The 57,671-nt window shown below is 63.6% G+C and carries 49 protein-coding genes and 1 riboswitch (2 of these 50 running past the window's edge); of the genes, 32 read left to right on the top strand and 17 right to left on the bottom strand.

Going from position 1 to position 57,671, the window contains the following annotated elements; translation table 11 throughout:
• Together ruvB and VPH40_RS25960 are read left to right on the top strand one after the other, a co-directional pair.
• Positions 1-41: the final stretch of a Holliday junction branch migration DNA helicase RuvB gene (gene ruvB / locus VPH40_RS25955; protein ID WP_328574883.1), read on the top strand. Its footprint begins 1,015 nt before the window's first position; 41 of the gene's 1,056 nt are visible here — the last part of the coding sequence; its start codon lies off the left edge, out of view; its stop codon occupies positions 39-41.
• A gap of 32 nt (positions 42-73) precedes the next feature.
• Positions 74-532, top strand: coding sequence for a YaiI/YqxD family protein (locus VPH40_RS25960; protein WP_099668247.1), 459 nt, complete (start codon positions 74-76; stop codon positions 530-532).
• A gap of 54 nt (positions 533-586) precedes the next feature.
• Here the strand turns inward: VPH40_RS25960 and VPH40_RS25965 are convergent, their stop codons facing one another.
• The 4 genes from VPH40_RS25965 to VPH40_RS25980 form a co-directional block, all read right to left on the bottom strand.
• The gene (locus VPH40_RS25965) at positions 587-1,726 is read right to left on the bottom strand and encodes an OmpA family protein (protein WP_328574884.1); all 1,140 of its coding nucleotides are present in this window, start codon (positions 1,724-1,726) and stop codon (positions 587-589) included.
• 13 nt (positions 1,727-1,739) lie between these two features.
• Positions 1,740-3,200 carry an ice-binding family protein gene (locus VPH40_RS25970; protein ID WP_328574885.1) on the bottom strand — a complete coding sequence of 487 codons (1,461 nt, stop codon included), beginning with the start codon at positions 3,198-3,200 and terminating at the stop codon, positions 1,740-1,742.
• A 334-nt stretch (positions 3,201-3,534) separates the two neighbouring features.
• On the bottom strand, positions 3,535-4,002 hold the full coding sequence (locus VPH40_RS25975; RefSeq protein ID WP_099665508.1) for a DUF2147 domain-containing protein: 468 nt from the start codon (positions 4,000-4,002) through the stop codon (positions 3,535-3,537).
• Between the two features lie 114 nt (positions 4,003-4,116).
• A complete protein-coding gene (locus tag VPH40_RS25980) occupies positions 4,117-6,924 on the bottom strand; it encodes a valine--tRNA ligase (protein ID WP_305057786.1) in 2,808 nt (935 codons plus the stop codon).
• Between the two features lie 170 nt (positions 6,925-7,094).
• Here VPH40_RS25980 and VPH40_RS25985 point away from each other — a divergent pair, with 170 nt between their 5' ends.
• Entirely contained in the window at positions 7,095-10,910 is a 3,816-nt protein-coding gene (locus VPH40_RS25985; RefSeq protein WP_328574886.1) for an ankyrin repeat domain-containing protein, read from the top strand.
• A gap of 488 nt (positions 10,911-11,398) precedes the next feature.
• On the top strand, positions 11,399-12,478 hold the full coding sequence (locus VPH40_RS25990) for a porin (protein ID WP_328574887.1): 1,080 nt from the start codon (positions 11,399-11,401) through the stop codon (positions 12,476-12,478).
• On the opposite strand, the gene VPH40_RS25995 is transcribed toward VPH40_RS25990, so the two are convergent.
• Positions 12,475-14,559, bottom strand: a complete 2,085-nt coding sequence (locus VPH40_RS25995; RefSeq protein ID WP_305061029.1) for a putative bifunctional diguanylate cyclase/phosphodiesterase — start codon at positions 14,557-14,559, stop codon at positions 12,475-12,477. The genes VPH40_RS25990 and VPH40_RS25995 overlap by 4 nt on opposite strands.
• Positions 14,560-14,796: 237 nt before the next feature.
• Here VPH40_RS25995 and VPH40_RS26000 point away from each other — a divergent pair, with 237 nt between their 5' ends.
• From VPH40_RS26000 to VPH40_RS26055, 12 genes are all read left to right on the top strand, one after another.
• On the top strand, positions 14,797-15,537 hold the full coding sequence (locus VPH40_RS26000) for a Crp/Fnr family transcriptional regulator (RefSeq protein WP_289906795.1): 741 nt from the start codon (positions 14,797-14,799) through the stop codon (positions 15,535-15,537).
• 49 nt (positions 15,538-15,586) lie between these two features.
• A complete protein-coding gene (locus VPH40_RS26005; RefSeq protein ID WP_257218745.1) occupies positions 15,587-17,491 on the top strand; it encodes a hybrid sensor histidine kinase/response regulator in 1,905 nt (634 codons plus the stop codon).
• Positions 17,492-17,519: 28 nt separating this feature from the next.
• The gene (locus VPH40_RS26010) at positions 17,520-18,326 is read left to right on the top strand and encodes a response regulator (RefSeq protein WP_099665502.1); all 807 of its coding nucleotides are present in this window, start codon (positions 17,520-17,522) and stop codon (positions 18,324-18,326) included.
• Positions 18,327-18,364: 38 nt separating this feature from the next.
• Positions 18,365-18,619, top strand: coding sequence for a hypothetical protein (locus tag VPH40_RS26015; RefSeq protein ID WP_077399591.1), 255 nt, complete (start codon positions 18,365-18,367; stop codon positions 18,617-18,619).
• Between the two features lie 108 nt (positions 18,620-18,727).
• A riboswitch (TPP riboswitch) is annotated at positions 18,728-18,843 on the top strand.
• 79 nt (positions 18,844-18,922) lie between these two features.
• Positions 18,923-20,836 (top strand): phosphomethylpyrimidine synthase ThiC, encoded by a 1,914-nt coding sequence (gene thiC, locus VPH40_RS26020; protein ID WP_328574888.1) that lies wholly within the window; start codon positions 18,923-18,925, stop codon positions 20,834-20,836.
• A 20-nt stretch (positions 20,837-20,856) separates the two neighbouring features.
• On the top strand, positions 20,857-21,060 hold the full coding sequence (gene thiS, locus VPH40_RS26025; protein ID WP_328574937.1) for a sulfur carrier protein ThiS: 204 nt from the start codon (positions 20,857-20,859) through the stop codon (positions 21,058-21,060).
• A gap of 25 nt (positions 21,061-21,085) precedes the next feature.
• Complete coding sequence (locus VPH40_RS26030) at positions 21,086-21,880, top strand: thiazole synthase (protein ID WP_099665499.1); 795 nt, start codon at positions 21,086-21,088, stop codon at positions 21,878-21,880.
• Entirely contained in the window at positions 21,880-22,644 is a 765-nt protein-coding gene (gene thiD, locus VPH40_RS26035) for a bifunctional hydroxymethylpyrimidine kinase/phosphomethylpyrimidine kinase (RefSeq protein WP_328574889.1), read from the top strand. Before VPH40_RS26030 ends, thiD begins: the two co-directional genes overlap by 1 nt.
• A gap of 10 nt (positions 22,645-22,654) precedes the next feature.
• Positions 22,655-23,290, top strand: a complete 636-nt coding sequence (gene thiE, locus VPH40_RS26040) for a thiamine phosphate synthase (protein ID WP_328574890.1) — start codon at positions 22,655-22,657, stop codon at positions 23,288-23,290.
• Between the two features lie 67 nt (positions 23,291-23,357).
• Positions 23,358-23,990 (top strand): ANTAR domain-containing response regulator, encoded by a 633-nt coding sequence (locus tag VPH40_RS26045; protein ID WP_034749164.1) that lies wholly within the window; start codon positions 23,358-23,360, stop codon positions 23,988-23,990.
• 126 nt (positions 23,991-24,116) lie between these two features.
• Positions 24,117-25,223, top strand: coding sequence for an S-(hydroxymethyl)glutathione dehydrogenase/class III alcohol dehydrogenase (locus VPH40_RS26050; RefSeq protein WP_034749160.1), 1,107 nt, complete (start codon positions 24,117-24,119; stop codon positions 25,221-25,223).
• A 201-nt stretch (positions 25,224-25,424) separates the two neighbouring features.
• Positions 25,425-26,279, top strand: coding sequence for a hypothetical protein (locus tag VPH40_RS26055; protein WP_328574891.1), 855 nt, complete (start codon positions 25,425-25,427; stop codon positions 26,277-26,279).
• A gap of 13 nt (positions 26,280-26,292) precedes the next feature.
• Here the strand turns inward: VPH40_RS26055 and VPH40_RS26060 are convergent, their stop codons facing one another.
• Positions 26,293-26,829, bottom strand: coding sequence for a GNAT family N-acetyltransferase (locus VPH40_RS26060; protein WP_328574892.1), 537 nt, complete (start codon positions 26,827-26,829; stop codon positions 26,293-26,295).
• Complete coding sequence (locus tag VPH40_RS26065; protein WP_289919661.1) at positions 26,814-27,086, bottom strand: hypothetical protein; 273 nt, start codon at positions 27,084-27,086, stop codon at positions 26,814-26,816. The genes VPH40_RS26060 and VPH40_RS26065 overlap by 16 nt, the downstream gene beginning before the upstream one ends.
• Before the next feature lie 115 nt (positions 27,087-27,201).
• Here VPH40_RS26065 and VPH40_RS26070 point away from each other — a divergent pair, with 115 nt between their 5' ends.
• Positions 27,202-29,511: a UvrD-helicase domain-containing protein gene (locus tag VPH40_RS26070; RefSeq protein WP_099665494.1), complete on the top strand. Its 2,310-nt coding sequence runs from the start codon at positions 27,202-27,204 to the stop codon at positions 29,509-29,511.
• A gap of 64 nt (positions 29,512-29,575) precedes the next feature.
• Here the strand turns inward: VPH40_RS26070 and VPH40_RS26075 are convergent, their stop codons facing one another.
• The 3 genes from VPH40_RS26075 to VPH40_RS26085 form a co-directional block, all read right to left on the bottom strand.
• Positions 29,576-30,367: a BPSS1780 family membrane protein gene (locus VPH40_RS26075; RefSeq protein ID WP_034784808.1), complete on the bottom strand. Its 792-nt coding sequence runs from the start codon at positions 30,365-30,367 to the stop codon at positions 29,576-29,578.
• A 2-nt stretch (positions 30,368-30,369) separates the two neighbouring features.
• The gene (locus tag VPH40_RS26080; protein WP_251351019.1) at positions 30,370-31,326 is read right to left on the bottom strand and encodes a homoserine kinase; all 957 of its coding nucleotides are present in this window, start codon (positions 31,324-31,326) and stop codon (positions 30,370-30,372) included.
• A gap of 83 nt (positions 31,327-31,409) precedes the next feature.
• Entirely contained in the window at positions 31,410-31,805 is a 396-nt protein-coding gene (locus VPH40_RS26085) for a hypothetical protein (RefSeq protein WP_070278239.1), read from the bottom strand.
• Between the two features lie 304 nt (positions 31,806-32,109).
• Here VPH40_RS26085 and polA point away from each other — a divergent pair, with 304 nt between their 5' ends.
• From polA to VPH40_RS26105, 4 genes are all read left to right on the top strand, one after another.
• Complete coding sequence (gene polA / locus VPH40_RS26090) at positions 32,110-34,869, top strand: DNA polymerase I (protein ID WP_328574893.1); 2,760 nt, start codon at positions 32,110-32,112, stop codon at positions 34,867-34,869.
• A gap of 28 nt (positions 34,870-34,897) precedes the next feature.
• On the top strand, positions 34,898-35,782 hold the full coding sequence (locus VPH40_RS26095; RefSeq protein ID WP_328574894.1) for a dienelactone hydrolase family protein: 885 nt from the start codon (positions 34,898-34,900) through the stop codon (positions 35,780-35,782).
• A gap of 246 nt (positions 35,783-36,028) precedes the next feature.
• Positions 36,029-36,787, top strand: a complete 759-nt coding sequence (locus VPH40_RS26100; protein WP_328574895.1) for a ZIP family metal transporter — start codon at positions 36,029-36,031, stop codon at positions 36,785-36,787.
• A 276-nt stretch (positions 36,788-37,063) separates the two neighbouring features.
• Complete coding sequence (locus VPH40_RS26105; protein ID WP_328574896.1) at positions 37,064-38,806, top strand: ABC-F family ATP-binding cassette domain-containing protein; 1,743 nt, start codon at positions 37,064-37,066, stop codon at positions 38,804-38,806.
• Positions 38,807-38,849: 43 nt separating this feature from the next.
• Here VPH40_RS26105 and VPH40_RS26110 read toward each other — a convergent pair whose 3' ends face one another.
• From VPH40_RS26110 to VPH40_RS26120, 3 genes are read right to left on the bottom strand one after another with little or no spacing between them, the layout of a single operon-like run.
• Positions 38,850-39,701, bottom strand: coding sequence for a sulfurtransferase (locus tag VPH40_RS26110; RefSeq protein ID WP_328574938.1), 852 nt, complete (start codon positions 39,699-39,701; stop codon positions 38,850-38,852).
• A gap of 12 nt (positions 39,702-39,713) precedes the next feature.
• Positions 39,714-40,637 (bottom strand): DMT family transporter, encoded by a 924-nt coding sequence (locus VPH40_RS26115; RefSeq protein ID WP_328574897.1) that lies wholly within the window; start codon positions 40,635-40,637, stop codon positions 39,714-39,716.
• A gap of 57 nt (positions 40,638-40,694) precedes the next feature.
• Positions 40,695-41,795 carry an aromatic ring-hydroxylating oxygenase subunit alpha gene (locus VPH40_RS26120; RefSeq protein WP_251351025.1) on the bottom strand — a complete coding sequence of 367 codons (1,101 nt, stop codon included), beginning with the start codon at positions 41,793-41,795 and terminating at the stop codon, positions 40,695-40,697.
• 405 nt (positions 41,796-42,200) lie between these two features.
• Here VPH40_RS26120 and VPH40_RS26125 point away from each other — a divergent pair, with 405 nt between their 5' ends.
• The 8 genes from VPH40_RS26125 to VPH40_RS26160 all read left to right on the top strand — a co-directional run bounded on the left by VPH40_RS26125 (position 42,201) and on the right by VPH40_RS26160 (position 49,906).
• Positions 42,201-42,452 (top strand): exodeoxyribonuclease VII small subunit, encoded by a 252-nt coding sequence (locus tag VPH40_RS26125; RefSeq protein WP_099665488.1) that lies wholly within the window; start codon positions 42,201-42,203, stop codon positions 42,450-42,452.
• Between the two features lie 8 nt (positions 42,453-42,460).
• Entirely contained in the window at positions 42,461-43,360 is a 900-nt protein-coding gene (locus VPH40_RS26130) for a polyprenyl synthetase family protein (protein WP_328574898.1), read from the top strand.
• On the top strand, positions 43,361-45,232 hold the full coding sequence (gene dxs, locus VPH40_RS26135) for a 1-deoxy-D-xylulose-5-phosphate synthase (protein ID WP_289900412.1): 1,872 nt from the start codon (positions 43,361-43,363) through the stop codon (positions 45,230-45,232).
• Between the two features lie 131 nt (positions 45,233-45,363).
• Positions 45,364-47,505 carry an FUSC family protein gene (locus tag VPH40_RS26140; RefSeq protein ID WP_257218743.1) on the top strand — a complete coding sequence of 714 codons (2,142 nt, stop codon included), beginning with the start codon at positions 45,364-45,366 and terminating at the stop codon, positions 47,503-47,505.
• An 86-nt stretch (positions 47,506-47,591) separates the two neighbouring features.
• Entirely contained in the window at positions 47,592-48,731 is a 1,140-nt protein-coding gene (locus VPH40_RS26145; protein WP_328574899.1) for a cytochrome-c peroxidase, read from the top strand.
• Between the two features lie 266 nt (positions 48,732-48,997).
• Positions 48,998-49,195, top strand: coding sequence for a hypothetical protein (locus tag VPH40_RS26150; protein WP_099665485.1), 198 nt, complete (start codon positions 48,998-49,000; stop codon positions 49,193-49,195).
• A 66-nt stretch (positions 49,196-49,261) separates the two neighbouring features.
• Positions 49,262-49,642, top strand: coding sequence for a glutaredoxin family protein (locus tag VPH40_RS26155; protein ID WP_251351030.1), 381 nt, complete (start codon positions 49,262-49,264; stop codon positions 49,640-49,642).
• 72 nt (positions 49,643-49,714) lie between these two features.
• The gene (locus VPH40_RS26160) at positions 49,715-49,906 is read left to right on the top strand and encodes a hypothetical protein (protein ID WP_251351031.1); all 192 of its coding nucleotides are present in this window, start codon (positions 49,715-49,717) and stop codon (positions 49,904-49,906) included.
• 55 nt (positions 49,907-49,961) lie between these two features.
• Here VPH40_RS26160 and VPH40_RS26165 read toward each other — a convergent pair whose 3' ends face one another.
• Positions 49,962-50,516, bottom strand: coding sequence for a cob(I)yrinic acid a,c-diamide adenosyltransferase (locus VPH40_RS26165; RefSeq protein ID WP_099665482.1), 555 nt, complete (start codon positions 50,514-50,516; stop codon positions 49,962-49,964).
• Between the two features lie 150 nt (positions 50,517-50,666).
• On the opposite strand from VPH40_RS26165, the gene VPH40_RS26170 reads away from it, so the two are divergent.
• Genes VPH40_RS26170 through glcF form a run of 3 tightly spaced genes read left to right on the top strand, consistent with a single transcriptional unit; the run spans position 50,667 to position 54,487 of the window.
• Positions 50,667-52,157, top strand: coding sequence for an FAD-linked oxidase C-terminal domain-containing protein (locus VPH40_RS26170; protein WP_251351032.1), 1,491 nt, complete (start codon positions 50,667-50,669; stop codon positions 52,155-52,157).
• A gap of 16 nt (positions 52,158-52,173) precedes the next feature.
• A complete protein-coding gene (gene glcE, locus VPH40_RS26175) occupies positions 52,174-53,244 on the top strand; it encodes a glycolate oxidase subunit GlcE (protein WP_328574900.1) in 1,071 nt (356 codons plus the stop codon).
• 4 nt (positions 53,245-53,248) lie between these two features.
• On the top strand, positions 53,249-54,487 hold the full coding sequence (gene glcF / locus VPH40_RS26180; protein ID WP_328574901.1) for a glycolate oxidase subunit GlcF: 1,239 nt from the start codon (positions 53,249-53,251) through the stop codon (positions 54,485-54,487).
• On the opposite strand, the gene VPH40_RS26185 is transcribed toward glcF, so the two are convergent.
• The 3 genes from VPH40_RS26185 to VPH40_RS26195 all read right to left on the bottom strand — a co-directional run.
• Entirely contained in the window at positions 54,480-56,591 is a 2,112-nt protein-coding gene (locus VPH40_RS26185; RefSeq protein ID WP_289900403.1) for a putative bifunctional diguanylate cyclase/phosphodiesterase, read from the bottom strand. The genes glcF and VPH40_RS26185 overlap by 8 nt on opposite strands.
• 185 nt (positions 56,592-56,776) lie before the next feature.
• Positions 56,777-57,262, bottom strand: coding sequence for a glutathione peroxidase (locus VPH40_RS26190; protein WP_328574902.1), 486 nt, complete (start codon positions 57,260-57,262; stop codon positions 56,777-56,779).
• Position 57,263: 1 nt separating this feature from the next.
• On the bottom strand, positions 57,264-57,671 hold the final stretch of the coding sequence (locus VPH40_RS26195) for a PilT/PilU family type 4a pilus ATPase (protein ID WP_285817188.1). The gene runs 732 nt beyond the window's last position; 408 of the gene's 1,140 nt are visible here — the last part of the coding sequence; the start codon falls outside the window, past its right edge — the gene reads right to left on this strand; its stop codon occupies positions 57,264-57,266.

Raw genomic sequence — 57,671 nt, forward strand, 5'->3', positions numbered from 1 at the left:
CCCCGCGCATGGGGCCCGGCGGCGACGCGTGGGAATTGTGATGGCGGAAGGCAGCCAGCAGACCGCGCCGGGCATGCAGATCTGGATCGACGCCGACGCCTGTCCCGTCGTCATCAAGGAAATCCTGTACCGCGTGGCCGACCGCCTGGAGTTGCCGCTCACCCTGGTGGCCAACCAGGGCTTGCGCGTGCCGCCCTCGCGTTTCATCCGTACCGTGCAAGTGCCGTCCGGCGCCGACGTGGCCGACCAGGAAATCGTGCGGCTGTTGAATCCCGGCGACCTCGTCATCACGGGCGATATCCCGCTGGCCGCCGACGTGCTGACGAAGGGCGGCTTTGCGCTGAACCCCCGTGGCGAGTTTTACACGAAAGACAATATCGCCCAGCAACTGACGATGCGCGCCTTCATGGAAGAATTGCGCAGCGGCGGCGTCGACACGGGCGGCCCGGCCGCCTTCAGCCAGTCGGATCGACAACAGTTCGCCAATAGCCTGGACCGGCATCTGAGCAAGCATCACCGCAAGCCGGCGTAAAGCAGCAGGCGAAAAAAAACCGGCGCAAGCCGGTTTTTTACATGTGCGTGAAACCTAGCGTGAAACTTTTCGCGTGCCCACCACTTCCACCGTCACGCGGCGGTTCTTGGCGCGCCCGGCGGCGCTCGTGTTGTCGGCCACGGGCTGCGTTTCTCCCTTGCCTTCCGTGTAGACGCGGTTCGTTTCCACGCCTTGCGCCACCAGGTAAGCCTTGACGGCTTCGGCGCGGCGTTGCGACAGTTTCTGGTTGTAGGCATCCGGACCGACGGCATCCGTATGGCCCACCGTGACGATGACTTCCAGGTCCATGCCATTCAACTGGCCCAGCAACTGGTCCAGCGCCGCCTTGCCTTGCGGCTTGAGCGTCGATTGATCGAAATCAAACAATGCCTCCGAAGCAAACGACACTTTTTCCGCTACCGGTGTTGGCGCCGGCGCGGCCACGATGACAGGCGCCGGCATGGCGACGACAGGGGCGACGTCGGGCGCCGGCTGGTAGGCGGGCGTGGCGCTGGCCGGGCGGCCCAGTTTATACGCGAGGCTGACGGAATACAGGTCCGCATCGCCGCGGTTGCCGACGGCGTCGTTCAAGCGATAGCGCTCGACTTCGCCGCGCAGGGCCAGCGCTTCGCTGAACTTGTATTCCAGGCCCAGGCCCAGCTTGGCGTTGAGCTTGCGCTCGCTGGCATGCGTGTTGGCCGAACCCAGCAGGCGGTTGCCGCTGAACTCTGTATTCGTCTTGGTGTAGTGCATGCCGACCCGGCCCAGCAGGGACAGGCGCTGCGAAAGCGGCAACTGGCCCAGCAAGTCCAGGTTCACGCCGCGAAAGCCCGCTTGCCCGTTCAGCACGCCGTTGCCGCTGGTGGTCGACTGGAAATCGAACTTGCCCAGGTCAAAGTAGCCCGCTTCCACGGCGACATACTGGTTCAGTTGCCGGCCGACAAACAATTTATAGCCCGTGTCGCGCTGGTCCTTGGCAAAACCGGTGACGGTTTCGCCATTCGCGGCCAGGCTGGCGCGCAGGCGCGGTTCGTCGATGGTGGCGCGCGACTGGCCCACGCCCGCGCCGAGGTACCAGGCGCTGTTGGCCCAGTCCGGGTTGATGAAAGTGTTGTCCTGCGCCTGCGCCGAGTGGGCCGCCAGCAAGGCGCCGGCCATCACGCTCAGGGCGCCCAGTGTGTGTGCGATAGTCATGGTCATGTCCCGGTTATTTGGTGATCTGGTTGTTGCGCAGGGTAACGGCGGCAGCCGTCAGCACGCGGCCGTTGAGCAGGGTCGTGTTGTCGCCCACCGTGATGGCGGCCGACTGGCCCAGGATATTGCCCTTGAAGACGCTGTTCGCGGCCAGGGTGGTGGGGCCGACGGGCAGCCAGCTGACGTTGTCGGCCGTGGCGCCATTGTTCAGGGCAACCACCGAGTTGACGGTCGAATTCAAGGTCAGCGCCGTGCGGAAGATGTACACGCCGGGACCGTTCAGGGTCAAGGTACCCGTGATGCTGATGGCGCCCGCATAGCAATACACGCCGGGGCCGAAGGTCTGGCCGCCGAGGTCGATGCCGCCGGCAAAGCTGACGTCGCAAGTGCGGCTATTGCCGTCCGTGATCGCCGCTTGCAAATCCGTCATGGCGCCGGCCAGGATGGCGCCCGATTTGTAGTTGGTAAAACCGGCCGCCTGGGTCGGGTCGACCGTTTGCGACGGCGCACCGACGTCGCCCGTGATCAGGGTGGTGCCGCCCGAATTGTTCGTGATCGAGGTGCCGGCCAGCACGCCGAATGGCGCCGCGCGACCCAGGATGATCGGGTTCAGGACGGGCGGGATGGCGACGGCGGTGACGGTCAGCAGCGCGCTGCCCGACTGGCCGCCGGCCGTGGCCGTGATATTGCTGGTGCCGGCGGCGATGCCTGTGGCGACGCCCGTGTTCAATACCGTGGCATTGGCGACCGTAGCCGACGTCCAGACGGCGCTATTGGTGATGATGGCGTTCGAGCTGTCCGAATACGTTGCCGTGGCAACGAATTGCTGCGTGGCGCCGACAGCGATGCTGGCGGTGGCCGGCGTGACGGCGATGCTGGCCAGGGTGAGGGCAGGGACGGTGACGGTGGTGCTGGCCGTCTTGCCGTTGAAGCTGGCATTCATGACGCTGCTACCAAAGGCAACGCCAGTGACGAGGCCATTGCTGGCGACGCTGGCGAAAGCGGGCGTGGCGGCAACGAAGCTGCTGCCGGCCGTGACGTCGGCGGTGCTGCCATCCGAATACGTGGCAAGGACGGCCAGCTGGCGCGTCGCGGCGACGGGGATGATGGGGTTTTGCGGCGTGACGGCAATAGCCAGCAAGGTCGCTGGCGTGACGGTCAACATGCTGCTGGCGCTCTTGCCGCCAAATGCGGCAGCGATAGCCGAAGTGCCGGCAGCAATGCCGGTGCTCAAGCCCGTGGCGCCATTGACGGTGGCATTGGCCGGCGTGGCCGACGTCCAGGCCGCCTTGGCGCTGACGTCTTGCGCCGAGCCGTCGCTGTACGTGGCGATGGCCGTGAATTGCTGGCCCGCGCCGATGGCGACGGTGGCCGTGGCGGGCGTGACTGCCAGGCTGGACAGGGTGGCGCCCGGCAAGCCGAGGATGGGATCGCGCCCCTGGTCACCGCCGCCGCAGCCGGCGAGGGCGGTCATGGCCAACAAACCTGCCGAGGCGAGCAGCGGGGTCAGATATCGCTTGAAGAGATTCATATAGTTCCTTTGTGCATGGCAGTCATTGCCGGGCATCCGCGGATGAGGTCATCCGGCAGAGCCATGCCGCCTTTCGCTACAGGGCGATGGCGTCACAGGCATGCACTATTTCATTTAGGAAACTTCAAGTATGTTCGGTGGCGCGCATAGCTTGCCCGCACGTGGAAATACGCGGGAATGCGAGCAATTCGGACTGGAAAACAACAGGTTTGCCGCAGGGGGAGGGCACAAAAAAGCCGGCGCAGGGCCGGCTTCATCAGGGCAGGGCGTGCGTTGATTACTCTTCGCGCACCCACGTTTGCGAGCGGCCAAACATCGGCACGCCGACATAGCCGCGCACTTGCAGCTTGGTGCCGCCTTCGATCAGCTCGGCCTTGCTCTTGTAGACCTTGCCGCTGGCCGGATCCGTGATTTCGCCGCCCGTCCATTCCTTGCCGTCATATTTCAGGCCGGACAGGATCACCAGGCCGATGATGGGCTGGTCCTTGTTGGCGCCCGTGCACTTGTCGCACTTGGGATTTTGCTCTTCATTCGGGCCGCGGAACAGCTTTTCGATCTTGCCTTGCAAGACGCCGTTGCTTTCCGTGATGACGACGAGGGATTTCGGCTTGCCGCTGGCGTCGTCGATGGTTTTCCACGTGCCGACGGGGGTGTAGTTGCCGTCGCGCGCGGCGGCGCTGCCGGCGATGGCCAGGGCGGCCATCATGATGCTTGCTGTGACGCTTGCTTTGAAAATTTTATGCATTGCTAGTCTCCAATGGTTTTTTTGATCGGGTCACGAACAGTGTATATACCAAGGCAAGACCAGCCATCCTGCGCGGCGTCACGGATGACGCCGCGCAATCCTTCCAAACTTGCCTTATGCGCTGGCTAGTTTAGCAAACTGTTCGCGCAGTTTTTCAATTGTCGCCGAAAAACTGAGCAAACGCTCGTTTTCTTGCGCAACGATGGCGGCAGGGGCGCGCGCGACGAAACTTTCATTGCCCAACTTGCTGTTGACCTTGGCAATTTCCGCTTCGATGCGGGCGATTTCCTTGCCCAGGCGCTCGCGTTCGGCGGCCACGTCGATTTCCACTTTCAGCATCAGCTTGGTGGTGCCGACGATGGCGACGGCCGCAGGCGAGTCCGGCAATGCATCGACGATCTGCACTTCGGCCAGCTTGCCCAGCGACTGGATGTACGGTGCGTACGACGCCAGCGCTTCTTTCTCGCTGGCATTGCCTGCCTCGACGATCAGCGGCACGCGCACGGATGGCGAGATCTGCATTTCGCCGCGCAGGTTGCGCGTCGCGTCCGTCAAGGCTTTCAGCTGCTGCATCCACGCTTCGGCCGATTCATCGATCTTGTCGGTGTTGGCGATCGGATACGGCTGCATCATGATCGAATCGCCCTCCGGCTTGAGCGTCTTGCCGGCCAGTGGCGCCACTGTCTGCCACAGGGCTTCCGTGACGAAGGGGATGATCGGATGGGCCAGGCGCAGCACCACTTCCAGCACGCGCAGCAGGGTGTGGCGGGTGGCGCGCTGCTGGCCTTCCGTACCTTGCTGTACTTGCACCTTGGCGACTTCCAGGTACCAGTCACAATACTCGTCCCACACGAATTTGTAGATCGATGCGGCGATATTGTCGAAACGGAAGTCTTCGAAGCCCTTGGCCACGTCCAGTTCCGCTTTTTGCAGCAGGGAAATAATCCACTTGTCCGCTTGCGACAGATCAACATCATTTGCCGTGCAATCCTTGCCTTCCGTGTTCATCATGACGAAACGGGTGGCGTTCCACATCTTGTTGCAGAAGTTGCGGTAGCCTTCGCAGCGGCCCAGGTCGAAATTGATGTTGCGGCCCAGCGATGCATAGCTGGCCATGGTGAAGCGCACGGCGTCCGTGCCGTAGGCCGAAATGCCTTCCGGGAATTCCTTGCGCGTGGCCTTGGTGATCTTTTCCGCGTCGCGCGGGTTCATCAGGCCCGTGGTGCGCTTGACGATCAAGCCTTCCAGGTCGATGCCGTCGATCAAGTCGATCGGGTCCAGCGTGTTGCCCTTCGACTTGGACATCTTTTGCCCCGTCGAATCGCGCACGAGGCCGTGCACGTAGACGGTTTCAAACGGCACCTTGCCCGTGAAGTGCGCCGTCATCATGACCATGCGCGCGACCCAGAAGAAGATGATGTCGAAACCCGTCACCAGCACGGACGACGGCAGGAAGGCCTTCATGTCCGGGGTTTCTTCAGGCCAACCCATGGTCGAGAACGGCACCAGCGCCGACGAGAACCACGTGTCGAGCACGTCGTCGTCGCGCTTCAAGGGGCCCGTGCTGCCGGCGGCCAGCGCCTTGGCTTCCGCTTCGGCTTGCGTTTTCGCAACAAAGATATTGCCGGCGTCGTCGTACCACGCCGGGATTTGATGGCCCCACCACAGCTGGCGCGAGATGCACCAGTCCTGGATGTTGTTGAGCCACTGGTTGTAGGTGGTGCTCCAGTTTTCCGGCACGAACTTGATTTCGCCGTTGGCGACCTTGTCCAGCGCCGTTTCCGCGATCGACTTGCCTGGGAAGAAAGTGCCTTCCGGGGCCGGCTTGCTCATGGCGACAAACCACTGGTCCGTCAGCATCGGCTCGATGACGACGCCCGTGCGGTCGCCGCGCGGCACCATCAGCTTGTGGGGCTTGACCTGTTCCAGCAAGCCTTGCGCGTCCAGGTCGGCGACGATCTGCTTGCGCGCGGCGAAGCGGTCCATGCCGCGGTACGCTGCTGGCGCGTCGTCCGTGATCTTCGCATCCAGGGTCAGGATGACGATTTGCGCCAGCTTGTGGCGTTGGCCCACGGCGTAATCGTTCATGTCGTGCGCAGGCGTAATCTTCACGCAGCCCGTGCCGAATTCCTTGTCGACGTATTCGTCGGCGATGATGGGGATTTCGCGGTCCGTCAGCGGCAGTTTCAGCATCTTGCCCACCAGCGCCGTGTAGCGCTCGTCCGTCGGATCGACGGCCACGGCCACGTCGCCCAGCATGGTTTCAGGACGGGTGGTGGCCACCGTCAGGAAACCGCTGCCGTCGGCCAGCGGGTACTTGATGTACCACATGGAACCGTCTTCTTCCTCGGACACTACTTCCAGGTCGGACACAGCCGTGCCCAGCACGGGGTCCCAGTTGACGAGGCGCTTGCCGCGGTAGATCAAGCCTTGTTCGAACAGGCGCACGAAGACGTCGGTGACGACTTTCGAGCGCGGTTCATCCATCGTGAAGTATTCGCGCTGCCAGTCGGCCGAGGCGCCCAGACGGCGCATCTGTCCGGTGATGATGGAACCGGATTTTTCTTTCCATTCCCACACTTTTTCCACGAATTTCTCGCGGCCCAGGTCATGGCGCGAAATCTTTTGCGCGTCCAGTTGGCGTTGCACGACGATTTGCGTGGCGATGCCCGCGTGGTCGGTGCCGGGAATCCAGGCCGTGTTGTGGCCCAGCATGCGGTGGTAGCGGGTCAGGCCATCCATGATGGTCTGGTTGAACGCATGGCCCATGTGCAGGGTGCCGGTGACGTTCGGCGGCGGCAACTGGATGCTGAAGGAAGGTTTTCCGGCATCGAGGGTGGCGGTGAAGTAACCGCGCTGTTCCCACTCGGTGCGCCAGAATTGTTCAATGTCGGCGGGCTCGAAAGACTTGGCTAATTCCATGATTTGGCGTGTGATTGGCAAAAGGAACCATTATAAGGGGTGCATAAAGCATGCGCAGCAAATAGCGGCCTTGGATGACCCGAAAAGCCGCGCACGATTGAGCAATATTGCTTCATTGTATTTTTTCTAAGCTATCATCTTTGCAACATTATTTGAAAGTCCAGAAGATCATGAAGAAATTGTGGCAATTGGCCGTGCTCGGCGCCGGGTTGGCTGCCGGGGAAGCATGCGCCGGCGTACCTGAGGGAATGGCGGCTTTCCAGCGCGGGCGTTGCATCGATGCCGTGGCGCAATTGCGGGGACCGGCACTGGGCGGCAATATCAAGGCGCAAAAGGTTCTCGGCGATATCTACCTGGGCGAGGAGCGATGTGCGGACGTGGCGCGCAGCGATGCCGAAGCCGGGCGCTGGTATCTGCTGGCGGCCAAGGGCGGCGATCGCGTTGCGCAGGAGGCACTGGTTTCCCTGTATACGAGCTGGTCGGGCAGCCTGCGCAATCCGGCGCGCGCGCTGCCCTGGCTGCGCAGTCTGGCGTCGCAGGGCGCTGGCGAACCGATGGCGCAACTGGCGCAAATGTATGAACGGGGCGAAGGCGTGCCGGCCGACAAGGTGGTGTCGTATGCGCTCAGACTGCTGGCGCTGCAAGACAAGAAATGGAAGGGCGCGGCCGAGCTGGAGACGTATCTGCCGGCGCGCCGCCGCGCGATGTCGCCGGACCAGGTCGACGAGGCCGTGCGCCTGGCCGGCCGCTGGAAGCGCGGCGCGTCCCTGCCGGCGACGTCGCAGACGGGACGGCGCTCGCCGCAGGACTGGTACCGCCGCGCCGCCGAGGGCGGCGACATGGACGCCGCCTACCAGCTGGGTATGCTGTGCTGCAACGGGGCAGACGGCCTGGATGAAAAGGAGGCCGCCCGCTGGCTGCGCAAGGCGGCCGAAAGCGGCAACGCCAAGGCCCAGCTGCAGCTGGCCACGGTGTACGGCCTGGATCGGGGCGTGCCGCAGGACTATGTGCTCGCTTCCATGCTGAGCCAGCTGGCGGCGGCGGGCGGGGAAGCGGGGGCCGCCGCCGCCGTGGCCGGCTGGGCAAAGGCGATGAACGCGGCGCAAAACGCCGAGGCGGACCAGCTGGCGCGGGCGTGGAAGGTGGGCATGCCGCTGCCGCAGCTTACCGTGCACGGCATGGAACGGGTGATCCATTATGTGCGCGAGGCGCGCGACAAGCTGCCGCCGACGCCCGAGGTGCGAGCGCTGTTCGACGCCGCCAGCGAGGGCGATGAAGCCGCTTTCGGCAAGCTGCTGGCCGGCGTCGCCTCGCCGGGTGCCTACCGGAGCGGCGAGAATACCTTGCTGCACGTCTTGATCTTGCCCGCGTACAGCCTGGTCGAAGCGGAACAGGCGTGGCAGAAGGCGCAACCGCGTCTGGACGATGAGTTGCTGCAACAGATGCAGCGGCGGGCGCACCGCGAGGCGCAACGCGAGCGGCACGCCGCGCTGCTGCCGGCCAGGTTGCGCATGATGACGCTGCTGTTGCAGCGCGGCGTGCCGGTCGATGAAGGCACTGGGGGCAGGAGCGTCGCGCCCCTGCATCTGGCGGCCATGTATGGCAATGCCGCGATGGTGCGCCTGTTGCTGGCCCATGGCGCCGACGTCCGGCACTATGGCGCCGGAAACGACACGCTGGCGCCGCTGGAATACGCACTGCAGCAGGAAGCTGCGGACACTCTGCCGGAATTGCTCGACGCGGATGAGCGTACGGCGAACATGATCGCCTTGCTGGACGCGGGTTCCGGCCTGCCGTATCTGGTGGGCGACCAGCGCATGGCAGAGCTGCGCCAGGCACAGAAGACGAAAGACGGCGCGGCGCGGCCTGCCGAACGGCCGCAGGCCGATGACGTGCTATGGAGCCGCTTGCTGGGCCTGACGCGCGGCACCGAAGTGCTCGATAAAATGCTGGCCACCGGCACCACGCCCGAGATCGACGACAAGGGCAAGTCGCTGTACGCCTACGCCGCCGAAGCGGGCAACGCCGGCGCGCTGGACTGGCTCAAGCAGCGCGTGCCCCGGCATGATGCAAAAGGCAATGACCGCTGGCTCGATGCCGCGATGCGCGCCATGTACCAGCACCAACCGGCGTCCGAGGACGTGCTGCGCCAGTTGGTGATGCCCGGCATGCCGTGGGTGCAAGTCGGCCCCGCAGCCGAAGGGTTGCACATGAGAAAACTGACGACGCTCGATACGCTGCACCTGGAAACGGAGACGCTGCTGTGGCATGCCGTGCGTAGCCAGCGGCCCGACTGGGTCGCCCGCCTGGCCGCGATGGGCGCGCCCGTCGTCAGCGACGGCTATCGTCCCCCCTTGCTCGCGGCCGTCGAAAATGGCGATGCGGCAATGGTCAAGCTGCTGCTGGACCTGGGCGCCGATCCGCTGGGCGGGGAATTCCCCGTCTTGAGGACGGCGCTGAAACTGAAGCCGACGCCGGAAAGCAATTCGGTGCTGACCTTGTTGCTGGCCGCTGTCGCGGCGCGCCAGCCGCCAGCAGACCTCAAGTGGTCGCCGCTGGACGAGGCGCTGCGTTCCGTGCGCGATGCGGCCGGCGTCGAACGGGTACGCCTGATGCTGGCGGCAGGCTTGCCGGCCAGCCAGTTGAGCAATAACGCCGCCATGCTCGCCGTGGCCTCGCCGCAGCGCGCACTGGCGCCACTGTTGCTGGAGCACGGCATGTTGCGGCGCGCCGACGGCGTGCGGCGCGCGCCGGGCGATGCGGCGGTGCTGCGCCAGGCGCTGCGGGCGCGGCGCGGCGATCTGCTGCCGCCTCTGCTGGACCTGGGACTGGACCCGAACTGGCGCGGCGCCAATCAGAAGAGTGCGCTGGAGCAAGCCATCGTCAGCGGCGAGACCGAGGCCATGCGCCTGTTCATCGCGCGCGGCGCGCGGATCGATGACAGCACGGGGCACGCATGGGGCGGCGCGCTGGACCTGGCTGCCGCCAGCCTCGACGCCGATATGCTGGCCCTCGTCACGCGCGGCTCGACGCTGCCGCTGGACAAGGTGTGCCTGCCGGACACGTCGAACCTGGTCAACATCGTCATGAACGCATCCGACGCGTACTGGAACTTGCTGCTCCAGCAGGGTTTTGCCACCGCGCCGCAACAGTGCGAGCACGCCATGGCGCCGCGCCTGATCACCGCCTTTGCCGACGAGCCGGGGGGCATACTGGCCGGCTGGCTGGGCCAGCGCTTTGCCGCGCGCCTGCCGCGCCTGGCCGGCGGCCTGCGGCAACTCTCGCCGCAGGACTGGAGCGCGCTGCGCGCCGCAGGGCGCGACGACATGCTGGCCATCCTGGCGGCCGGCGGCTGGCGGGTGCCGCCGGCCGCGGTTGCGGCCGCGCCCGTACACAAGGACAAGGCTGCCGACCTGGCGCTGCAACGGCGTTTGCCGGGGCGCTATGCGCTGGGGCGCAAGACCGAGGTCGCGTCGCAGATCGTCCTGCGCGCCGACGGGCGTTTCAGCTACGGGATGGTGTATGGCGTCGATGAGCAAGCTGCGCAGGGGCGCTGGTCGGTGCTGGACGGCGAGTTGCTGCTGCAGGGCGATGGGGCATCGCCCGATGCGCCATTTGCGTTGTTGCCGCCGCGCCCGGGCGACGCCACCACCGGCCCGGCCCGCATCATCGTCGAGTATCGCGACGAGGCCGTAGCCGATATCGGCCTGGCGGCGCTGGGCGACGCGCCCGCGTTTGCCAAAGGCGTCAGCGGCAAGCAGCCGTGGCAGGTGCCGTTTGGCGGGCCGCTACGGCATCTGGTGCTGTCCCATCCGGAAGCGGGCATCGCCACGGTGGCGCTGCCGGCCCGGCAAGGTCTGTTGCGTTTTGCGCTGTATCCGCCGCGCCCGGGCATGCGCGATTTCCACGCCGTCATCGGCATAGAGGAGGGCCAGCTGGCCTGGAATCGCGACGGGCAAATGCTGTCGTACGACAAGGTGAAGTAAGCGCGGCCGTCGCCTGGGCAGGGCGACCGTCCCGGCATCGGGAGGGGGCCGTAAGCCCGTGTTTTGGCGGCCTGGCGAGTCGTTTTACTGCAACAGAACGGGGATCAAGGCGCTGCCGATGCTATAATGCCGGCCTCGGCGCCTCCTGCCTCATCCTTGCGGACGGCGCCAGCAGACGCGGTTGTATCAACGTTTCATATCCAACACGCGCCCGCGTCTCAAGGCCAGCGCATCCGCGATGCCAGCCACCTTCAGCGCGTCCCCTTCGGGCCGGGCGCCTGAGCCACGCGCACCGCCAGCGGTGCACCATTCACGGCGGAATACCGTGCGCCATCGTCTTTATCGGCCGCGCCGCCACAGCTTAGCCAGGAATGTTGTTATCTGGCCCGTCGTCTTTCGATACGGCATGTAACTACGGCGCGCCTTGACGCCTGTGGCCGCGCCATGGCCGCGCGCTTTCCCGGTTTTGCCTTTACAAGGAAACCAGCATGAAAAAACTCTCGATCAGTGTCGGCCTCGTTTCGACCATCGCCACCCTGGGCGCCTTGCCTGCCGCCCACGCCCAGTCGTCCGCCGGCCCGTCGTCAGTCACCCCGTCGTCAGTCACCATGTATGGCTTGATGGATGCGGGCCTGGTGCAGGAAGGCGGCGTCAGCAAGCTCACCAGCGGCGTATCGGCCGGCTCGCGCCTGGGCGTGCGCGGCACGGAATCCCTGGGCAATGGCTTGCACGCCGTGTTCACCCTGGAAGCGGGCGTCCTGAGCGACTCGGGCCGCTCCGACCAGGCGGGGCAATTGTTCGGCCGCCAGGCGTTTGTCGGCATCGACAGCCCGCTGGGCATGCTGACCGTGGGCCGCCAGTACAACCTGCAAAGCCAGGCGCTGACCGACGTGGCCGATCCGTTCGAGGGCGGCCTGGCCGGCGCGGCGACCAACCTGGCCGGCTATTCGGCCACGCGCATCGACAATACCGTGCGCTACACCTCGCCGGAATGGCGCGGCGTGACGGGCACCGTCATGTATGGTGCCGGCGAGCACACGGGGATTGCGGCAGATCAACGTTCGCTGGGCCTGGCATTGGGTTATGTCAACGGTCCCCTGACCTTGCGCCTGGCGCGCCAGAGCCGTGCCGGCGAGCCGGGCAAGGCCGACGTGAATAACACCATTCTGGCCGGCAATTACAACTTTGGCGTGGCCACGGCGTTTGCCGGCTATGGCCGCAACACGGGCGATGGCAGCAGCATGTTCTTTGCGGAAAATCCGTACGGCGCGGCGCAGGCGCCGGCCCAGTCCACCGACAGCCGCGACGCCATCGTCGGCGTCTCCGTGCCGCTCGGTGCGACGACCCTGCTGGCCTCGTATGTGCGCAAGGATGACCGCGATGCGGCCAACCGCGACGCGCAGCAGCTGGCCATCGGCGCCACGTATGCCTTGTCCAAGCGCAGCAAGGTGTATGTTGCCTACGCGCATATCCGCAACCGCAACGACGCTGCCTACATGGTGGGCAATGCAACGGAAGTGGGCAGCGGCAACCGCGCCTTCAACATCGGCTTGCGCCACGCGTTTTAAGCGGGCAGCATGTTGCCTTCGAGCAGCAATGTCTCGAAAGCGGCGGCGGCCAGGGGGCGGCTGAACAAATAGCCCTGCATCTGGTCGCAGCCGTGCTGGCGCAGGAAGTCCAGCTGCTGCGCCGTTTCCACGCCTTCGGCGATCACTTTCAGGCGCAGGCTGTGCGCCAGCGAAATGATGGCGCGCACGATGGCCGCGTCGTCCATGCTGTGCGTGATGTCGCTGACGAAGGTTTTGTCGATTTTCAATACGTCGATGGGGAAGTGGCGCAGATAGGCCAGGCTGGAATAGCCGGTGCCGAAGTCATCGATAGACAGTTGCACGCCCAGTCCCTTCAGCTTGGCCATGATGACCGTGGCTTGATCCACGTCATGCATGACCATGCTTTCCGTCAATTCCAGTTCCAGATGGGCCGCGGCGAGTCCCGTGTCCGCCAGCGCTTGCGCCACCGCGTGCAGCAGATTCTTTTGCTTGAATTGCCTCGCCGACAGGTTGACGGCCAGGCGCAGCGGGCCATGGCCGGCCAGCTGCCAGGCGCGCGCCTGGGCGCATGCCGTGCGCAGCACCCAGTCGCCGATGGGCGTGATCAAGCCCATTTCCTCGGCCAGGCCGATGAAGCTGGCCGGCGGAATCCGTCCCAGCTGCGGGTGGGTCCAGCGCAGCAGCGCTTCCATGCCCACCACCGTGCCGCTGGCCAGGTCCAGCTGGGGCTGGTATTCGAGGTGGAATTGCCCCCGCTCCAGGGCGTGGCGCAACTCGCTCTCCAGTCCCAGCCGTTCCAGGGTGCCCGTATTCATGCTCGCGGCATAGAATTGCCAGTGGCCCCGTCCCTGTTCCTTCGCGCGGTACATGGCGATGTCGGCGTGCTTGATCAGCGTGTCGGCATCGTCGCCATCGTCGGGATACACGGCCACGCCCATGCAGCAGCTGAGGAAAAATTCATATTCGCCCAGTTGCAGCGGTTGCGTCACGGCGTCCTGGATGCGCTGCAGGATGGCCACGCCCGGTTCGCCATTGCCATGCTGGGGCAACAGCAGCACGAATTCGTCGCCGCCCAGGCGCGCCACGGTGTCGACTTCGCGCGTCGCGTCGCGCAGGCGCTCGGCCACGCTTTTCAGCACCAGGTCGCCCGCATCGTGGCCCAGGGTATCGTTGACGAATTTAAAACGGTCGAGGTCGATGAAAACCACCCACAGGGGCAGGCCGCTGCGCCGCGTCACGGCCATCGCCTGCTCCAGCCTTTCGCGCAGCAGGGCCCGGTTGGCCAGGCCCGTCAGGATATCGTGCCTGGCCTGAAATTCCAGTTCCTGTTCGAAACGCATGACGGTGCTGATGTCGTATTGCGCTACGACAAAGTGGCTGACGGGGCCATCGCCATCGTCGCGCACGGGAGCGACGAACAGCTCGCTCCAGTAGCAGCTGCCATCCTTGCGGAAATTGCGCACGATGGCCTTGCCTTCGCGCTGTTCGCGCAGGGCCGCCGTAATGGCGTGCATGTCTTGCCGCCCTTGCTCGGGACCTTGCAAGTCTTCCAGACGCTGGCCGATGACTTCGCCGGCCGCATAGCCGGTGATGCGTTCGAAGGCGGGGTTGACGTATTCGATCAGGTAGCCGGGCGCGTCGGCGCTGCACAGGATGATGGCATTGGCCGATACTTCGATGATGCGTTCGCGCAGCCGCAGCGACTTTTCATTGTGCATGCGCGCGGCGATGTCTTCGGACAGGCGCAAATTGGCAAACTGCAGCGCCGCCGTGCGTTCGCCCGTGATGCGGGCAATCACGGAATTGCGCGACACCAACTGATACACATACGCGGCCGCCAGCAGGCTCGACAGCAGACCGCCCAGCAGCACATACAGCGAGCCGCGGTGGTTGGCGTCCAGACCCATGCCTTTGGCCGGCAGCAGGGCGGCGCCCAAGGTGTGCGCGCTGGCGTGGTACTGCAGCAGCAGCCGGGTGCTTTCCGACTCGATCTGGCGCGCCGAGGCGTAGCACAGGGCCGTCAGACACAGTCCGAACGCCAGGGTGAGCAGGGCCGAAGTGGAAACGGAAATGGAGATGCGCTTGAAGAATGATTGCATGGTGACGTCCCGTGGCAGCGCCGGTGCCGATCCATGATCAGGCAGGCCGGGCAGTGACTGACTGTAGGGCGGGCGGCGAAATACCGTCCGTTCGCTACCGAACGGACGGCCATGCCGGCAAGAAATATAGTCGGGGCACCGTGCCAGCGCTGTGTTACGCTGCACCACATGGCGGCCCTCGTTCGGACGCCTTTCATCGATCCCCTAGCTGACGACTGGAAACCAGGAAACCTGCCCATGTCGAGTCCGCATGCCCAGCTGCACAACCCGAATCAAAACCATTTGCTCGCCGCCATGCTCGACGCCGATTTCGCGCGCCTGGCCCCGTACCTGGAGCAAGTGTCGATGCTGCTCGGCGACGTGATCTACGATTCGGGCGACAAGCTGCAGCATGTGTATTTTCCCACCACGGCCATCGTTTCCATTCATTACCTGCTGGAAAACGGCGGTTCGTCGGAAATTGCCGGTGTCGGCAATGAAGGCGTCGTGGGCGTGTCGCTGTTTATGGGTGGCAACTCGACACCGAGCCGCGCCGTCGTGCAGACGGGCGGCGTCGGCTACCGGCTGAAGGCGCATTTGCTGATGGAAGAGTTCGACCGCGCGGGGCCCGTCATGCGTTTGCTGCTGCGCTATACGCAGGCGCTGATCACGCAAATGTCGCAGACGGCCGTGTGCAACCGCCACCATACGGTGGAGCAGCAGCTGTGCCGCTGGCTGCTGCTGACCATGGACCGCTTGCCGAACCGCGAGCTGACCATGACGCAGGAGTTGATTGCCAACATGCTGGGCGTGCGCCGCGAAGGCGTGACGGAAGCGGCCGGGCGCCTGCAGCAGCGCGGCTTCATCAGCTACCGGCGCGGCCATATTTCCGTGCTGGACCGCGCCGGCCTCGAAGGCCATGTGTGCGAATGCTATGGCGTGGTCAAAAAGGAATTTGCGCGCCTGCTGTCGGACGTGCGCCAGCGCCAGGCTTCCTGAAGACCGCACTGCCTCGTATTCTTATCGTTGTCATAGCCCGGGCTACCTCATGCAATCTGTCGAAAACATTCCCCCGCGCGCACCGTCGCGCTGGCCCATGGCGCTGGCGTTTTCCTTCAGCGCCGTCGCGCTGCTGGCCGTCGGCGTGCTGGCCTGGCGCGCGCCGTTCGAGACGGCTTGCGTCATCGACGCGTTGGTCTTCTTGCTGCTGATGCTGCTCGTGGCGCTGTACCGGCGCACGGTGGCGGCCAGCCTGCCGCGCCAGCTGCTCAAGGCGGGCGCCTTGCAGGATGCGATCTTCAACAGCGCCAATTTCTCGTGCATCGCCACCGATGCGCAGGGCGTGATCCAGATTTTCAATGTGGGCGCCGAACGCATGCTCGGTTATGCGGCGAGCGACGTGGTCGACAAGCTGACGCCGGCCGGCATTTCCGATGCGCAAGAAATCGTCGCGCGCGCGGCCGCCCTCAGCGCCGAACTCGACACCGTCATCACGCCGGGCGTGGAAGCGCTCGTCTTCAAGGCCACGCGCGGCATCGAAGACATCTATGAACTGACCTACATCCGCAACGATGGCAGCCGCTTCCCCGCCATCGTTTCCGTGACGGCCTTGCGCGATGCGCAGAGCAAGGTCATCGGCTACTTGCTGATCGGCACCGACAATACGGCACGCAAGCAGGTCGAGGCGGAACAGGCGCTGCTGGACCAGCGCCTGCGCGAACAGCAGGCGTACACGCGCTCGCTCGTCGAGACCAATAATGCCGAATTGAAGAAGGCGCGCCTGGTGGCGGAAAAGGCCAACCGCGCCAAGTCCGAATTCTTGTCGAGCATGAGCCACGAATTGCGCACGCCCCTGAATGCCGTGCTGGGCTTTGCGCAGCTGATGGCGTCCGACGTGCCACCGCCCACCGTGCCGCAGCAGCGCTCGATCGAACAGATCCTCAAGGGCGGCTGGTATCTCTTGCGCTTGATCAATGAAATCCTCGACCTGGCCATGATCGAATCGGGCAAGGTGACGTTGTCGCAGGAAGCGATGTCCCTGCTCGACGTGCTGCAGGATTGCCAGGCGATGATCGCGCCGCAGGCGGAAAAACGCGGCATCAGCCTGCATTTCCCCCGCTGCGGCGAAGCCTACTTCGTGCATGCGGACCGCACGCGCGTAAAACAGGTGATGATCAACCTGTTGTCGAACGCCATCAAATACAACCAGGGCGGCGGTTCCGTCACCGTCGACTGCAGCCAGCGCGGCGCCAAGGTGCGCGTCAGCGTGCGCGACAGCGGCGCCGGCCTCGATGCGGGGCAGGTGGCGCAGTTGTTCCAGCCTTTCAACCGCCTGGGACAGGAAAACAGCACGGAAGAGGGCACGGGCATCGGCCTCGTCGTCACCAAGCAGCTGATTGAATTGATGGGCGGCACCATCGGCGTCGACAGCACGGTCGGCGTGGGCACCACCTTCTGGTTCGAGCTGGCCGCCAGCAGCGCGCCGGCACTGATGCTGGGCGACGGCGACGCGCTGCCGCAGGCGCAGGAGGCGCAGGAAAGCCAGCGCACCTTGCTGTACGTGGAAGACAATCCCGCCAACCTGGCGCTGGTCGAGCAATTGATCGCCCGCCGCAGCGACTTGAAGCTGCTGACGGCCATCGATGCGCACCTGGGCATCGACCTGGCGCGCACGTATCAACCGGACGTGATCTTGATGGATATCAACCTGCCCGGCATCAGCGGCTATGGCGCTCTGCATATCCTGCACGACGATCCGCTCACGAAACATATTCCCGTGATGGCCCTGTCGGCCAACGCCGTGCCGCGCGACATCGAAAAAGGCCTGGAAGCGGGCTTCTTCCGTTACCTGACCAAGCCGATCAAGGTCGTCGAATTCATGGATGCGCTCGACGTGGCCCTGCACCACGCGGCCGCGCACGGCCTGGCCGACGACACTCATGCAGTACGCTAATTCAGCATTTATTTTTAGGAATACCGCCATGCTTCAAGCCACCGAGATCCTGAACGCCAGCATCCTCATCGTCGATGACCAGGAGGCCAACGTCATGCTGCTGGAACAGGTGCTGCGCAATGCCGGCTATACGCGCATCACCTCCACCATGGACCCGCAAGCCGTGCGCGCGCTGCACCAGCAGCACCGCTACGACCTGATCCTGCTCGACTTGCAGATGCCGGAAATGGATGGTTTTGAAGTCATGGAAGGCTTGCGCGACCTCGAGGCGGGCAGCTATCTGCCCGTGCTGGTCATCACGGCCCAGCCGGGCCACAAGCTGCGCGCGCTGCAGGCGGGCGCCAAGGATTTCGTCAGCAAGCCCTTCGACCTGGTGGAAGTCAAGACGCGCATCCACAACATGCTGGAAGTGCGATTGCTGTACCAAAAGCTGGCCGAATACAACAAGTCGCTGGAACAGATGGTGGAAGTGCGCACGGCGGAGCTGCGCGAAAGCGAAGCGCGCTTCCAGCGCTTCACGGAACTGTCGTCCGACTGGTACTGGGAGCAGGATGCGCAGGGCAACTTGACGCGCTTTTCCGGTCCCGTGGCTGAAATGCTGGGCATCGGCAGCGAGGAAGAGCCGCAGCGCTGGAACGCGGCCGAACGCGCCTTGCTCGACGCCAAGATTGCCGCAAGGGAACCGTTTCTCGACTTTATCTACAGCCGCGCCAACCTCGACGGCAGCACGCAGTATCTGCAGGTGAGCGGCGAACCGATGTTCGACACGGGCAGCCGCTTCATCGGCTACCGCGGCATCGGCCTCGATGTCACGGAGCGCCATCGCAGTGCCTGATTTATACTGGGCGCCATCGATACAGACGAGGAAAAATCATGACTGACAAATCTCCCTCCTACTGGTTCCCCGCCAAGACCTATGGCTGGGGCTGGGGCTTGCCCATCACCTGGCAGGGCTGGCTGGTGTTCCTGGCCGCGCTGGCACTGTTCGCCTGCGGCGCCTTCCTGTTCCCCCCGCAAACCATGCTGGTCGGCTACATCGTCTATGAAGTGGCCATCGTTGCCGTGCTCATTTTCATCTGCCAGCTGAAGGGCGAACCGACCAGCTGGCGCTGGGGCAAGAAGAAATAAGCGCGCTGCCGTCTGTTGCAATGCAGCAGATGCGCAAAGACGACACCTGCAAGAAATCATCTGGCCACGCGGCGCGAACCGCGTATAATTGGCTCGCTGCCGCAAGGCGGCAAACGCTAGGGGTCCTGCCTTTCGCTGTGGAAACACGGTGCAAGCGCGGGTGAGAAATACCCTCCGAACCTGATCTGGATAATGCCAGCGAAGGGAAGCTTTAGGATGACTGCACCCCGCTTTTCCGCGTGCGCAATTCCGAACCTCCTTAGCTGGCTCCAGGCTTAAAAATAGTCTAGCCAAGGAGCCAAAATGAACGCCAACCCGAAATTCCTCTCCGCCACCGCCACGGTCGACGAAGCCGCCATCGCGCCGCTGCCCAATTCGCGCAAGATTTACGTGCAAGGCAGCCGTCCCGACATCCGCGTGCCTATGCGCGAGATCAGCCAGTCCGACACGGAAGCGTCGTTCGGCGGCGAAAAGAATCCGCCGATCTACGTCTACGACACGTCCGGCCCGTACACGGACCCGGACGTGAACATTGACATCCGCTCCGGCCTCGATACGCCGCGCCTGCCATGGATCGTGGAGCGCGCCGACACGGAAGAATTGCCCGGCCCCACCTCCGACTACGGCATCGCCCGCCTGGCGGACCCGAAACTGGCCGAGCTGCGTTTCAATTTGCACCGCAAGCCGCGCCGCGCCATTGCCGGCAAGAACGTGACGCAGATGCATTACGCGCGCCAGGGCATCATCACGCCGGAAATGGAATTCGTCGCCATCCGCGAAAACATGCGCCGCCAGGAGTATTTGCGCGAGCTCAAGGCTTCCGGCCCCATGGGCGAGCGCCTGGCCGACCTGATGGGCCGCCAGCATCCGGGCCAGTCCTTCGGCGCCAGCATCCCGGCAGAAATCACGCCGGAATTCGTGCGCGAGGAAATCGCCCGCGGCCGCGCCATCATCCCCGCCAACATCAATCACCCGGAAGTGGAACCGATGATTATCGGCCGCAATTTCTTGGTGAAAATCAATGCGAATATCGGCAATTCTGCCGTGACGTCTTCCATCGGCGAGGAAGTGGAAAAGATGACCTGGGCCATCCGCTGGGGCGGCGATAACGTGATGGACTTGTCGACCGGCAAGCACATCCACGAGACGCGCGAATGGATCGTGCGCAACAGCCCCGTGCCCATCGGCACCGTGCCCATCTACCAGGCGCTGGAAAAGGTCAATGGCAAGGCGGAAGATCTGACTTGGGAAATCTTCCGCGACACCCTGATCGAGCAGGCCGAGCAGGGCGTCGATTATTTCACCATCCACGCGGGCGTGCTGCTGCGCTATGTGCCGATGACAGCCAAGCGCCTGACGGGCATCGTTTCGCGCGGCGGCTCCATCATGGCGAAATGGTGTCTGGCGCACCACCAGGAATCGTTCCTCTACACGCATTTCGAAGAAATTTGCGAAATCATGAAGGCGTATGACGTGTCGTTCTCGCTGGGTGACGGCTTGCGCCCCGGCTCCATCTACGACGCCAACGACGAAGCGCAGCTGGGCGAACTGAAAACCCTGGGCGAGCTGACGCAAGTTGCCTGGAAGCACGACGTGCAAGTGATGATCGAAGGTCCGGGCCACGTGCCCATGCAATTGATCAAGGAAAACATGGACTTGCAGTTGGAACAGTGCGGCGAGGCGCCGTTCTACACCTTGGGGCCGCTGACGACGGATATCGCGCCCGGCTACGATCACATCACCTCGGGCATCGGCGCGGCCATGATCGGCTGGTATGGCACGGCCATGCTGTGCTACGTGACGCCGAAGGAACACCTGGGCTTGCCCAACAAGGCGGACGTCAAGGACGGCATCATCACGTACAAGATCGCGGCGCACGCGGCCGACCTGGCGAAAGGCCATCCGGGCGCGCAAATCCGCGACAACGCCCTGTCGAAAGCCCGCTTCGAATTCCGCTGGGATGACCAGTTCAACATCGGCCTGGACCCGGACAAGGCGCGCGAATTCCACGATGAAACCTTGCCCAAGGATTCGGCCAAGGTGGCGCATTTCTGCTCCATGTGCGGCCCCCATTTCTGCTCGATGAAGATCACGCAGGAAGTGCGCGAATACGCGGCCGGCATGGGTATCGCGGAAGACAAGGCGCTCCAGCAGGGGATGGAGGTGAAAGCCATCGAATTCATCAAGAACGGCGCCGAGCTGTACCGCAAGGTCTGAAGGAGGGCGTGATGACTGCATTGATCGACATCACGCTCAACGGCGCGCCGCACCAGGTGCCGCCGGGGCAAACCCTGAACCAACTGATCGCCGCGCTGTCGCTGGAAAACCAGGCGCTGGCGCTGGCCGTCAACCGCAGCGTCGTGCCGCGCAAGGCGTGGCACGACCGGGTCCTGGAAATTCAAGACCAGGTGGAAATCGTACGCGCCATTGGCGGCGGTTAAGTTGAGAATAGACAAGGAAACGCACATGAATACCGCAACAAACAACGACCTGCTGACCATCGCAGGCAAACAGTATCGATCGCGCCTGCTGGTGGGCAGCGGCAAGTACAAGGATTTGCCGCAGACGCGCGAAGCGACGGACGCGGCGGAAGCGCAGATCATCACGGTGGCGATCCGCAGGGTGAATATCGGGCAAGATCCGAACGCGCCCAGCCTGCTGGACTTCGTGCCGCCCGACCAGTACACGATCTTGCCGAACACGGCCGGCTGCTACAACGCCAAGGATGCCGTGTACACCCTGCAACTGGCGCGCGAACTCCTGGGCGGGCGCAATCTGGTGAAACTGGAAGTGCTGGGCGATGAAAAGACGCTGTTTCCGCACATGCCGGAAACCCTGGTCGCGGCCGAAGCGCTGGTCAAGGATGGCTTCGACGTGATGGTCTACTGCAGCGACGACCCCATCCAGGCGAAGATTCTGGAAGACATCGGCTGCGTGGCCGTCATGCCGCTGGCGTCACTGATCGGTTCGGGCATGGGCATCTTGAACCCGTGGAACTTGTCCTTGATCATCGACCAGGCGAAAGTGCCCGTACTCGTCGATGCGGGCGTGGGCACGGCGTCGGACGCGGCCATCGCCATGGAACTCGGTTGCGATGGCGTGCTGATGAATACGGCGATTGCCGGCGCGCGCGACCCCGTGCGCATGGCGCATGCGATGAAACTGGCCGTGCGGGCCGGGCGCGAAGCGTTTTTGGCGGGGCGCATGCCGCGCAAGTTCGCCGCCTCGCCTTCGTCGCCGATGGCGGGCCGGCTGGCGTGATGGCGCTGCAACGTCGCACCGTGCTCGTGTTTGCCGGCGCCGACCCGTCGGGCGGCGCCGGCATCGCCGCCGATATTCTAGCGATTGCGGCGCAGGGCGCGCATGCCTTGCCCGTGATCACGGCGCTGACGGTGCAGGACAACGACCGCGTGTTTGCTGTCGAGCCCGTGGCGCCGGAATTGCTGCGCCGCCAGGCGCAGGCGTTGATCGCCAAGGTCGCCATCGATGCCGTGAAAATCGGCATCCCCGGCAGCGCGGCGAATGCGGCCGTCATCGCGCAACTGATCGCCCAATTGCGGTTGTCCCGCCCAAGCTTGCCCGTCGTGCTCGATCCCGTGCTGGCCAGCGGCCATGGCGACGTGCTCAGCCGGGACGACGCCGTGCTGGCGCTGGCGCCCTTGCTGCCCGTGACGACCGTCATCGTACCGAACGGGCCGGAAGCGCTGGCCCTCGGCGGCGCAGGCAACTTGCGCGCGCAAGGCTGTGGACACGTGCTGGTGACGGGCGGCCACGGCGACGGCGAGGAGATCGTCAACCGCTGGCTGGACGGTGACGGGCGCGCGCGCGAGTGGCGCTGGCCGCGCCTGCCCGGCGAATTCCACGGCAGCGGCTGCACGTTGGCGTCCGCCATCGCGGCGCGCCTGGCGCTGGGCCAGGCATTGCCCGAAGCGCTTGATGGCGCGCAAAGCTATTGCCATGCGGCCTTGGCCGGCGCGTATGCGATTGCGCCAGGTCAACTCATGCCGCAACGATTCATTGAATAAGGAAAACATCATGCGTGGACTGTATCTGGTCACCCCGAACTGGGATGACACCGACCGCCTGCTCGATATCACGGAGCAGGCTTTGCATGGCGGTGTGGCCCTGCTGCAATACCGCCACAAGAGCGCCGACGCGGAGCAGCGGCGCGAACAGGCGGGCGCCTTGCTGGCCCTGGCCCGCAAGTATGGCGTGCCTTTCATCATCAATGATTTTTTCGAGCTGTGCGAAGAGCTGGACGCGGATGGCGTGCACGTGGGCGGCACGGACGCGTCCGTGGCGCAGGTACGCGCGCGCCTGGGCAAGGACAAGCTCGTCGGCGCTTCCTGCTATGGCGACATGGCCCTGGCGCGCACGGCAGCAGAGGGCGGCGCCAGCTACGTGGCCTTCGGCGGCTTTTATCCATCGCTGGTGAAAAAGTATCCGGTGACGACGCCCCTGGATATCGTGCTGCAGGCTAAACGCGAGATCGCCTTGCCCTGCGTGGTGATCGGCGGCATGACGTGGGAGAACGCGGCGCCGCTGGTGGCGCGTGGCGCCGACATGGTGGCGGCGATCAGCAGCGTATTTGCCAAGGGATCTCAGGCGGACGATGTGGATATTGCAGTGCAGCAATTCAATCTGCTGTTTGCGCAGGCAGGGGAGGCGTGAGGGGGCGGATTTGGCGAATAATCGGCATATAATAAGGGCATCATTCATTACCGAGGTCCCTTTACCCATGAGTCAGCCAGCCGCCGCGAAACGCCTTATCCTGATCGTTGACGATGACCAGCTCCTGTTGGAATTCCTTGGCGAAGTCCTGCGCCATGCCGGCTACGAGACGGCCCTGGCCCATTCGGCCGAAGTGGCGCTGCAGCTGATCGCCCAGCGCGAGCCTGACCTGGCCTTGCTCGACATCCACATGCCGGGCATGTCCGGCCTGGAACTGGCCAAGCGCCTGCACGGCGAAACGGCCGTGCCATTCATGTTCCTGTCCGGCAGCGGCGACAGCGAATCGGGCAAGCAGGCGGCCGCCTACGGCGCCGTCGGCTATGTCGTCAAACCCGTCGACGAAGGCCGCTTGATGCCGGCGTTCGAAGCGGGCCTGGCGCGCGCCGATGAAATCCGCCAGCTGCGCCGCACCGAGCTGAACCTGAACGCGGCCCTGGCCGCCGGCCGCGAAACGAGCCTGGCCGTCGGTTTGCTGATGGGCAAGTTCCAGACGGACCGCAACACGGCGTTCGAAGTGTTGCGCGACCACGCCCGCTCCAGCCGCCGCAAGATCAATGAAATCGCCAGCCAGCTGCTGCTGGCCGAGGAAACCCTGAACGGCTTGCACGGCGCGTTTTTGAATCGCGCGAAAACCAAGTAAGAGTTTCAAGTAAGTGTTTCAAGTAAGCGTTGCACCGGCGCCGGCGTGGCACGTCGACGCCTGCCTTGTTATTATGTGACGATACGGCGCGCTGGCGCGCCTGGTTCAACCATACACAGGACACACATGAAAACCAAAGCAGCGATTGCATGGAAGGCGGGCGCGCCTTTGACCATCGAGGAAGTCGACCTGGCCGGCCCGCGCGAGGGCGAAGTCCTGGTCGAGATCAAGGCCACCGGCATTTGCCACACCGATTACTACACCCTGTCGGGCGCCGATCCGGAAGGCATCTTCCCATCCATCCTCGGCCATGAAGGCGCGGGCATCGTCGTCGACGTGGGTCCTGGCGTGAAAAGCCTGAAGAAGGATGACCACGTCATCCCCCTGTACACGCCGGAATGCCGCCAGTGCAAATTCTGCCTGTCGCAAAAGACCAACCTGTGCCAGTCGATCCGCTCGACCCAGGGCCGCGGCCTGATGCCGGACGCGACGTCGCGCTTTTCCATCGACGGCAAGCCCATCTTCCACTACATGGGCACGTCCACCTTCTCGAACTACATCGTCGTGCCGGAAATCGCCCTGGCGAAGATCCGCGAAGACGCGCCCTTCGACAAGGTCTGCTACATCGGCTGCGGCGTGACGACGGGCGTGGGCGCCGTGTTGTTTACGGCCAAGGTGGAAGCGGGCGCCAACGTGGTCGTGTTCGGCCTGGGCGGCATCGGCTTGAACGTGATCCAGGCGGCGAAGATGGTGGGCGCCGACAAAATCATCGGCGTGGACATCAACCCGGCGCGCCAGGCCATCGCGCGCAAGTTCGGCATGACGCATTTCGTCAACGCCAACGAGGTGGAAAACGTTGTCGATACCATCGTGCAGCTGACGGACGGCGGCGCCGACTATTCGTTCGAATGCATCGGCAACACCACCACGATGCGCCAGTCGCTCGAGTGCTGCCACAAGGGCTGGGGCCAGTCCATCATCATCGGCGTGGCGGCGGCCGGCCAGGAAATTTCCACCCGTCCGTTCCAGCTGGTGACGGGGCGCGTGTGGAAAGGTTCCGCTTTCGGCGGCGCGCGCGGCCGCACGGACGTGCCGAAGATCGTCGACTGGTACATGGAAGGCAAGCTCAATATCGATGATTTGATCACACACAGGCTGAAGCTCGATGATATCAATCAAGGTTTCGACTTGATGAAGAGCGGTGAATCGATCCGTTCCGTCGTGCTGTACTAATGAATTGAAATTTAATTGAAATACGCCGTACCACGGCGTTTTTGCGGAGGCTGCGGCCTCCGTTTTTTTTTGCCCGGCATGCCATCCATCGCCGGTGTTTGCCATCCAGGCAGGTCTTTTTGCAGCCTGTCGCACGGCGCTGGAGGCCAGGTCCGCTTGCCGCTACAGTCAACGCTCCACTACTTTTGCGACGAGGCAGCCATGACCACTTCCCATCGTTTGATCCTCAGCCTGGCCGGTATCCTGCTTGGCGGCAGCGCGCTGGCCGTGCAGCCGCCGCAACCGCCTGCGCCACCGGCCCCGCCGGCCGCACCCAGCGTGCAGGTCAGCCGTTCGCTCGACAAGGGCGAAAGCTATGCGCTGGTCGATGGCACCAGGGATAGCGAGGGCGTCATCGTCGTCGACAGCGATATTCACTCGGAGCAGGTGGAAAAACTCAAGCGCTCGATCAAGGGGCCGTTCCTGTGGTTCCGCGACCAGGGGCAGGCCTATGTGCTGCAGGATGCTGCCTTGCTGGGCAAGGTGCGCACGGCATGGGAACCCTCGAAACAGCTGGGCAAGGAGATGAGCGCGCTTGGCGATCAAATGGGCGCGCATGGCAAGGCCATGGGTGAAATGGGCCGCAAGATGGGCGCCCGCAGCCTGGAAAAGGGCAGCGCGCGCGAGTCGGAACAGCTGCGCTTGCTGGGCCGCCAGCAGCAGGAGCTGGGCCGCAAGCTCGGCGACGCTTCGCGCCGCCAGGCGCTGGCGACGAGCGACACGGCGCGGCGCGCGGCCGAGCGCGACGTGGAAAGCCTGCAACAGCAGATGGAAGATGCGCAGGACAAAATGGAAGAGATCAACGACCGCATCGCCGACGTACACGAGCGCGAGGCCGAGAAAATGGAGCAGATGTCGCGCCAGATGGAGCAGCGCGGCAAGCCGATGGAAGCGCTGGGCAAGCAAATGGGCGACCTGGGCCGCCAGCAGGAAAAAGTCGTCAAGATCGCGGACAAGACCACGCGCCAGGTGATCGCCCAGGCGCTCAGCGAGGGCAAGGCCAAGCTGGTGCGCTGAAGGATGTGCTCAATTAGCAGGCCAGTGGCTTGCGCATCAGGCAGCGAAGCGCCGGATCGTGTCCGTCCTGCGCTTCGCGCGCCAGCTTGAGCGCGTGGCCTGCGCCCAGCGCCGCGGCCCCGATTTCGCTGAAACCATGGCGCGCATAGTAGGGTGCGTTCCATGGCAGGTGGCGATACGTGCTGAGCGTCAGGCAGGCGCAGCCCAGCGCCCGGGCATGGGCCGCTGCCGCGTCGAGCAAGCGGGCGCCCACGCCCTGCCGTTGATGCGGCAGGGCAACGGACAATTCCACGATGAACAGTTGCCCGTCGAGCGGTTCGGCGGCCAGGAAGCCTGCCGGCGCAGCGTGCCCATCGGCGGCCACCCATACGCCGCCCTCGCGCTGCAGCGCCTGTAAGGTGCTCAATGGTAAGGATTCTCCCTGCGCCAGCCACGCCAGTCCGGGGCCGGCCTGCGCAAACAGGGCCGCGGCGCTGCGCTCGACCTGGGCCAGCAGGGGCAGGTCGGCGCTGCTGGCTGTGCGGATGGCGTACTTCACGGTGTATGCCACGCGGCAGCCACGGCGCGGTATTGCGCCGGCAACTGCCTGGCGTCGTCCTCGCTGGCATATGCGTCATCCTGCACCGTGTCCCAGCGCGCGTCGCAGCTGAAACGGTAGACTTGCGCTTCGTCCCCGTAGCGGCATACGGCCAGGCCGTGGATGGCGATGGGGGCGGCGCCATCTTCAGCGGCAACATGGCCGAAAGGCAAGTCGGACCAGGCCCAGGCCAGTACGCGGGCGCCGTCGAGGTGGCTGGGAGGTGTCATGGGCGTTGTTTCCATCGGCTGTGCAGTGATGCCGATTGTAGCGCGCACGCGGCGAATCCGGCGCGACCGCTGGACAAATGCACAGTATTTTTAGCCATGCCGGTATAATCACGGCATGCAAAATCTTCTTCACAACCTCAATCCCGAACAATTGGCTGCCGTCACCTTGCCGGCGCAGCATGCGCTGATCCTGGCAGGCGCCGGTTCGGGCAAGACCCGCGTGCTGACCACCCGCATCGCGTGGCTGATCCAGACCCAGCAGGTATCGCCGCCCGGCATCCTGGCCGTGACGTTTACCAACAAAGCCGCCAAGGAAATGCTCACGCGCCTGTCGGCCATGCTGCCGATTAACACGCGCGGCATGTGGATCGGCACCTTCCACGGCCTGTGCAACCGCTTGCTGCGCACGCACTACCGCGACGCGGCCTTGCCGCAAACGTTCCAGATCCTCGATTCGCAGGATCAATTGTCGGTGATCAAGCGCTTGTTGAAGGCGAACAATATCGATGATGAAAAATTCCCGCCGAAGACGGTGATGTATTTCATCAACAACGCCAAGGACCAGGGCTTGCGCGCCACGGACGTGGAAGCGTACGACGCGCACGAGCGCAAGATGGTCGAGCTGTACCAGCTGTACGACGACCAGTGTCAGCGCGAAGGCGTCGTCGATTTTGCCGAATTGCTGCTGCGCACGTATGAATTGCTGAGCCGCAACCAGCCCTTGCGCGAACACTACCAGGCGCGCTTCCGCCATATTTTGGTGGACGAGTTCCAGGATACGAACAACCTGCAATACAACTGGCTCAAATTGCTGGCCGGCCACGGCAGCCGCGATGGCGGCGCCCTGTTTGCCGTCGGCGACGATGACCAGAGCATCTATGCGTTCCGCGGCGCCAACGTGGGCAACATGAGTGCCTTCGAGCATGAGTTCCAAGTGAAGAACTTGATCAAGCTGGAGCAGAACTACCGCTCGCACGGCCACATCCTCGACAGCGCCAACGTATTGATCGCGAACAATAGCAAGCGCCTGGGCAAGAATCTGCGCACGGACGCGGGCCATGGCGAGCAGGTGCGCGTGTATGAAGCCAGTTCCGACTTGCAGGAAGCGCAATGGATCATCGAAGAGGCGAAAAGCCTGATCGCCGATGGCGCGTCGCGCAGTGAAATCGCCATCTTGTACCGCTCGAATGCGCAGTCGCGCGTGATCGAACACGCGCTGTTCTCGGCCGCCATTCCCTACCACGTGTATGGCGGCCAGCGCTACTTCCAGCGCGCCGAGGTCAAGCACGCAATTGCTTATTTGCAATTGATGGACAATCCGCACAACGATTCGGCCTTCTTGCGCGTGGTCAATTTCCCCACGCGGGGCATCGGCATGCGCTCGATCGAGCAATTGCAGGCCGCGTCGGAACAGTACGGCATTTCGCTGTATGCGGCCGTGCCGTACGTGGCCGGCAAGGCGGGCAGCGTGCTGGCCGGCTTCGTCAAGCTGATCGAAGGCGTGCGTTTCGAAACGCAGCAATTGTCCTTGCCGGAAATGGTCAGAGTGGTGCTGGAAGCGAGTACCTTGCTGCAACATTATCAGAATGAAAAGGAAGGCGCCGACCGCATCGAGAACTTGGAGCAGATGGTCAGCGCGGCCAGCCAGTTCATTTCCGAAGAAGGTTTTGGCCAGGGCGCGCCCGCGCATTTGGGGCCAGCCGCCCAGGCGCAGTCGGGCGCGCCCGTCGTCAACCAGGATGGCATCGAAATCCTGGACGCGGACGCGCCGCTGCCGGCCGTGATGTCGCCGCTCTCCGCCTTCCTGTCGCACGCGTCGCTGGAAGCAGGCGATAACCAGGCGCAGGCGGGCCAGGATGCGCTGCAGATGATGACGGTGCACTCGGCCAAGGGCCTGGAATTCGACAACGTGTTCATTACCGGCCTGGAAGAGGGCCTGTTCCCGCACGAAAGCAGCTCGAAGGAAGACAACGGCGTGGAAGAGGAACGCCGGCTGATGTACGTGGCCATCACGCGCGCGCGCAAACGCTTATATATGAGCTTTTCGCAGACGCGCATGCTGCACGGCCAGACGCGCTACAACATGAAGTCGCGCTTCTTCGACGAATTGCCGGAAGAATCGCTGAAATGGCTGTCGCCGAAGGTGCAGGCGAACTGGTTCGGCAACCGCAAGTCGGCCTGGGACGAGGCGCCGAAGCTGGCCAGCCTGGGTTCGGACAATGCGATTGCGCAAAAGATCGCGCAAAAAGCCACGGGTGGCGGCTGGCGCATCGGCGAATCCGTGGCGCACGCCAAGTTCGGCGAAGGCGTGATCGTCAATATCGAAGGCGGCGGCGGCAATGCGCGCGCGCAAATCAACTTCGGCCAGCACGGCATGAAGGTGCTCGACCTGGGTATCGCCAAGCTGGAGCGATTAGGGCGTTGAGACACGAGCGGCCATAAAAAAGGGCAGCCTGCGCAGGCTGCCCTTTTTTCATGCGGCGTGAAAATCAGTCGTTGGGCTTGTCCAGCGACACCGTCTTGCTCTCATCGACGGGCAAGCCGAAGATCTGGCGGTAGGCGGCGTAGAACGAGCAATGCATGATGATGGTCAAGATCATCGACAGCGGCATCATCAGTTGCATCATCAGCGGCGTGCGGCCAAAGATGACGGCCAGCAACTGGCTGGTGACGACGCTGATGGCGAACCAGGTGGCGGCGAAGACGATGAAGGCCGACAGCGAACGCCAGACGGCGAAAAAGCTGAAGAACAGCGCCTTGCCCAGCCCGGTTTGTTTCCAGTAGATCAGCGGTGCGGCAAAGCAGAAGGCCATGGCGGCCGGCACGTACAGCACGATGGCCAGCAGGATGCCGAGGCCCAGGCGCGATTCGGGGATGGCGGTGCGCGCCGCTTCTTCCGTCAATTGCCCCGTGACCAGTTGCCACAGCAAGCCGTCGTCCACCAAAGTCGAGGCGCCGATGGCCACGATGGCCATCAGGATGTACAGCACGCCCAGGCCGAACAGGGAAGGAAAGGCCGGCTTGCGGAAGCCCGAGATCAACAGGCTGGGCAAGACGCGCTTGCCCTGGTCGATGTTCAGGCAGCCTTGCACGAAGGCGACGGAAAAGACGGGGACGAGGATGACGGGCAGCATCTGGCCGAGCACGGGCACGATGCTGACGGCCAGCATGCAGAACATATAGCCGAGAAACAGCATCGACATGCCGCCAGGTTGCTTGCGAAACAGGGCGAAGCCTTGTTTCACCCATTGCCAACCTGTACTTGCAGGTAATTTTTCCATGTTTAAAACAGTTCCGGAGCAGGTGTGGCGATACGTTCGCGCAGAATGCGTTCGAAATGCGTGGGATCGTGCGGGGTCAGCATTTCCGCTTCCCGCGGCTGGTAATAATCGTACAGGCGCGACAGCCAGAAGCGCAGCGCGGCGGCGCGCAGCATCGGTTGCCATGCCGTCTGTTCTTCATGCGTAAACGGACGCACGGCCTGGTAGGCGTCGAGCAGGGCCCGCACTCTTGCCGTGTCGAGCACGCCCGTGGCCAGGTCCACGCACCAGTCGTTGACGGTGACGGCCACGTCGAACAGCCAGGTGTCGCAGCCGGCAAAGTAAAAGTCGAAAAAGCCCGTCAGTTGTTCGCCGTCAAACATGACGTTGTTACGGAACAAGTCGGCATGCACGGGACCGCGCGGGATAGCTTTATACGTATCGCAGGCAGCAAAGGCGTCCTGGAAGTGGATTTCCGCGCGCAGCAAATGGGCTTTGGCATCGTCGAGGTGGTGCAGGACGAGCGGCGTGGTGGTGTTCCACCAGTCCAGGCCCCGCAGATTCGGCTGTTGCAGGGGGAAATCCTGCGCCGCCAGGTGCATCTTCGCCAGCATGGCGCCCACGGCCGCGCAATGCACGGCTTGCGGCGCCATCTGCGAGCTGCCGTCGAGTTTGCTGACGATGGCGGCCGGCTTGCCTTGCAAGGCCGTCACCAGTTCGCCGTCCGCATTGGCGATCGGCGCCGGCACCAGTACGCCCCGGTCCGCCAAATGGCGCATCAGTTGCAGATAAAACGGCAATTGCTCGAAGCTGAGGTTTTCAAAGATCGTCAGCACATACTCGCCGCGCTCCGTGCTCAGGAAGAAATTGCTGTTCTCGATGCCGGACGCGATGCCCTTGAGCGCCAGAGGTTTGCCGAGTGGAAATTGCGTGATCCACTGGCCGATATCGTCCAGGTGTAGCGCGGTAAAAACTGCCATGGGAAAGAGAGGAATGGTCTAAAAGGTCAAAAAAAGCCGGCTGCCCCGCAGGTGGCCGGGGCAGGGCAGAAGAGAGTGGCTGCTTACTTCGCTGGTGCGGGCGGCGCTGGCGCGTCCGCGGCCTCTTCGTCGCGTTGTTTCTGTTTCTTCTTGCCCAGATCAAATTCCAGTACTTTCCATTGCGGGCCGCGCAGGGCGCCGCTGTGGGCCTGGTCGCCGCCGGCGGCCGGCTTCATGTAATAGGTGCTGCCGCCGCTCGTCACTTTCACTTCGGACGTCACGCCCGCTTCGCGTTTTTCGGTAATCTGCTGCTTGGCCGCGGCCGGCGCCACGGTGATGGGCGCTTCGCCCATTTCCTCGATGCGTTCCAGTTGTGGCGGCGCGTCGCTCGGTTTGGCCGGCGTCTGGGCGCTGGCGATGGCCGAACATGCCAGCAGGGGCAGGGCGAGGAATGTCCAGAGTGTCGATGTACGCATCATGATGGGTTCGCTTCCATGTGAGGGACTGCAGCGCGTGCAGTAGTGTAATGCCGTCAATTTATCTATAAGGCATTGTAACAAACTGGTAGGCAATGCTGTTTAATACGGCTGATTAATGTGCCTAAATGGCCGGCAGCGGCGGCCCGCGCGCCCGCACGGGGCCGTCAGGGTGGCAAAAACGCCGGAAACGGCAGGCGTTGCGGCCGGTGGCGCGGCCCTAAACTCTGCGATAATTGGGCGATATTCCGCCCTCCCGCCGCTGTTTCTTCCCGGCTGGCGCGGCTCACCTTATTTTATTGGCATTATGCAAAACACCCTGCTGTTAGTCGACGGTTCCAGTTACCTCTATCGTGCCTTCCATGCGCTGCCCGACCTGCGCAGCCCGGACGGCTATCCCACGGGCGCCATGCACGGCATGGTCAACATGCTGCGCCGCCTGCGCGCCGACTACCCGGCCGCCTATATCGCCTGCGTTTTCGATGCCAAAGGCAAAACTTTCCGTGATGACATGTATCCGGAATACAAGGCCACGCGCGCCTCGATGCCGGACGACCTGCGCCTGCAGATCGAACCGATCCACGAAGCCGTGCGCGCCATGGGTTGGCCGATATTGATGGTCGACGGCGTGGAAGCGGACGACGTGATCGGCACCCTGGCCGTGCAGGCGGCCGCCGCCGGCATGGACGTGGTGGTGTCGACGGGCGACAAGGATCTGGCGCAGCTGGTCAACAGCCAGGTGACCCTGATCAATACCATGAGCAATGAAAAGCTCGATGAAGCGGCCGTGCTGGTCAAGTTCGGCGTGCCGCCGAACCGCATCATCGATTATCTGTCGCTGATCGGCGATACGGTCGACAACGTGCCGGGCGTATCGAAATGCGGCCCGAAGACGGCCGTCAAATGGCTGACCTTGTACGACAGCCTGGAAGGCGTGATGGAAAACGCGGCCAAGGTGGGCGGCGCCGTGGGTGAAAACCTGCGCACGGCCCTGCCATGGCTGCCGCAGGCGCGCGCCTTGATCACCGTCAAGACCGATTGCGACTTGTCCGAACACATGACGACCATCGCCGACTCGCTGGTGGCGAAACACGAAGACAAGGAAGCGCTGCTGGCCTTCTTCCAGCGCTACGGCTTCAAGGCCCTGCTGCGCGAACTGGGCGCCACGCCGCCGCCGATGTCCCCCGTTGGCGCACCGGCAACTGGCGGCGCTGCCGCCAACACGACGGGCGACATGTTTGCCGATGCCGCCCCGGCCGTGGAAGCCGTGTATGAAACCGTGCTGACGGACGAGCAGCTGGACAAATGGATTACCCTGATCGATGCGGCGGCCTTGACGGCCGTCGATACGGAAACCACCTCGCTGGAACCGATGACGGCGCAAATGGTCGGCATTTCCCTCTCCGTGGCAGAGCACGCTGCCTGCTACATCCCGCTGGCCCACGATTACGCGGGCGCGCCGGAACAGTTGACGCGCGAACACGTGCTGGCGAAGCTGCGCCCATGGCTGGAAGATGCGAACAAGCCCAAGCTGGGGCAGAACCTCAAGTATGACAGCCACATCTTCGCCAATCACGGCGTGATTCTGCGCGGCATCGCCCACGATACCCTGCTCGAATCGTATGTGTTCGAATCGCACAAGAAGCACGACATGGACAGCCTGGCCCTGCGCCACCTGAATTACACGACCATCCCGTTCGAGGACGTGTGCGGCAAGGGCGCCAAGCAGATCACGTTCAACCAGGTGGAAGTGGAGCAGGCGGCGAAATACGCGGCCGAGGATGCGGACGTCACCTTGCGTTTGCACAATGCCATGTGGGGCAATGTGGCGAATGATGAGAAGCTGACCTTCATCTATGAAAAGATCGAGATGCCGACGGCCGTGGTCTTGCAAAAGATCGAGCGCAACGGTGTGCTGATCGACGACGAGCTGCTCAACATCCAGTCGGCCGAGCTGGCCGTCAAGATTCTGGAACTGGAAAAGAAGGCGTATGAGCTGGCCGAGCAGCCATTCAACCTGGGTTCGCCGAAGCAGATCGGCGAAATCTTCTTTGACAAGCTGAAACTGCCGGTGGTCAAGAAAACCCCGACGGGCGCGCCGTCGACGGATGAGGAAGTGCTGCAAAAGCTGGCCGAGGATTATCCGCTGCCCAAAGTGCTGCTCGAATACCGCGGCATGGCCAAGCTGAAGTCGACGTATACCGATAAATTGCCGAAGATGATCAACGTCACGACGGGGCGCGTGCACACGAACTATGCGCAAGCCGTGGCCGTCACGGGCCGCCTGGCGTCGAACGACCCGAACCTGCAGAATATTCCCATCCGCAGCGCGGAAGGCCGCCGCATCCGCGAAGCCTTCATTGCGCCGCCGGGCAGCCATATCGTCTCGGCCGACTATTCGCAGATCGAATTGCGCATCATGGCGCACATCTCGGGCGATGAAGCCATGCTGCGCGCGTTTGCCGACGGCATCGACATTCACCGCGCCACGGCCGCCGAAATCTTTGGCGTGCCGGCCGCGGAAGTGCAGAGCGAACAGCGCCGCTACGCCAAGGTCATCAACTTTGGTTTGATCTACGGCATGAGCGCATTCGGCCTGGCCGGTAATCTGGGCGTGGACCGCACGGCCGCGCAAAGCTATATCGACCGCTACTTTGCCCGTTTTTCCGGCGTGAAACAGTACATGGAAGACACGCGCCAGCAAGCGAAGGCGCGCGGCTACGTGGAAACCGTGTTCGGCCGCCGTTTGTGGCTGCCGGAAATCAATTCGCCGAATGGCCCCCGCCGCCAGGGCGCGGAACGGGCGGCGATCAACGCGCCCATGCAAGGCACGGCGGCCGACCTGATCAAGCTGGCCATGATCGCCGTGCAAGGCTGGCTGGAAGCGGACAACTTGCAGACGAAGATGATCATGCAGGTGCACGATGAACTGGTGCTGGAAGTGCCGGACGCCGAGCTGGAACTGGTCAAGCGCAAGCTGCCGGAACTGATGGCGGGCGTGGCTGCGCTGAAAGTGCCGCTGACGGCCGAGGTGGGAATTGGTAAAAACTGGGACGAAGCGCATTAATTAAACACAACATTTTCAGGAGAAACGCATGAGCGACATGATCACCGATTGTGAAAGTTTGCTGGGCCAGAGCAGCTTGTCCGGGCCGGACGGCCGGCGTGGTTTCCTGAAGGCGGCGCTGGGCACGGGTTTTGCCGTGGCCGTGCTGCCCGTGGCGGCGCAAAACGTCGTCAAGACGGATTCCGCCGGACTCGTCACGGGCAGCATGTCGGTGATGGTCGATGGCCAGGCCGTGCCCGTGTATGCGGCGCAGCCGGAAGGCAAGACGGGTTTGCCCGTGGTATTGGTCATTTCGGAAATCTTTGGCGTGCATGAACATATCGCCGACATGGCGCGCCGCTTCGCCAAGCAGGGCTATCTGGCGCTGGCGCCCGACCTGTTCGTGCGCCAGGGCGATGCCACCAAGGTGGCCAGCATTGCCGATTTAATGAAGGGCATCATCGCCAAGACGCCGGACGCGCAAGTGATGGCGGACCTCGATGCTGTTGTTGCATGGGCGAAACAGAATGGCGGCGACACGAGCCGTCTGGGCATCACGGGCTTTTGCTGGGGCGGGCGCATCACCTGGCTGTACGCGGCGCACAATCCGGCCGTCAAGGCGGGCGTAGCCTGGTATGGCCGCCTCGTTGGCGAACCGACTGCCTTGCAGCCGAGCAATCCCATCGATATCGCCGCCAGCCTGAAAGTCCCCGTGCTGGGCTTGTATGGCGGCAAGGATACGGGCATCAGCCAGGAATCGATCGGCAAGATGAAGGATGCGCTGGCCAAGGGCGGCAACCAATCCGAGTTTGTCGTGTATCCCGATGCGGGCCACGCCTTCAATGCCGATTACCGCCCCAGCTATGTGGCGGCCGATGCGAAAGACGGTTATGCGCGTTGCCTGGCCTGGTTCAAAAAGCATGGCGTGGCGTAATGCCACAACAGAAAAATACCGCATTTTCCAGAAATTGACGCGCAAGCTGCACCGGGCTGTAAAATGCCCGGTGCGCGCCAATGCAGTACAATTGCATCTTCATCGCGCGACGCTGCCGCCAAACGCGCAAAAAATTAAACAATAGATAACAACGCATTCATCAGGCCAGACGCCAGCATCGCGGGCGCCAGTGACCCGGCGCCATTTTGAGGTAAGAAAATCATCGATCCCGTCCTTATATCCATTTTGCTCGCGACCACGATCGCGGGCGTGTTCAGCATTACCGCGGCGGCGATCTTTTCGTTTGCATTCCTCTCCAAAGTGGTCGAGCGCATGGTCAGCTTGTCCGTCGGCATCATGTTGTCGACGTCCCTGCTGCACGCCTTGCCCGAAGCGTTCGAATCGCAGGCGGACCCGCGCAGTCTGTTCGCCACCCTGCTGGCGGGCTTGCTGGCCTTTTTCATGCTGGAAAAATTCGCGATTTTGCGCCATTCGCACCACCACGAAGGCGACGGCCACCACCATGCGCACGGCCACGACAAGCACGAAGCGGGCAAGTCCGGCTGGATGATTCTAGTGGGCGACGGCATGCACAACTTTACGGACGGCATTTTGATCGCCGCCGCCTTCCTGGCCGACCCGAAGCTGGGCCTGGTGACGGGCCTGGCCATCATCGCGCATGAAATTCCGCAGGAAATCGGCGACTTCATCGTGCTGCTCAACGCGGGTTTCTCGCGCCTGCGCGCCTACATCTTCAATCTGCTGTGCAGCCTGATGGCGGTGGCGGGCGGCTTGCTCGGCTATTTCACCCTGGACCGCGCCAGCAACCTGATTCCTTACGTGCTCGTGTTTGCCTCGTCCGGCTTCATCTACATCGCCTTGAGCGACCTGATGCCGCAGATGCAGCGCCGCGCCACCTTGCGCGAAACCATCCCGCAAGTGCTGCTGATCGGGCTGGGCGTGTGCATCGTGCTGTTCCTGACGCATAAGCGCCACGGCGGTTGATGTCCGGCACTGCCGGCGCAGTGCTACCTATGCTATATTGCCTTTCTGACTAACTTGCACAGAAAGGAGGAAAATATCATGGAAGAAAACTTGTTGCTCGCCGTATGGCGCGCACGCTCTTTAAGCGCATTTGCCAGCTCTTGCCCACGTTCTATCGCGCTGCGATAACCTGGCCAGAGCAAAGTCACCCTCCCAGACGAGTCCTTTCCTGGTACTCCGTTGTCGTTAGCGCTCCTGTTAACGCGGATGCTTGCATCCCGAACAAAGACAAGAGCCATGACTACCCTGATCTCGACACAAGCTTTACAACTGGACACCCACGACGGTTTCCTCTTCCATGAACTCGCCTTTACCTTGCGCCAGGGCGACCGCATCGGCCTGATCGGCCACAATGGCTGCGGCAAATCCACCTTGCTGGGATTGCTCAGCGGCACGCGTGCAGCCACGTCCGGCACCATCCATTATTCCCGTGCCTGCCGCTTGCAGCATGTGGAGCAGCACTTGCCGCCTGAACTTGCCAGCCTGAGTCTGTACGACGCCTTGCTGGCGCCCGTGCTGGAGCAGCCGGAACTGCATTGGAGGGTTGACAGCCTGCTGGCCGAACTGGGTTTTGATGTTGATACGGCGCAAGTGCCCGTGCACTCGCTGTCCGGCGGCCAGCACACGCGACTGCTGCTGGGGCGTGCCCTGCTGCAAGAACCGAACGTGCTGCTGCTCGACGAGCCGAGCAATCACCTGGACTTGCCGTCGCTGCTGTGGCTGGAGCAATTCCTGCTGGCCTGGCGCGGCGCCTTCATCCTCGTCTCGCACGACCAGCGCTTGCTCGACAACGTGGCCACGCGCAGCTGGATCTTGCGCGACCGCCGGCTCTACGATTTCGACCTGCCGTGCGGCCCCGCGCTGGCGGCGCTGGCCGAGGCCGATATTGCCGCCGCCGCCCGCCATGCGGCCGAACAGAAGGAAATCGACCGCCTGTCTGCCAGCAGCGCCCGCCTGGCCTTGTGGGGCCGCACCTATGACAATGAAGACCTGGCGCGCAAGGCCAAGACCATGCAGCGGCGCATCGACAAGTTGAAGGATGAGCAGTCGTTCGTCAGCGATGGCGCGCCGTGGCGCTTGAGTCTGCGCGGCAAGGCGCTGGCGGCCGACCAGCTGCTGGCGCTCGATGGCCTGGACGTGCGCGCCGTGCCTACGTCTCCCGTGCTGTTCCAGGTCGGCCAGCTGTGGCTGAAACCGGGCGACCGTATCGCCTTGCTGGGCGCCAACGGCAGCGGCAAGTCGTCGCTGCTGCGCCTGTGCTGGCAAGCGATCCAGGCGCAGGAGGAACGTGCGGACTTGCGCTACCACAAGGCGGCAAACATCGGCTATTACGACCAGTCGCTCAAGCAACTGGCCGATACGGCCGACCTGTCCGACGCCCTGTACCCGTTCGCCGTGCAAAACGAGGCTGCGCGCAGCCAGGTGGCGCGCAAGCAGGCGTTGATAGCGGCCGGTTTCCCGTATGCGCGCCATGGCCAGACGGTGGCCACCCTGAGTGGCGGCGAGCGGGCGCGGCTGCTGTTCCTGGGACTGTCGCTGGCCAGTTATCACTTGCTGCTGCTCGACGAGCCCAGCAACCACCTGGACATGCAGGGCAAGGCGGAGCTGGGGCTGGCGCTGCAGGGCTTCGAAGGGGGCTGCCTGCTGGTGTCGCACGACCGCGACCTGATCGAGACGGCGTGCAACCGCTACTGGGTGGTGGCCGATGGCGGGCTGGAAGAGTGGCCCGATGCATCCAGCGCGTATGCACGGCTGAGTCTTGAGGATGGGCAAGCGCCGGCGTCCGCGCCGCGCGTGGAAACGGCTGCGCTTGCGCCAGCGCAAACCGACGTCGACGTCCAGCTGGAACGCTTGTGCGAACTGGAACAATTGCTGGCGGAAGACCTGGCGAGAAAACCGCGCCACCAGAAGCCGGCCAGCCAGCAGGCGTGGCAGGCGGAACTGGAGCAGTTGAATCAAGCGCTGGGGATAACGTCGTAGTTACCCACAGAGCATAAAAAAGCGGACCGAGGTCCGCTTTTTTTTAGTTACCCGTCGCCACGGGCCGCGCCGGATCGGCGCACCATTCGCTCCACGAGCCCGGATACAGGGCTGCGCCAGGCAAGCCCGCCACTTCCAGGGCCAGCAAGTTGTGGCAAGCCGTCACGCCGGAGCCGCATTGCAGGATGGCCGCTTGTGGTGCATCAAACAATGCGTTGAAATCGCGCCGCAGTTCCTCGGCGCTTTTGAAACGGCCGTCTGCTTGTAAATTATCCTTGAAGAAACGGTTTTTCGCGCCGGGGATATGGCCGCCCACGGGGTCGATGGTTTCGTTTTCGCCCCGGTAGCGGTCGGGCGCGCGCGCGTCGATCACCGTCAAGGCCCGGGTTTCCAGGTTGGCGATGACGTCTTGCACGGTCACGGTGCGCGTCAGGCTGGCTTTTTCCGTGAGCTTGCCGGCAGGGCGCGGCGCCACGGGCGTAACCAGCGGCAAGCCCTGTGCCTGCCAGGCGGCCAGGCCGCCGTCGAGCACGGCGACGGCCGGGTGGCCGACCCAGCGCAGCAGCCACCACAAACGGGCGGCGAACATGCCGCCTTGCCCGTCATAGGCGACCACTTGCGTGTCGTCATCGATGCCCCAGCTGCGCAGGGTGGCCAGCAGGGCGTTGCGGTCAGGCAAGGGATGGCGGCCCGTGAAGGCCGCGCCGCGCGCCGTCTTGGGGCCGGACAGGGCCGTGTCGATATCGGCGAACTGGGCGTTCTGGATGTGGCCGGCGGCAAACGCGTCGCTGCCGGCCGTCGGGTTGAGCAAGTCGTGGCGGCAATCGAGGATGACCCAGTTGCTGTCATTCAGGTGGCTGGACAAATCATTGCTGTTGATCAAGGTCGTATACAAGGTCATGACTCCTTACACTTCGCTGGCGATGGGATCCGTGCGCGCGATCGCCGCGCCACGGGTCGTGTTGCGGGTATTGTAATAGGTTGCCGCGATGCCGGAAGCGAGAATGATGCCGATGCCGGCCCAGCCATGCCAGTCGAACAGGTCGCCAAAGATCACCACGCCCCAGAAGCTGGAAAAGACGATACCTGTGTATTGCAGATTGGCCACCACGAGGGTCTTGCCCAGGCGGTAGGCGCGCGTCATGGCCATCTGCGCCATGGTGGCGCACAGGCCGATGGCGGCCAGCAAGCCGATGCCGTAGCCGCTCGTGTGCGCATGCCAGACGACGGGGCCGCTGGCGGCGCTGGCCACGTGGCCGATCACGCCGGCGAGGAAATTGACGACCGAGAAATAGAATACGACCCGGTATTCGGGTTCGCCCAGCAAGCCCAGCTTGCGCACTTGCAGGTAGGCGAGGGCCGACAGCATGCCGGAAATCAAGGCCGTGATGGCGCCGGCCGCCTGGTCCGTCTCGAATACGGGTTGCAGCAGCAGGGTCACGCCGACAAAGCTCATGGCGATGGCCGCCACCAGCGGCCACTCGACTTGCTGCGTTGCCTTCCACCAGCCGCCCGCCAGCAGGATCACGGCGATCCAGATGGGCGCCATGTAATTGAGCGTCATGGCCGTGGCCAGCGGCAGGATGGCGATCGCATAAAACCACAGCCACAGGGCGATCACGCCCACCACGCCGCGCCACAGATGCTGGCCCGGCATCGTGGTTTTAAAACTGCCGCCCTGGTACAAAATCGTGCAGCTCATGACGGTCATGCCGATGATGCCGCGATACATGACGATTTCAGACGTCGAATACATGTCCGACGCCAATTTGACGCACACGCCCATGATGGCAAACATGAAACTTGCAAACAGCATCCAAAGAGATTGCATCTGATTCCTGAAAAACGCGGGGATAAAAAAAGGCCGCACGAGGCGGCCCTTGAGGGATTACAGTTCGATATTGTTGCGGTACCACTCGTGGAAATGCTGCATGCCATCTTCCATCGGCGACTGGTAAGGACCCACTTCGCTCACGCCGCGCGCCATCAGGGCCTTGCGGCCCGCATCCATGCGTTGGGCGATTTCATCGTCCTCGACGCAGGTTTCCATGTAGGCAGCCCGTTCCGCTTCGACGAAGTCGCGCTCGAACAACACAATTTCTTCTGGGTAATAAAACTCCACCACGTTGCGCGTCTTTTGCGGGCCGTCGGGCCACAGGGTAGAGACGACCAGCACGTGCGGATACCATTCGACCATGATGTTCGGATACAGGGTCAGCCAGATGGCGCCATACGGCGGCACTTCGCCGCCGCGGAATTGCAGCACCTGCTCTTGCCATTTCTTGTAAGCAGGTGAGCCGGCTTGCTGCAAGCCGCGGTGCACGCCCACCGTCTGCACGCTGTAATCCTTGCCGAATTCCCAGCGCAGGTCGTCGCAGCTGACGAAGCTGCCCAGGCCCGGGTGGAACGGTTCCACGTGATAGTCTTCCAGATAGACTTCGATGAAAGTCTTCCAGTTATAGTCGCACTCGTGGATTTCCACGTGGTCGAACATGTAGCCGGAAAAGTCGAGGTCTTTCGAGACGGACAAATCTTTCAATTTTTCCATCACGTTGTAGCCATTTTGCTCGAACAGCAAGCCATTCCAGCTTTGCAGCGGCGTTTTCGACAGGTTCAGGCACGGCGTCTCGGGGAAATGCGGCGCGCCGATCAGTTCACCCTTGAGGTCGTAGGTCCAGCGGTGCAGCGGGCAGACGATATGGTTCGCATTGCCGCGGCCATTGAACATCAGCGCCTGCCGGTGGCGGCACACGTTGGACAGCACTTCGATGCCATTGGCGTTGCGCACGAGCATGCGCCCTTCGTTCTCAGACGCCAGGGTCGCAAAATCGCCGGTTTCCGGCACCATCAGCTCGTGCCCGACATAGCGCGGGCCGGCTTGGAACAATTGTTGCATTTCACGCTGCAACAGCGTTTCGTCAAAATAGACGTGGACCGGAAGTTGCGCGTTTGAGCGCGCCAGCTTGGCGTGAGTAGCCAGATCGGACATCCCAACCCCCCATAAATGTACAACGGTCAGCAGTGCCCCAGGCCATTCCCTGGGCAACCGCTACAGAGAGAAAGAATCCGCAAAGACCTGAATTCAAATTTGTTGAAACGGTATTTCGGACAGAACCGGCGATTATAGCGCGGATCGGCCTCGGCATTATCAAAACCCCCCGGCAAATAGGCTTTTAATGAGAAACATTGTCATTTGGCGCGCAATTTCCGGCGCAGAGGGGCGATTCGGCTAAAATCTACTGACAAGCTGGCAACGCTATTGACTTTGAGCGCGTCGATTGCGCTTTAGTTTTCACTTAATAGTGTGGTTTGTTCTAAAATAACGCTTCTATGCTGGCCGGGAATCCCCGGCGTCTCCCTACAAGCCCCTCGTGCCACGAAGAGATCTGAGTCTATGTCGAAGAAATTAACTGCCGCTGCCGCAGTGCCGGCCTCGTTTGAAGAGGCAATGGCGGAACTGGCGCAGCTGGTAACGCAAATGGAAGCGGGCCAGTTGCCGCTGGAAGCATCGGTCGCGGCGTATCAGCGCGGCTCGGAACTGGTCAAGTATTGCGCGACCCAGCTCGACAGTGTCGAAGCGCAGGTGAAAGTACTCGAAGGCGACATGTTGAAACCGTTCGTGGATGCCGGCGAGGCCGCCCAATGATGGCCAGCATGCAACAAGACGGCGTTACCTTCGGCGACTGGATGCAAAGCACCCAGTCCGGCGTGGAAGGCCGGCTCGACCAGTTCCTGCCGGCGGCGGACGCCGTGCCGCACAAGCTGCACGCTGCCATGCGCTATGCGCTGCTGGGCGGCGGCAAGCGCGTGCGCCCGCTGCTGGTGATGGCGGCTGGCGAACTGTTTGATGCCGATCAAGATACCCTCGCGCGCGCTGCTTGCGCGCTGGAAATGATTCACGTGTATTCGCTCGTGCATGACGACATGCCCTGCATGGATGACGATGCCTTGCGCCGTGGCAAGCCCACCGTGCACATCGCCTACGACGAGGCGACGGCCCTGCTGGTGGGTGACGCGCTGCAATCGCAGGCGTTCATGCTGCTGGCCGACGGCGCGGCGATTCCTCCCGCGCGGCAAATGGCCATGATCAAGCTGCTGGCGCACGCCTCCGGTTCTGCCGGCATGTGCGGCGGCCAGGCGATCGACCTCGACAGTGTCGGCCTGGCCTTGACCCTGCCGCAGCTGGAACAGATGCATCAACTCAAAACGGGCGCCTTGCTGCGCGCGGCCGTGATTCTCGGCGCGCTGGCCGGCAAGGACTTGACGGCGGACGAGATGACGGCGCTGAACGCGTATGCGCGCGCCGTGGGCTTGGCGTTCCAGGTGGTCGACGACGTGCTCGACGCAACAGCCGATTCGGCCACCCTGGGCAAGACGGCAGGCAAGGATGCGGCCGCCAACAAGCCCACCTACGTATCGATACTGGGGCTGGCACCATCGAAAGCCCTGGCAGAACAATTGCGGTGCGACGCCCATGCGGCGCTGGCGCCATTCGGGGACAAGGCACGCCGTTTGCGCGAGCTGGCGGACCTGGTCGTGCAGCGGAAGGCATAAATGAAACTGTTAGAAACCATCAATGAACCAGCGCAAGTGCGCAAGCTGGCCCGCTCGCAACTGGTGCCGCTGGCCCAGGAATTGCGCAGCTTCCTGCTCGATTCCGTTTCCAAGACGGGCGGCCACCTGTCGTCCAACCTGGGCACGGTCGAGCTGACCGTCGCGCTGCATTACGTCTTCAACACGCCGCACGACCGCATCGTCTGGGACGTGGGCCACCAGACCTATTCGCACAAGATCCTCACGGGCCGCCGCGAGCGCATGCACACCCTGCGCCAGAAAGACGGCATTTCCGGCTTCCCGAAGCGCGACGAGAGCGAATACGACACCTTCGGCACGGCGCACTCGTCGACGTCCATTTCCGCCGCGCTGGGCATGGCGCAAGCGGCCAAGATCAAGGGCGACCCGCTGCACGCAATCGCCGTGATCGGCGACGGTTCGATGACGGCCGGCATGGCTTTCGAAGCGATGAACAATGCGGGCGTGCAGGAAGACGTCAATCTGCTGGTAATTCTGAACGACAACGACATGTCGATCTCGCCGCCCGTGGGCGCGCTGAACCGCCACCTGGCGCGATTGATGTCGGGCCAGTTCTATGCGGCCGCGAAAAACGTCGGCAAGTCCGTCTTGCCCGGCCCCGTGCTGGAACTGGCGAAGCGCTTTGAAGAGCATGCCAAGGGCATGGTCGTGCCCGCCACCATGTTCGAAGAATTCGGTTTCAACTACATCGGTCCCATCGACGGCCACGACCTCGATTCGCTGATCCCGACCTTGCAAAATATCAAGCAATTGAAGGGTCCGCAATTCCTGCACGTGGTGACCAAGAAGGGGCAAGGCTACAAGCTGGCCGAAGCGGAACCGATTCTGTACCACGGCACGGGCAAGTTCAACCCGGCCGAAGGCATCAAGCCGGCCACGGCGCCCGCCAAGATGACGTACACGGAAGTGTTCGGCAACTGGCTGTGCGACATGGCCGCGCACGACAAGCGCCTGGTGGGCATCACGCCGGCCATGCGCGAAGGCTCGGGCATGGTCAAGTTCGAACAGAAATTCCCGACCCGCTACTTCGACGTCGGCATTGCCGAGCAGCATTCCGTGACGTTCGGTGCGGGCCTGGCTTGCGAAGGCTTGAAACCCGTCGTGGCCATCTATTCGACCTTCCTGCAGCGCGCCTACGACCAGCTGATCCACGATGTGGCCCTGCAAAACCTGGACGTGACGTTCGCGCTGGACCGCGCCGGCCTCGTGGGCGCCGACGGCGCCACGCACGCGGGCAACTACGACATGGCGTTCCTGCGCTGCATCCCGAACATGGTCATCATGGCCGCGTCGGATGAAAACGAATGCCGCCAAATGCTGACCACGGGCTACCACTATCCTGGCCCGGCCGCCATCCGCTATCCGCGCGGCGCCGGCGCGGGTGTGGCCATCGTGCCGGAACTGACCAGCATCGAGATCGGCAAGGGCGAGATCAAGCGCCAGGGCCAGCGCATCGCCATCCTGGCCTTCGGTTCGATGGTGGCGACTAGCGTGGCGGCGGGCGAGAAGCTCGACGCGACGGTGGCCAACATGCGCTTCGTCAAGCCGCTCGACGTGGCATTGGTGAAACAGCTGGCTGCCGAGCACGATTACCTGGTGACGGTGGAAGAGGGCTGCATCATGGGCGGCGCCGGCTCGGCCGTGGCCGAGGCCCTGGCGGCGGAGGGCATCGTCAAGCCTATCCTGATGCTGGGCTTGCCCGACACCTTCATCGACCATGGCGACCCCGTGCAGCTGCTGAAAAGCGTGGGCCTGGACGCCAGCGGCATCGCCGCCTCGATCGAACAGCGTTTTGGCGGCACGCAGCCGCCGCGCCTGGCAGCTGTCAGCTAAGCTGGCTTGCATACGGAAAAGCGACACCGCGGTGTCGCTTTTTTTTCGCTCCCGGGGATTTTACGCTGCACTGCAACATTTTTCGCTCGGGAATGCTACGATGACGCTTTGATACCCTTTCAAAGTCCAACTTGTATCTCAGGAAACTTCACCGCCGTTCGCGCGCACTGGCCGGCCGCTGGCTGACGGGCGTGCACGCCTATACCGACACCCTGGCGCAGCGCCGTCCCCTGTGGATGGTCAGCCTGGCCATCGATGAAACGAACCTGTCCGAAGGCTTGCGGGCCGCGTGCGCCTCGAGCGCCATGCTGCTGCTGGGCCTGCTGTTCGACCATCCCGATTTTTCCTGGGCCGCCATCGGCGCCTTCTGGACGTGCCTGGCCGACGCGGCCGGCACGCGGCGCATGCGCTTCGTCTCGATGGTGGGCTTCGGCTTGCTGTCGACCGTGGCCGGCGGCCTGACGGCGCTGGCGGCCGGCCATGGCGTGGCGACGGCCGCCATCGCCGTGCTGCTGTTTTCCTGGGCCGGCGCGCTGGCGCGCATCTGGGGCGCGGCCACGGCGCAGGTGGCCATCCTGGCCGCCACGGCGTGCGTGGTGATGGTCACGCATCCGCTGGCATCGATGACGCAGACGGCGCCTTTCCTGGGCCTGTACATGTTCGGCTGCCTGTTCGCCACCGTGCTCAGTTTTACCGTCTGGCGCATCCACCCATTCGGCCCGAGCCGGCGCGCCATCCGCGCCGCGTATTCGCGCCTGGCCGGCATCGCGCGCGACAATGCGCGCTTCCTCGCACATGATGCGGCGCAGGCGGACGTTGCCGCGCATGGCGCCAGCTACCGTTCGCAGGCGCGCGCCGCGCTGGAAGCGGCGCGCGTGGCGCTGGCCGCCGTACCGCCCGCGCGCGCGGGCCGCAGCGCCCTGTACGACAACCTGCTGCTGGCGCTCAGCGACGCCGAGCGCATCTTCGCCTATCTGATCGCCGTCACGCATACGTGCGAGCGCGAGCAGCAGCGCCTGCGCCAGGACCCGCGCGCGCGGCGCAGCCTGGAAGTGATGGCCGTGCTGCTGCGCCGCCTGGGGCAAGCCGTGCAGCGCCAGCCGGAAACGCCGCCCCTGGAATTGCAGCGCCGCCTGGCTGGCTGCGGACGGCGCCTGGAAGCGGCGCTGGGCGCCTTGCTGCCGCTGCGCCTGAACGTGGACTTCATGGAGCTGGGCTTGCCGCGCGCGGCGCAGCTGCCGTGGCGCGAGGCGGCTTTCCTGGCGCTGGGGCAGGCGTGGCAGACGGCGAAAGTCAACGCCACGCCGCAGTCGCTGAGCTGGCGCCATGCGGCGCGCGTGTCGCTGGCGACGACGGCCGGCTTCCTGCTGGTCGAGGCCTTGCACATTCCGTTCGGCTACTGGGCCACCATGGCGACCTTATTGATACTGCAGCCGTCCGTGTCGACCACCTGGCCGCGCGGCATCGAGCGGGTGGCGGGCAGCGTGCTGGGCGCCGTGCTGGCCGTGCTGATCGGCCTGGTCATTTACACGCCGCTGGGCATCTCGCTCGTGGTGTTTCCCCTGATCGTCGCTACCATGGCCTTGCGCCGTGTCAGCTACAGCCTGCACGTGCTGTTCATGACGCCCGCCTTCGTGCTGGTGGCCGACTATGCGGCGCCGGCCAGCGAGATGGTGTATGCGATGAGTCGCTTGGGCAACAATGTGCTGGGCTGCGTGCTGGCCTTGCTGGCCACGTTTTTCCTGTGGCCCGACCGCGAGGCGGACGACCTGGATCAGCGCCTGGCGAAAGCCGTGTCGGCCAACCTGAAATACCTGCTGGCCGTGCTGGCGGCGGGCGGAAAGTGGGACAGCGCCATCGCGCGCCTGCGCCGCGAGGCGGGCCTGGCCAGCAATAACGCGGAACAGGTCTTGCAGCGCTTGCGCATCGAGCGCCGCCTGGACCGCAGCAGCGGCGTGGGCCTGGCGGCCCTGCGCACCTTGCCGCTGCTGCGCCGCGTGGCGGGCAGCACGGCGCGCATCAGCCTGAGTCCCCAGGCCGAGCCGGCGCCGCCCGCACTGCAGCAGTGGATCGCCGGCGTCAGCGGGGAAATCGATGCCTTGCTGCGCGGCGCCGCCGACGCCAGCGCGCCTGGTCCCTGCGTTGCCGACAGCCTGACGCCGCTGCAGGCCGATGCCGTGGCGCAGGTGCAGTTGCTGCGCGGCTTGCTGCGCGAACATGTGCAGGCGCAGGCGGAGGAAACGCCGGGAAAATTGACGCAGATCGCCGAATAGACAAGCCCTGTCCCCTTTCGCTGTGCTGCTGCCATGTTGCTGGTTATCATTGGTCGAAGCCAGCGTACAAAAGAGGAATGAGCGACGTGTATAGATTTACAACAGGAAAGACCGGATGGGTGGCCGCAGCGCTGCTGGCCATGACAGTGGGATTGCCTGCAGGAGGGGATGCGGCGGCGCGCGAAGCCACTACCACCGTTTGCGCCACGCCGGCGGGCTGGAATGCAGCCTGTCTGCGCCAGGCGTATGCCCGTCCCATTGCCGACTGGCCCCGTCCGCACCTGCCCGTCGGCGTGGCCGCCGCGGAAATGGCACCCGTCTCGGCCATACCTGTGCCGCCCGTGGCGCCGGCCGTCGCGGCGCTGGGGCAGCGTCTGTTCAACGACCCGCGCTTGTCGCGCGCGAACGCGGTGGCCTGCATCAGCTGCCACAGTCCCGACCACAGCTTTGCCGACAGCAAGCGCGTTTCCGTGGGACACGAAGGCCGGCTGGGCCAGCGCAATGCGCCGGGCCTGCTGGGCGTGGCGCAGGTCAGGATGCTGTTCTGGGATGGCCGCGCCGCCACCCTGGAAGAGCAGGCGCTGGGCCCCTTGCAGCATCCGGATGAAATGGCGGCCGTGGCTGCGCAATTGCCCGCCAAGCTGGCCGCACAGGGCGACTACCCGGCGCAGTTCGACGCGGCTTTTGGCCAGGGCGCCGGCGTGACCTTGCCGCGCATCCTGACGGCGCTGGCCGACTACCAGCGCACCCTGCTGCCGCCCGTCACGCGTTTCGATACCTTCCTGGAGGGCGAACGCACGGCCTTGAACGACCGCGAGCTGCTGGGCCTGCACCTGTTCCGCACCAAGGCGCGCTGCATGACTTGCCACAGCGGCGCCTTGCTGACGGACCAGCAATTCCACAACCTCGGGCTGAGCAATTACGGCAGCCGCAAGTATGAAGACCTGGGGCGCTACCTGGTGACGGGCAAGAATGAGGACGTGGGCAAGTTCCGCACGCCGGGGTTGCGCGGCGTGGCGCAATCGGGGCCGTGGATGCACAATGGCGCGTTCGCGCAGATGGTGGGCATGTTGAACATGTATAACGCGGGCATGTCGCGCCCCGTGCCGCAGAACGCACAGCAGGCGGCCGATCCGAAGTTTCCCGTCACGTCGCCCCTGTTGCAGCGCTTGCAGCTGACGTCCGATGAAATCATCGCCTTGAAGAGTTTTCTGGAAGTGCTGTAGCCGCTCGGCCGGCTGCGCCCGCAGCCGGCCTTTACTTGCTTGCGGCGCCGATATTGTATAGACGTTTGGCGCCTCCCAATCTCTCCAAATTCCACATTCAAGAGGCTTTCCCGATATATTTTCTAAATTGGAAATTTATCGAAAGGAAACGTTGACTCTAAAATAAGTGCGGTCTATATTCGATTTTGTACGATATAAATTCTATAAGGTAATAAGCAGCTAAGCGCAAGTGGCATTGTTTTTCCACGTCAATCGAAAGGTAGAAAATGTTTAAGAAGATCGCACTTTTCCTGTTCGCCGTCGGTGTCAGCGCGTCCTATTCGGTGGGAGCAGCCGGCAATGGTTTGAGCGACTGCCAGCGCGAGTGCTATGGCAGCTTTACCGATTGCCTCGATTCTGGCCATTCCAGCAACACGTGCAAGGATTTGTTAAATGCATGCAAGGCCGATTGCGCCTTGAATTAAGAAAACCAGGTGTGCCGGGGCGCAAGCATTGCTCCGGCTTGGAAGTAACGACGTCAAGGTGGCTTCATGATGCAAAAGAAAATTAAAACCATCGCCATGTATTGCGTGATTCTGGCCGCCGGCCTGGGCAGCGGTTATGGCCTGTCTTTATTGCCTGGTTTATTCAAATCGACTTACACGGAAGGCAATTACGCCGCGTATTTCCCGAATGCCCAGGCGAAGGTGGTGTTGTATGGCACGGACTGGTGCGGCTATTGCGCCAAGACGCGCGCGTACTTCAAGGAAAACAAGATCGACTTTGTCGATCTCGATATCGAAAAATCGCCGGAAGCGAAAAAAGCCCATGAAGAACTCGGCGGCGGCGGCGTGCCCGTGGTGTTGATCGGCAACCGCAAGATCCAGGGTTTCAATACGGGCGCGCTGGAAGCGGCGCTGAAGAAAATCTGATTGCCGGATGGCGCGTAAAAGACGGCGCGCCATGGATGTACGTCATCGTCTGTCAATTCAACAGGAGTGCTTATGTTCAAAAAACTGGGTTTCTTTTTGTTTGCCATGGGCGTCAGCGCCTCGTATGCGATCGCCGGCGGCGAGCCGGAATGCTATTCGCAATGCGATGAAGGGCTGGACCAGTGCATGACCGACCATCCAAGGTCGCCAGGCGCCTGCACCAAGATTCATCAGATGTGCTACAACAGCTGCGCGCAAGAGTAGCATTCAATAAAGTTTGCCGGCTGGCCAGTACGCTGGTCAGGCCGGCGTAGGCGGCTTATCCCCGCGTGCGGTCATGTCGCCACAGCACGTCGCTGCCGCCGGCAAAGCGGTTCAGCACGCGCGACAGCACGAACAGCAGGTCCGACAGGCGGTTCACGTACTGGCGCGGATGTTCGTGCAGCGGTTCCGCATTGGCCAGCGCGACGATGCTGCGCTCGGCGCGGCGGCACACGGTGCGGCACACATGCGCCAGCGAGGCGGCGCGCGAACCGGCCGGCAGGATGAATTCGCTCAAGGCCGGCAAGTCCGCATTGTATTTCGCCAGCAAGTCGTCGAGGCGCAGTACGTGCTCTTCCTTGATCAACTGGTAGCCGGGGATGCAGATTTCTCCGCCCAGGTCGAACAGATCGTGCTGGATGGCCACCAGTTCGTCGCGCAGGGCGTCGGGCATGGCTTCGCACAGCAGCAATCCCAGATTCGAATTGAGTTCGTCCACGTCGCCCATGGCGTGGATGCGGACACTGTCCTTGCTGGTGCGGCTGCCGTCGCCCAGGCCGGTGCTGCCATTGTCGCCCGTGCGCGTGGCGATTTTCGAAAGTCGGTTGCCCATGATGTCGATCCTGTAAAGAAGAATGGGGGCAGCATACGACACCGCGCGCCGCCTGGCCCCGGATTTGCCCGCAAATAGGACAAAAAATGCGCTGCGCGCCGCTTTTGTGCTTACAATCGTTGCACGCCCATGCACTTTTGCTCACATCCTATGCTCAATGCCGCCCCTGAATCCGGATTGACCGCCGCGCGCCAGCAAGCCGTCGTCGCGGCCCTGCTGGCCGTGCTGCCGGCCCGTTGCGTGCTGTCCGACGCCGAAGATACGCGCCCGTACGAATGCGATGGCCTGGCCGCCTACCGCCAGCTGCCGATGGTGGTGACGTTGCCGGATACGGAAGAACAGGTCATCGCCATCCTCGGCGTCTGCCGCGCGTTGAAGGTGCCGATCGTGCCGCGCGGCGCGGGCACGGGCCTGTCGGGCGGCGCCTTGCCCATCGCCGACGGCGTGGTGCTGTCGACGGCGCGTTTGAACCGCATCGTGCGCCTTGATGCGTATGCGCGCACGGCCGTGGTGCAGCCGGGCGTGCGCAACCTGGCCATTTCTGAAGCGGCGGCGCAATATGCCTTGTACTACGCGCCCGACCCGTCCTCGCAAATCGCCTGCAGCATCGGCGGCAACGTGGCGGAAAACTCGGGCGGCGTGCATTGCCTGAAATACGGCTTGACCGTGCACAATGTGCTGCGCGTGCGGGTTGTTACCATTGATGGTGACGTGCTGGAACTGGGCGGCGAATGCCTGGACTCGCCCGGCCTCGACTTGCTGGCCGTCTTCATCGGCTCCGAAGGCATGCTGGGCATCGTCACGGAAGTGACGGTCAAGCTGATCCCGAAGCCGGCCACGGCGAGGGTCATCATGGCGTCCTTTGACGACGTCGTCACGGGCGGCAATGCCGTGGCCAACGTGATCGCGGCCGGCATCATCCCGGCCGGCCTGGAAATGATGGACCGGACGTCGTCGCGCATGGTCGAACCGTTCGTCAAGGCCGGCTACGACATCGACGCGGCCGCCATCTTGCTGTGCGAAGCGGACGGCACGCACGAGGAAGTGGAAGAGGAAATCGCCCGCATGACGGCCGTGCTGGAAGGGGCGGGCGCCAGCGCCATCGCCGTGTCGCAGTCGGAAGCGGAGCGCATGAAATTCTGGTCCGGCCGCAAGAACGCCTTTCCCGCGGCGGGGCGCATCTCGCCCGACTACTACTGCATGGACGGCACCATCCCGCGCAAGCGCCTGGCCGAAGTCCTGACGGGCATCGCCGGCATGGAAACGACGCATGGCTTGCGCTGCGCCAACGTGTTCCACGCGGGCGACGGCAATTTGCACCCCCTGATCCTGTTCGACGCCAACATGCCCGGCGAATTCGAACGCGCCGAAGCGTTTGGCGCGGACATCCTGGCCCTGTGCGTGGCCGTGGGCGGCACCATCACGGGCGAACATGGCGTGGGCATGGAAAAGATCAATTCCATGTGCGTGCAATTTACGCGCGCCGAACTCGATGCCTTCTTTGCCGTCAAGCGCGCTTTCGATCCTCACGCCTTGCTGAACCCGGACAAGGCGATTCCCACCTTGAACCGCTGCGCCGAATTCGGCAAGATGCATGTGACGGCGGGACGCCTGCCGTTCGCCAACCTGCCCCGTTTTTAATTTTCCGGAGACCCCCTTGCAAGCGATAGCGGAACAATTCAGGCAGCAGATCCTGGCGGCCAGCGCGGCAGGCCGCCCCTTGCGCCTGCGCGGCGGCGGCACGAAAGACTGGTATGGCCAGCAGCTGGCAGGCGAGGTGCTCGATACGCGCGCGTATGCGGGCATCATCGACTATGAGCCGACGGAGCTGGTGATCACGGCCCGCTGCGGCACGCCGCTTGCCGAGATCGAGGCGGCGCTGGCCGCGCGCAACCAGATGCTGGCCTTCGAACCGCCCCATTTCGGGCCGGGCGCCACGGTGGGCGGCGTCGTCGCCAGCGCCCTGTCCGGCCCGCGCCGCGCCAGCGCGGGAGCCTTGCGCGACTTTGTGCTGGGCGCCGTGCTGATGGATGGCCACGGCCAGCGCCTGGCCTTCGGCGGGCAGGTGATGAAAAACGTGGCCGGCTACGATGTCTCGCGCCTGCTGGCGGGCTCGCTGGGTACCCTGGGCCTGATCCTGGAAGTGTCGCTGAAAGTGCTGCCCTTGCCGCTGCGCGAAGCGACCTTGCGCCTGGAATGCGCTGAAATCGCCGCCTTGCGCATGCTCAATGAATGGGCGGGCAAGCCGCTGCCCATTTCCGCCAGTTGCTGGCATGACGGCGTCTTGAGCGTGCGCCTGTCCGGCGCCGAGGCGGCCGTGTCGGCGGCCCTGACATCCTTGAAAGGCGAGCTGCTGGCAGCCGAAGACGCGGCCGCCTTCTGGCTGTCCGTGCGCGAACAGACGCACGCTTTCTTCGCGGGTGCGGGCAGCCTGTGGCGCCTGTCGCTGCCGCCGCACGCCAGCGCCGTGATTTTAATGGGGCGCCAGCTGATCGAATGGGGCGGGGCGCAGCGCTGGCTCAAGCTCGACGGCGACGCCGATGCGGCAGGCAGCCAGCACATCCGCCAGGCCGTGGCCGCGCTTGGGGGCCACGCCACCCTGTTCCGCGGCGGCGACAAGGCCGTGGGCGTGTTCCACCCGCTGGCGCCGGCCATTGAAAAAATCCACCAGCGCCTGCGGCACGCTTTCGACCCGGCCGGCATCTTCAACCCGCACAGAATGACTTGAGCGCATGCAAACCAATCTCGCCGATTTCATCAAGAATACGCCGGCAGGCGACGAAGCCGAAGCCATCCTGCGCGCCTGCGTGCATTGCGGCTTTTGCACGGCCACCTGTCCCACCTACCAGTTGCTGGGCGATGAACTCGATGGCCCCCGTGGACGCATCTACCTGATCAAGCAAGTGCTCGAAGGCGCACCCGTTACGGTCAAGACGCAGACGCACCTGGACCGCTGTCTGACCTGCCGCAATTGCGAATCGACCTGTCCCTCGGGGGTGCAGTACGGGCGCCTGGTCGACATCGGCCGCAACGTCGTCGAACAGCGCGTGCAGCGCCCCTTGCGCGAACGGGCGCTGCGCTTCGCCCTGAAGGAAGCCTTGCCGCGCCGCTGGCTGTTTACGCCCGTGTACAAGGCGGGGCAGGCGCTGCGGCCGTTGCTGTCGAAAGGTTTGCAGGACAAGCTGCGTCCGGGAGAAAAGGCCGGCGCATGGCCCGCGCGCCGGCATGCGCGCACCATGCTGCTGCTCGACGGCTGCGTGCAGCCGGCCATGTCGCCGAACATCAACGCGGCCACGGCGCGCGTGCTCGATGCCCTGGGCGTGCAGCTGATCGTCGCGCCCAAGGCGGGCTGCTGCGGCGCGTTGCGCCATCACTTGAACGACCAGGAAGCGGCGCTGGACGACATGCGCCGCAATATCGACGCCTGGTGGCCCTACGTAGATTGCGTGGACAGCGCGGAAGCCATCGTCATGACGGCCTCCGGCTGCGGCGCCACGGTGAAGGAATATGGCCATCTGCTGGCGCACGACGCCCGCTATGCGGACAAGGCGCGGCGCATCGCGGCATTGACGCGCGACTTGTCCGAGATCATGCCCGCGTTTGAAGCGGAACTGGTGGCGCTGCTGCAAGGGCGCATCGGCAAGCGAGTGGCGTACCACCCGCCGTGCACCCTGCAGCACGGCCAGCAGGTGCGCGGCAAGGTGGAGCAGGTGCTGCGCGCCGTCGGCGTCGACGTGCGCCTGTGTGCCGACAGCCATCTGTGCTGCGGTTCGGCGGGCACGTATTCGATCCTGCAGCCGGCACTGTCGCAGCAGTTGCGCGACAACAAGGTGGCGAACCTGGAAGCGTGCGAGCCGGAGATGATCGTGTCGGCGAATATCGGCTGCCTGAGCCACCTGCAGTCGGGCACGGAGACGCCCGTGCGGCACTGGATCGAATTGATCGACTCCGCCTTGACCCCGGTCAAATAGGCACTTCGTTGTACTGCGCGATGCGCCATTGCGGCGCCGGGATGAAATTGTTGGCCCATTCCAGCACGGCGTCGGCCGGCATGGGGCGGGCGATGCCGTAGCCTTGCGCCAGGTCGCAGCCCAGCTGGATCAATCGCGCGCCATGCTCGACGCTTTCCACGCCTTCGGCGATCACCGTCAAGCTGAAGGAGCGGGCCAGGCCGATGACGGCGCGCACCAGGTGCAGGTCGTCGCGGTCGTTGAGCATGTTGCGCACGAAGCTCTGGTCGATCTTGACGATGTTCGCCGGCAGGCGTTTCAGGTATGACATCGACGAGTAGCCGGTGCCGAAATCGTCGAGCGCGAAGGTGATGCCCAGCGCCTGGCAGGCGCGGATGATGCGGCGCACGTCTTCGATGTCGTGCAGGGCCGACGATTCGAGGATTTCCAGTTCCAGCATGCTGGCGCGCACGCCGGGAAATTCGCCGAGGATGGTTTCCAGGCGCGAGACGAAGTCCGGTTGCTGGAAGTGGCGCGCCGCGATATTCACGCTGACGACCCAGTGCTTGCCGCAAGCCACCCAGCGCTGCATCTGCCACAGGGCCTGGCGCAGTACCCATTCGCCGATGTCGATGATCAGATCCGTCTGTTCCACCAGCGGCAGGAATTGCGCGGGCGCCAGCACGCCGCGGCGCGGGTGCTGCCAGCGCAGCAGCGCTTCCATGCCTACCACCGTGCCGGCGCGCATGTTCACCTTGGGCTGGTAGTACAGCCGCAGTTCGCCATTGATCAGGGCCTGGCGCACTTCCGTGCGCTGGTTGTGGTGGGTGCGCACTTCTTCATCGAGGTTGGTGTCGAAGAAGTGGTACTGGTTGCGCCCCGTCAGTTTCGCCTGGTAGACGGCGTGGTCGGCGTGGCGCAGCAGGCTTTCCGTATTCAAGTCCTTGCCCGCGTAGACGGCGATGCCGACGCTGGCCGTCACGTGCAGCGCCTGCTGGTCGCCCTGGTAGGGGCGGCTCAGTTCCTGCAGCAATTGCGTGATGTTCTGTTCGATGCTGGCGATGCTGGCCTGGCCGCACAGCAGCAGGACGAATTCATCGCCGCCCAGGCGCGCCGCGTAGTGGATCTGGCCCGTAAAGCCGTGCAGGCGGCCGGCCACCTGCTTGAGGATTTCATCGCCCGCTTCGGCGCCGTAGCGGTCGTTGATGGCCTGGAAATGGTCGAGGTCGAACAGGCAGACGGCCAGCAGGCGCTGGCGTTCGCGCGCCAGGAACAGCTCCTGTTCGAAACGGGCGGCCAGCGCGGCGCGGTTGGGCAAGCCCGTCAGCACGTCATTGTAGTTTTGCCATGACAGCTTTTGCAGCGCCTGCTGCATGTGCACGGTTTCGTTCAACTGCTCGCCCAGCTGGCGCTGGCTGGTCTTCAGCGAGGTCAGCAATTCTTCGATATCGCCGGCCATGCCATTGAACGACTGCGACACGGCTTGCGCTTCGGGCGTGGCGCCGGCCGCCAGGCGCACGGCGAAGTTGCCATCGCGGAAGCGGTCCGTCGCCTGCACGAGCCGCGCCAGCAGCTTGCGGTGCGACGCCAGGATCAAGCCCAGCAGGAGGAAGACGAGGACGATGTTGATGGTGCTGAGGACGGCCTGCCCGCGCACCCGTTGCCACACCTGCGCCAGGGGCAGGCCGGGCGTGTAATGCACGTCGAGGATGCCGTCGCCGCCATCCGGCAGCGCCACCGTCAGGCGGCTGCGGATGGCCGCCATGCCCGCCAGGCGTGCAAACCAGGCCGGCACGCCGTCGGCCAGCGTATCGGTCAGCTTGTTGTCGGCCAGCACTTCGACATGCGCGCCAGCCGTATCCCAGCGCATGGCGGCGAGGCTGCGGTTCAGCGGCAGGGCGCTGCGCAGCACTTGCCGCACGCTGTCGTGCATCGCATGCCGGTCCGTATGCACGGCCAGCGGCAGCACGCTATTGGCCAGGAACAGGTCGAGTTGCCGGGCTTCGCTCTGGTAGCGGGCATTGGCCAGCGCCGTTTCCGTCCCGAGCAGGGCGTGATAGCGAAAGGCGGAAACGGCGAGTATCAGGAAGGTAATAGGGATGAAGAGGCGGGAATAACTGCCCATCCGCATCCATGAAGATAATATTTTCCCAAAGACTGGCATCGTTTTATGATCGATATCTGCGAATAATTATGTAAACATTATCACCGATATTTGCTATTTGAAACACAATATTGATATCAAGCATGAAATAAATACAGTTTTATTGATTTCACATGATTGTTGTCTTAAGTCAAAGTATTGCGCTTCTACTCTTGTAGCAATTGCCGTATGTCGGCCGCCAGGCTGGCCGGCTTGCTGGCCGTCGCATAGCGGCGAAATACGCTGCCATCCTTGCGCACCAGAAACTTGGTGAAATTCCATTTGATCGATTGCGTGCCCAATATGCCGGGCGCCGCCTGTTTTAATTGCGCAAAGACGGGATGGGTATGCGGGCCATTCACGTCGACCTTGGCAAACAGGGGAAAGGTGACGCCGAAGTTTTTTTCGCAAAAGGCGCCAATTTCCGCGTTCGAGCCCGGTTCCTGCTGGCGGAATTGATTGCAGGGAAAACCCAGCACGACCAGGCCCTGGTCGTGGAATTCGCGGTACAGCGTTTCGAGCCCCTGGTATTGCGGCGTGAAGCCGCAGGCGCTGGCCGTATTGACGATCAGCAATACCTTGCCCTTGTAGCGCGCCAGGTCGATCGGCGTGCCGTCCAGTGCCTCGGCCTGGAAATTGTGGATGCTGGTCATGTCAGAGGAGTCCCAGTTTGGTGGCGCCCGCCTGCGGGGCCGGTTCCGGCGCCGTTGCGCCCTTGAGCTTGATCGTCAGGCGCAGGTCGTTGACGGAATCCGCATTGCGCAGCGCGTCTTCATAGCTGATGGCGCCCGTCTCGTGCAGGTCGAACAGGGCCTGGTCGAAAGTCTGCATGCCATGCTCGCGCGATTTTTTCATCAATTCCTTGATCTCGTGCACCTGGCCCTTGAAGATCAGGTCGCTCATCAGCGGCGAATTGAGCAGGATTTCCAGCGCCGCCTGGCGCCCGCCGCCATCCTTGTTGGGGATCAGCCGCTGCGAAATCATGCCCTTCAAATTCAGCGACAGGTCCATCAGCAACTGCTGGCGCCGCTCTTCGGGGAAGAAATTGATGATGCGGTCCAG

The sequence above is a fragment of the Janthinobacterium sp. P210005 genome (assembly GCF_036231865.1).
In the GTDB taxonomy this organism is placed as follows: domain Bacteria; phylum Pseudomonadota; class Gammaproteobacteria; order Burkholderiales; family Burkholderiaceae_D; genus Janthinobacterium; species Janthinobacterium kumbetense.

Bases quoted from the DNA above. Each gene is read 5' to 3' on its own strand.
- thiD (WP_328574889.1), top strand. From the start codon at position 21,880: ATGGCGCTGCAACGTCGCACCGTGCTCGTGTTTGCCGGCGCCGACCCG.
- VPH40_RS25995 (WP_305061029.1), bottom strand. From the start codon at position 14,559: ATGCAATCATTCTTCAAGCGCATCTCCATTTCCGTTTCCACTTCGGCC.
- VPH40_RS25980 (WP_305057786.1), bottom strand. From the start codon at position 6,924: ATGGAATTAGCCAAGTCTTTCGAGCCCGCCGACATTGAACAATTCTGG.
- VPH40_RS26155 (WP_251351030.1), top strand. From the start codon at position 49,262: ATGATGCAAAAGAAAATTAAAACCATCGCCATGTATTGCGTGATTCTG.
- VPH40_RS26170 (WP_251351032.1), top strand. From the start codon at position 50,667: ATGCTCAATGCCGCCCCTGAATCCGGATTGACCGCCGCGCGCCAGCAA.
- VPH40_RS26190 (WP_328574902.1), bottom strand. From the start codon at position 57,262: ATGACCAGCATCCACAATTTCCAGGCCGAGGCACTGGACGGCACGCCG.
- VPH40_RS26125 (WP_099665488.1), top strand. From the start codon at position 42,201: ATGTCGAAGAAATTAACTGCCGCTGCCGCAGTGCCGGCCTCGTTTGAA.
- VPH40_RS26095 (WP_328574894.1), top strand. From the start codon at position 34,898: ATGAGCGACATGATCACCGATTGTGAAAGTTTGCTGGGCCAGAGCAGC.
- VPH40_RS26055 (WP_328574891.1), top strand. From the start codon at position 25,425: ATGACCACTTCCCATCGTTTGATCCTCAGCCTGGCCGGTATCCTGCTT.
- VPH40_RS26045 (WP_034749164.1), top strand. From the start codon at position 23,358: ATGAGTCAGCCAGCCGCCGCGAAACGCCTTATCCTGATCGTTGACGAT.
- VPH40_RS26010 (WP_099665502.1), top strand. From the start codon at position 17,520: ATGCTTCAAGCCACCGAGATCCTGAACGCCAGCATCCTCATCGTCGAT.
- VPH40_RS26185 (WP_289900403.1), bottom strand. From the start codon at position 56,591: ATGGGCAGTTATTCCCGCCTCTTCATCCCTATTACCTTCCTGATACTC.
- glcF (WP_328574901.1), top strand. From the start codon at position 53,249: ATGCAAACCAATCTCGCCGATTTCATCAAGAATACGCCGGCAGGCGAC.
- VPH40_RS26015 (WP_077399591.1), top strand. From the start codon at position 18,365: ATGACTGACAAATCTCCCTCCTACTGGTTCCCCGCCAAGACCTATGGC.
- VPH40_RS25985 (WP_328574886.1), top strand. From the start codon at position 7,095: ATGAAGAAATTGTGGCAATTGGCCGTGCTCGGCGCCGGGTTGGCTGCC.
- VPH40_RS26030 (WP_099665499.1), top strand. From the start codon at position 21,086: ATGAATACCGCAACAAACAACGACCTGCTGACCATCGCAGGCAAACAG.
- VPH40_RS26005 (WP_257218745.1), top strand. From the start codon at position 15,587: ATGCAATCTGTCGAAAACATTCCCCCGCGCGCACCGTCGCGCTGGCCC.
- VPH40_RS26085 (WP_070278239.1), bottom strand. From the start codon at position 31,805: ATGATGCGTACATCGACACTCTGGACATTCCTCGCCCTGCCCCTGCTG.
- VPH40_RS26120 (WP_251351025.1), bottom strand. From the start codon at position 41,795: ATGTCCGATCTGGCTACTCACGCCAAGCTGGCGCGCTCAAACGCGCAA.
- VPH40_RS25990 (WP_328574887.1), top strand. From the start codon at position 11,399: ATGAAAAAACTCTCGATCAGTGTCGGCCTCGTTTCGACCATCGCCACC.
- VPH40_RS26050 (WP_034749160.1), top strand. From the start codon at position 24,117: ATGAAAACCAAAGCAGCGATTGCATGGAAGGCGGGCGCGCCTTTGACC.
- VPH40_RS26115 (WP_328574897.1), bottom strand. From the start codon at position 40,637: ATGCAATCTCTTTGGATGCTGTTTGCAAGTTTCATGTTTGCCATCATG.
- VPH40_RS25970 (WP_328574885.1), bottom strand. From the start codon at position 3,200: ATGACCGCCCTCGCCGGCTGCGGCGGCGGTGACCAGGGGCGCGATCCC.
- VPH40_RS26070 (WP_099665494.1), top strand. From the start codon at position 27,202: ATGCAAAATCTTCTTCACAACCTCAATCCCGAACAATTGGCTGCCGTC.
- VPH40_RS26080 (WP_251351019.1), bottom strand. From the start codon at position 31,326: ATGGCAGTTTTTACCGCGCTACACCTGGACGATATCGGCCAGTGGATC.
- VPH40_RS26000 (WP_289906795.1), top strand. From the start codon at position 14,797: ATGTCGAGTCCGCATGCCCAGCTGCACAACCCGAATCAAAACCATTTG.
- thiC (WP_328574888.1), top strand. From the start codon at position 18,923: ATGAACGCCAACCCGAAATTCCTCTCCGCCACCGCCACGGTCGACGAA.
- VPH40_RS26150 (WP_099665485.1), top strand. From the start codon at position 48,998: ATGTTTAAGAAGATCGCACTTTTCCTGTTCGCCGTCGGTGTCAGCGCG.
- VPH40_RS25965 (WP_328574884.1), bottom strand. From the start codon at position 1,726: ATGACTATCGCACACACACTGGGCGCCCTGAGCGTGATGGCCGGCGCC.
- VPH40_RS26160 (WP_251351031.1), top strand. From the start codon at position 49,715: ATGTTCAAAAAACTGGGTTTCTTTTTGTTTGCCATGGGCGTCAGCGCC.
- VPH40_RS26105 (WP_328574896.1), top strand. From the start codon at position 37,064: ATGACTACCCTGATCTCGACACAAGCTTTACAACTGGACACCCACGAC.
- VPH40_RS26130 (WP_328574898.1), top strand. From the start codon at position 42,461: ATGCAACAAGACGGCGTTACCTTCGGCGACTGGATGCAAAGCACCCAG.
- VPH40_RS26165 (WP_099665482.1), bottom strand. From the start codon at position 50,516: ATGGGCAACCGACTTTCGAAAATCGCCACGCGCACGGGCGACAATGGC.
- VPH40_RS25975 (WP_099665508.1), bottom strand. From the start codon at position 4,002: ATGCATAAAATTTTCAAAGCAAGCGTCACAGCAAGCATCATGATGGCC.
- VPH40_RS25960 (WP_099668247.1), top strand. From the start codon at position 74: ATGCAGATCTGGATCGACGCCGACGCCTGTCCCGTCGTCATCAAGGAA.
- thiE (WP_328574890.1), top strand. From the start codon at position 22,655: ATGCGTGGACTGTATCTGGTCACCCCGAACTGGGATGACACCGACCGC.
- dxs (WP_289900412.1), top strand. From the start codon at position 43,361: ATGAAACTGTTAGAAACCATCAATGAACCAGCGCAAGTGCGCAAGCTG.
- VPH40_RS26065 (WP_289919661.1), bottom strand. From the start codon at position 27,086: ATGACACCTCCCAGCCACCTCGACGGCGCCCGCGTACTGGCCTGGGCC.
- VPH40_RS26075 (WP_034784808.1), bottom strand. From the start codon at position 30,367: ATGGAAAAATTACCTGCAAGTACAGGTTGGCAATGGGTGAAACAAGGC.
- polA (WP_328574893.1), top strand. From the start codon at position 32,110: ATGCAAAACACCCTGCTGTTAGTCGACGGTTCCAGTTACCTCTATCGT.